Annotated in this window: 62 protein-coding genes and 3 tRNA genes; 2 read left to right on the forward strand and 63 right to left on the reverse strand. The window is 47.0% G+C overall.

Going from position 1 to position 57671, the window contains the following annotated elements; all coding sequences use genetic code 11:
* The 57 genes from HMPREF1039_RS06360 to HMPREF1039_RS06635 form a co-directional block, all read right to left on the reverse strand.
* On the reverse strand, window positions 1–269 hold a 269-nt coding region (locus tag HMPREF1039_RS06360), incomplete at its 3' end, for a hypothetical protein (RefSeq protein WP_007391642.1).
* Between the two features lie 461 nt (window positions 270–730).
* A complete protein-coding gene (carB, locus tag HMPREF1039_RS06365; RefSeq protein WP_007391745.1) occupies window positions 731–3937 on the reverse strand; it encodes a carbamoyl-phosphate synthase large subunit in 3207 nt (1068 codons plus the stop codon).
* Between the two features lies 1 nt (window position 3938).
* Window positions 3939–4997, reverse strand: a complete 1059-nt coding sequence (locus HMPREF1039_RS06370; RefSeq protein ID WP_007391653.1) for a carbamoyl phosphate synthase small subunit — start codon at window positions 4995–4997, stop codon at window positions 3939–3941.
* Complete coding sequence (locus HMPREF1039_RS06375; RefSeq protein ID WP_007391678.1) at window positions 4994–6283, reverse strand: dihydroorotase; 1290 nt, start codon at window positions 6281–6283, stop codon at window positions 4994–4996. The genes HMPREF1039_RS06370 and HMPREF1039_RS06375 overlap by 4 nt, the downstream gene beginning before the upstream one ends.
* On the reverse strand, window positions 6267–7208 hold the full coding sequence (locus HMPREF1039_RS06380) for an aspartate carbamoyltransferase catalytic subunit (protein WP_007391697.1): 942 nt from the start codon (window positions 7206–7208) through the stop codon (window positions 6267–6269). The genes HMPREF1039_RS06375 and HMPREF1039_RS06380 overlap by 17 nt, the downstream gene beginning before the upstream one ends.
* Before the next feature lie 235 nt (window positions 7209–7443).
* Window positions 7444–7992, reverse strand: coding sequence for a bifunctional pyr operon transcriptional regulator/uracil phosphoribosyltransferase PyrR (gene pyrR, locus HMPREF1039_RS06385; protein WP_007391623.1), 549 nt, complete (start codon window positions 7990–7992; stop codon window positions 7444–7446).
* A gap of 12 nt (window positions 7993–8004) precedes the next feature.
* Complete coding sequence (locus HMPREF1039_RS06390; protein ID WP_007391672.1) at window positions 8005–8922, reverse strand: RluA family pseudouridine synthase; 918 nt, start codon at window positions 8920–8922, stop codon at window positions 8005–8007.
* Between the two features lie 9 nt (window positions 8923–8931).
* Entirely contained in the window at window positions 8932–9369 is a 438-nt protein-coding gene (gene lspA / locus HMPREF1039_RS06395; RefSeq protein ID WP_007391741.1) for a signal peptidase II, read from the reverse strand.
* A gap of 65 nt (window positions 9370–9434) precedes the next feature.
* Window positions 9435–9746, reverse strand: coding sequence for a thiamine-binding protein (locus tag HMPREF1039_RS06400; protein WP_007391628.1), 312 nt, complete (start codon window positions 9744–9746; stop codon window positions 9435–9437).
* A gap of 120 nt (window positions 9747–9866) precedes the next feature.
* Window positions 9867–10349 carry an 8-oxo-dGTP diphosphatase gene (locus tag HMPREF1039_RS06405; protein ID WP_007391693.1) on the reverse strand — a complete coding sequence of 161 codons (483 nt, stop codon included), beginning with the start codon at window positions 10347–10349 and terminating at the stop codon, window positions 9867–9869.
* A complete protein-coding gene (locus tag HMPREF1039_RS06410; protein ID WP_007391710.1) occupies window positions 10346–10789 on the reverse strand; it encodes a DUF3783 domain-containing protein in 444 nt (147 codons plus the stop codon). The genes HMPREF1039_RS06405 and HMPREF1039_RS06410 overlap by 4 nt, the downstream gene beginning before the upstream one ends.
* A gap of 96 nt (window positions 10790–10885) precedes the next feature.
* Window positions 10886–11224, reverse strand: coding sequence for a 50S ribosomal protein L17 (gene rplQ, locus HMPREF1039_RS06415; protein ID WP_007391650.1), 339 nt, complete (start codon window positions 11222–11224; stop codon window positions 10886–10888).
* A gap of 17 nt (window positions 11225–11241) precedes the next feature.
* Window positions 11242–12219: a DNA-directed RNA polymerase subunit alpha gene (locus HMPREF1039_RS06420; protein ID WP_007391622.1), complete on the reverse strand. Its 978-nt coding sequence runs from the start codon at window positions 12217–12219 to the stop codon at window positions 11242–11244.
* 44 nt (window positions 12220–12263) lie between these two features.
* Window positions 12264–12656 carry a 30S ribosomal protein S11 gene (gene rpsK, locus HMPREF1039_RS06425; RefSeq protein ID WP_006943150.1) on the reverse strand — a complete coding sequence of 131 codons (393 nt, stop codon included), beginning with the start codon at window positions 12654–12656 and terminating at the stop codon, window positions 12264–12266.
* A 28-nt stretch (window positions 12657–12684) separates the two neighbouring features.
* A complete protein-coding gene (gene rpsM, locus HMPREF1039_RS06430) occupies window positions 12685–13053 on the reverse strand; it encodes a 30S ribosomal protein S13 (RefSeq protein WP_007391725.1) in 369 nt (122 codons plus the stop codon).
* A 22-nt stretch (window positions 13054–13075) separates the two neighbouring features.
* Complete coding sequence (rpmJ, locus tag HMPREF1039_RS06435; RefSeq protein WP_007391661.1) at window positions 13076–13189, reverse strand: 50S ribosomal protein L36; 114 nt, start codon at window positions 13187–13189, stop codon at window positions 13076–13078.
* Window positions 13190–13213: 24 nt separating this feature from the next.
* Window positions 13214–13432, reverse strand: a complete 219-nt coding sequence (gene infA / locus HMPREF1039_RS06440) for a translation initiation factor IF-1 (protein ID WP_007391714.1) — start codon at window positions 13430–13432, stop codon at window positions 13214–13216.
* On the reverse strand, window positions 13425–13712 hold the full coding sequence (locus HMPREF1039_RS06445) for a KOW domain-containing RNA-binding protein (protein WP_007391637.1): 288 nt from the start codon (window positions 13710–13712) through the stop codon (window positions 13425–13427). Before HMPREF1039_RS06445 ends, infA begins: the two co-directional genes overlap by 8 nt.
* Before the next feature lie 5 nt (window positions 13713–13717).
* Window positions 13718–14464, reverse strand: coding sequence for a type I methionyl aminopeptidase (gene map / locus HMPREF1039_RS06450; protein WP_009369635.1), 747 nt, complete (start codon window positions 14462–14464; stop codon window positions 13718–13720).
* Between the two features lies 1 nt (window position 14465).
* On the reverse strand, window positions 14466–15116 hold the full coding sequence (locus HMPREF1039_RS06455) for an adenylate kinase (protein ID WP_007391704.1): 651 nt from the start codon (window positions 15114–15116) through the stop codon (window positions 14466–14468).
* A gap of 14 nt (window positions 15117–15130) precedes the next feature.
* The gene (gene secY / locus HMPREF1039_RS06460) at window positions 15131–16393 is read right to left on the reverse strand and encodes a preprotein translocase subunit SecY (RefSeq protein ID WP_007391729.1); all 1263 of its coding nucleotides are present in this window, start codon (window positions 16391–16393) and stop codon (window positions 15131–15133) included.
* 1 nt (window position 16394) lies between these two features.
* Window positions 16395–16835 carry a 50S ribosomal protein L15 gene (gene rplO, locus HMPREF1039_RS06465; protein ID WP_007391615.1) on the reverse strand — a complete coding sequence of 147 codons (441 nt, stop codon included), beginning with the start codon at window positions 16833–16835 and terminating at the stop codon, window positions 16395–16397.
* Window positions 16836–16856: 21 nt separating this feature from the next.
* A complete protein-coding gene (gene rpmD / locus HMPREF1039_RS06470; RefSeq protein WP_007391707.1) occupies window positions 16857–17036 on the reverse strand; it encodes a 50S ribosomal protein L30 in 180 nt (59 codons plus the stop codon).
* A gap of 17 nt (window positions 17037–17053) precedes the next feature.
* Complete coding sequence (gene rpsE / locus HMPREF1039_RS06475) at window positions 17054–17554, reverse strand: 30S ribosomal protein S5 (RefSeq protein WP_007391619.1); 501 nt, start codon at window positions 17552–17554, stop codon at window positions 17054–17056.
* An 18-nt stretch (window positions 17555–17572) separates the two neighbouring features.
* Window positions 17573–17932 (reverse strand): 50S ribosomal protein L18, encoded by a 360-nt coding sequence (gene rplR / locus HMPREF1039_RS06480; protein WP_007391688.1) that lies wholly within the window; start codon window positions 17930–17932, stop codon window positions 17573–17575.
* 34 nt (window positions 17933–17966) lie between these two features.
* Complete coding sequence (gene rplF / locus HMPREF1039_RS06485) at window positions 17967–18509, reverse strand: 50S ribosomal protein L6 (RefSeq protein ID WP_007391733.1); 543 nt, start codon at window positions 18507–18509, stop codon at window positions 17967–17969.
* 17 nt (window positions 18510–18526) lie between these two features.
* Window positions 18527–18919, reverse strand: a complete 393-nt coding sequence (gene rpsH / locus HMPREF1039_RS06490; protein ID WP_007391649.1) for a 30S ribosomal protein S8 — start codon at window positions 18917–18919, stop codon at window positions 18527–18529.
* A 29-nt stretch (window positions 18920–18948) separates the two neighbouring features.
* Window positions 18949–19218, reverse strand: a complete 270-nt coding sequence (gene rpsN, locus HMPREF1039_RS06495) for a 30S ribosomal protein S14 (RefSeq protein WP_007391683.1) — start codon at window positions 19216–19218, stop codon at window positions 18949–18951.
* Between the two features lie 15 nt (window positions 19219–19233).
* The gene (rplE, locus tag HMPREF1039_RS06500) at window positions 19234–19776 is read right to left on the reverse strand and encodes a 50S ribosomal protein L5 (protein ID WP_007391614.1); all 543 of its coding nucleotides are present in this window, start codon (window positions 19774–19776) and stop codon (window positions 19234–19236) included.
* Between the two features lie 22 nt (window positions 19777–19798).
* A complete protein-coding gene (gene rplX, locus HMPREF1039_RS06505; protein WP_007391687.1) occupies window positions 19799–20116 on the reverse strand; it encodes a 50S ribosomal protein L24 in 318 nt (105 codons plus the stop codon).
* A gap of 18 nt (window positions 20117–20134) precedes the next feature.
* The gene (gene rplN, locus HMPREF1039_RS06510; RefSeq protein WP_007391728.1) at window positions 20135–20503 is read right to left on the reverse strand and encodes a 50S ribosomal protein L14; all 369 of its coding nucleotides are present in this window, start codon (window positions 20501–20503) and stop codon (window positions 20135–20137) included.
* A gap of 26 nt (window positions 20504–20529) precedes the next feature.
* A complete protein-coding gene (gene rpsQ, locus HMPREF1039_RS06515) occupies window positions 20530–20784 on the reverse strand; it encodes a 30S ribosomal protein S17 (protein ID WP_007391699.1) in 255 nt (84 codons plus the stop codon).
* Window positions 20785–20821: 37 nt separating this feature from the next.
* Window positions 20822–21022: a 50S ribosomal protein L29 gene (gene rpmC / locus HMPREF1039_RS06520; protein WP_007391634.1), complete on the reverse strand. Its 201-nt coding sequence runs from the start codon at window positions 21020–21022 to the stop codon at window positions 20822–20824.
* Window positions 21012–21449 (reverse strand): 50S ribosomal protein L16, encoded by a 438-nt coding sequence (gene rplP / locus HMPREF1039_RS06525; RefSeq protein ID WP_007391744.1) that lies wholly within the window; start codon window positions 21447–21449, stop codon window positions 21012–21014. The genes rpmC and rplP overlap by 11 nt, the downstream gene beginning before the upstream one ends.
* Complete coding sequence (gene rpsC / locus HMPREF1039_RS06530) at window positions 21449–22120, reverse strand: 30S ribosomal protein S3 (protein WP_007391664.1); 672 nt, start codon at window positions 22118–22120, stop codon at window positions 21449–21451. The genes rplP and rpsC overlap by 1 nt, the downstream gene beginning before the upstream one ends.
* Before the next feature lie 13 nt (window positions 22121–22133).
* Window positions 22134–22469, reverse strand: a complete 336-nt coding sequence (gene rplV, locus HMPREF1039_RS06535; RefSeq protein WP_007391681.1) for a 50S ribosomal protein L22 — start codon at window positions 22467–22469, stop codon at window positions 22134–22136.
* A 14-nt stretch (window positions 22470–22483) separates the two neighbouring features.
* Window positions 22484–22762 (reverse strand): 30S ribosomal protein S19, encoded by a 279-nt coding sequence (rpsS, locus tag HMPREF1039_RS06540; RefSeq protein ID WP_007391640.1) that lies wholly within the window; start codon window positions 22760–22762, stop codon window positions 22484–22486.
* Window positions 22763–22784: 22 nt separating this feature from the next.
* Window positions 22785–23612: a 50S ribosomal protein L2 gene (rplB, locus tag HMPREF1039_RS06545; RefSeq protein WP_007391717.1), complete on the reverse strand. Its 828-nt coding sequence runs from the start codon at window positions 23610–23612 to the stop codon at window positions 22785–22787.
* 31 nt (window positions 23613–23643) lie between these two features.
* Entirely contained in the window at window positions 23644–23928 is a 285-nt protein-coding gene (rplW, locus tag HMPREF1039_RS06550) for a 50S ribosomal protein L23 (RefSeq protein ID WP_007391657.1), read from the reverse strand.
* Window positions 23928–24551, reverse strand: a complete 624-nt coding sequence (gene rplD, locus HMPREF1039_RS06555; RefSeq protein WP_007391690.1) for a 50S ribosomal protein L4 — start codon at window positions 24549–24551, stop codon at window positions 23928–23930. Before rplD ends, rplW begins: the two co-directional genes overlap by 1 nt.
* A gap of 32 nt (window positions 24552–24583) precedes the next feature.
* On the reverse strand, window positions 24584–25222 hold the full coding sequence (gene rplC, locus HMPREF1039_RS06560) for a 50S ribosomal protein L3 (protein ID WP_007391624.1): 639 nt from the start codon (window positions 25220–25222) through the stop codon (window positions 24584–24586).
* 14 nt (window positions 25223–25236) lie between these two features.
* Window positions 25237–25548, reverse strand: coding sequence for a 30S ribosomal protein S10 (gene rpsJ, locus HMPREF1039_RS06565; protein WP_006791160.1), 312 nt, complete (start codon window positions 25546–25548; stop codon window positions 25237–25239).
* Window positions 25549–25892: 344 nt separating this feature from the next.
* Window positions 25893–27080 (reverse strand): elongation factor Tu, encoded by a 1188-nt coding sequence (gene tuf / locus HMPREF1039_RS06570; RefSeq protein WP_007391654.1) that lies wholly within the window; start codon window positions 27078–27080, stop codon window positions 25893–25895.
* 32 nt (window positions 27081–27112) lie between these two features.
* Window positions 27113–29185 (reverse strand): elongation factor G, encoded by a 2073-nt coding sequence (fusA, locus tag HMPREF1039_RS06575; protein WP_007391713.1) that lies wholly within the window; start codon window positions 29183–29185, stop codon window positions 27113–27115.
* A gap of 31 nt (window positions 29186–29216) precedes the next feature.
* The gene (gene rpsG / locus HMPREF1039_RS06580; RefSeq protein ID WP_007391698.1) at window positions 29217–29687 is read right to left on the reverse strand and encodes a 30S ribosomal protein S7; all 471 of its coding nucleotides are present in this window, start codon (window positions 29685–29687) and stop codon (window positions 29217–29219) included.
* Between the two features lie 45 nt (window positions 29688–29732).
* Window positions 29733–30104: a 30S ribosomal protein S12 gene (gene rpsL / locus HMPREF1039_RS06585; protein WP_007391636.1), complete on the reverse strand. Its 372-nt coding sequence runs from the start codon at window positions 30102–30104 to the stop codon at window positions 29733–29735.
* A 78-nt stretch (window positions 30105–30182) separates the two neighbouring features.
* Complete coding sequence (locus tag HMPREF1039_RS06590; protein ID WP_007391662.1) at window positions 30183–30428, reverse strand: ribosomal L7Ae/L30e/S12e/Gadd45 family protein; 246 nt, start codon at window positions 30426–30428, stop codon at window positions 30183–30185.
* 240 nt (window positions 30429–30668) lie between these two features.
* A complete protein-coding gene (rpoC, locus tag HMPREF1039_RS06595) occupies window positions 30669–34898 on the reverse strand; it encodes a DNA-directed RNA polymerase subunit beta' (RefSeq protein WP_007391730.1) in 4230 nt (1409 codons plus the stop codon).
* Between the two features lie 21 nt (window positions 34899–34919).
* Window positions 34920–38636, reverse strand: coding sequence for a DNA-directed RNA polymerase subunit beta (gene rpoB / locus HMPREF1039_RS06600; protein ID WP_007391665.1), 3717 nt, complete (start codon window positions 38634–38636; stop codon window positions 34920–34922).
* A 209-nt stretch (window positions 38637–38845) separates the two neighbouring features.
* Window positions 38846–40102: a tyrosine--tRNA ligase gene (gene tyrS / locus HMPREF1039_RS06605; protein WP_007391735.1), complete on the reverse strand. Its 1257-nt coding sequence runs from the start codon at window positions 40100–40102 to the stop codon at window positions 38846–38848.
* Between the two features lie 67 nt (window positions 40103–40169).
* The gene (locus tag HMPREF1039_RS06610; RefSeq protein ID WP_007391732.1) at window positions 40170–42101 is read right to left on the reverse strand and encodes a fructose-bisphosphatase class III; all 1932 of its coding nucleotides are present in this window, start codon (window positions 42099–42101) and stop codon (window positions 40170–40172) included.
* Window positions 42102–42292: 191 nt separating this feature from the next.
* Entirely contained in the window at window positions 42293–43531 is a 1239-nt protein-coding gene (locus HMPREF1039_RS06615; RefSeq protein WP_007391669.1) for an FprA family A-type flavoprotein, read from the reverse strand.
* A 140-nt stretch (window positions 43532–43671) separates the two neighbouring features.
* Window positions 43672–44937 carry a hypothetical protein gene (locus HMPREF1039_RS06620; RefSeq protein WP_007391695.1) on the reverse strand — a complete coding sequence of 422 codons (1266 nt, stop codon included), beginning with the start codon at window positions 44935–44937 and terminating at the stop codon, window positions 43672–43674.
* Between the two features lie 24 nt (window positions 44938–44961).
* Window positions 44962–45324, reverse strand: coding sequence for a hypothetical protein (locus HMPREF1039_RS08420; protein ID WP_235720040.1), 363 nt, complete (start codon window positions 45322–45324; stop codon window positions 44962–44964).
* Window positions 45267–45617 carry a hypothetical protein gene (locus tag HMPREF1039_RS08425; RefSeq protein ID WP_007391737.1) on the reverse strand — a complete coding sequence of 117 codons (351 nt, stop codon included), beginning with the start codon at window positions 45615–45617 and terminating at the stop codon, window positions 45267–45269. Before HMPREF1039_RS08425 ends, HMPREF1039_RS08420 begins: the two co-directional genes overlap by 58 nt.
* Entirely contained in the window at window positions 45614–47314 is a 1701-nt protein-coding gene (locus HMPREF1039_RS06630) for a DUF2157 domain-containing protein (RefSeq protein WP_007391658.1), read from the reverse strand. Before HMPREF1039_RS06630 ends, HMPREF1039_RS08425 begins: the two co-directional genes overlap by 4 nt.
* Window positions 47315–47529: 215 nt before the next feature.
* The gene (locus HMPREF1039_RS06635) at window positions 47530–47976 is read right to left on the reverse strand and encodes a universal stress protein (protein ID WP_007391740.1); all 447 of its coding nucleotides are present in this window, start codon (window positions 47974–47976) and stop codon (window positions 47530–47532) included.
* 296 nt (window positions 47977–48272) lie between these two features.
* Here HMPREF1039_RS06635 and HMPREF1039_RS06640 point away from each other — a divergent pair, with 296 nt between their 5' ends.
* Entirely contained in the window at window positions 48273–49712 is a 1440-nt protein-coding gene (locus tag HMPREF1039_RS06640; protein ID WP_007391723.1) for a sodium:proton antiporter, read from the forward strand.
* 264 nt (window positions 49713–49976) lie between these two features.
* Here the strand turns inward: HMPREF1039_RS06640 and HMPREF1039_RS06645 are convergent.
* The 4 genes from HMPREF1039_RS06645 to speE form a co-directional block, all read right to left on the reverse strand.
* A tRNA-Lys gene (locus HMPREF1039_RS06645) sits at window positions 49977–50052 on the reverse strand.
* Window positions 50053–50055: 3 nt separating this feature from the next.
* A tRNA-Gln gene (locus HMPREF1039_RS06650) sits at window positions 50056–50130 on the reverse strand.
* Window position 50131: 1 nt separating this feature from the next.
* Window positions 50132–50207 (reverse strand) — tRNA-His (locus HMPREF1039_RS06655).
* Window positions 50208–50297: 90 nt separating this feature from the next.
* Window positions 50298–51146 carry a polyamine aminopropyltransferase gene (gene speE, locus HMPREF1039_RS06660; protein WP_039891913.1) on the reverse strand — a complete coding sequence of 283 codons (849 nt, stop codon included), beginning with the start codon at window positions 51144–51146 and terminating at the stop codon, window positions 50298–50300.
* Between the two features lie 298 nt (window positions 51147–51444).
* Here speE and HMPREF1039_RS06665 point away from each other — a divergent pair, with 298 nt between their 5' ends.
* On the forward strand, window positions 51445–55752 hold the full coding sequence (locus HMPREF1039_RS06665; RefSeq protein WP_039891914.1) for a 2-hydroxyacyl-CoA dehydratase: 4308 nt from the start codon (window positions 51445–51447) through the stop codon (window positions 55750–55752).
* A gap of 110 nt (window positions 55753–55862) precedes the next feature.
* On the opposite strand, the gene HMPREF1039_RS06670 is transcribed toward HMPREF1039_RS06665, so the two are convergent.
* The gene (locus tag HMPREF1039_RS06670) at window positions 55863–57047 is read right to left on the reverse strand and encodes a type II secretion system protein GspD (RefSeq protein WP_007391645.1); all 1185 of its coding nucleotides are present in this window, start codon (window positions 57045–57047) and stop codon (window positions 55863–55865) included.
* Between the two features lie 10 nt (window positions 57048–57057).
* Window positions 57058–57612, reverse strand: a complete 555-nt coding sequence (locus HMPREF1039_RS06675) for a hypothetical protein (RefSeq protein ID WP_007391742.1) — start codon at window positions 57610–57612, stop codon at window positions 57058–57060.
* Window positions 57613–57671 lie beyond the last annotated feature (59 nt).

The raw sequence follows: 57671 nt of genomic DNA on the forward strand, positions 1-57671 counted from the left end.
GCTTTCTTTCCCAATTCCTCTCCCTGCTTAGTTAAATTGGTTTGTATTTCAGCAATAAGTTGATCCTGTGTTTTTTTCGGGTCCTGCTGTCCCTGTCCACCTGCCGGCGGTTGAGTACCTTGCGGATTACTGTTCGGGTCCTGCTGTCCGCCCGTTGTATCCGGTTGCGATTGCACTACCGGCGGTTTAGCCATAACCACTCCACCGGCGCTAATCCCCATTAACCCGATCAATACAGCTGTCGTTAATTGTTTTCCTGATAACTTCATGCTACTTCCTCCTCATACGTCTCTACATCATGTACAGGACGGTACCCGTTCTGCCATATTCCATTTCCGGAAATGAAACTTTGTTCTTTCCGAATTTATTTTCAGTATACGCTTATCCCGACGATTTGACTATTTTTTTTATGTTTTTTTCTTATATTTTAGCAGAATAGTGTGCCGCTGCCGTTCTTTTCTTCAATTTGTTTTTACGATTCCCGCTGTCGTTTTCTTAATTTTGTTATTAATATCGCCGTTTTAGCATTGTTTTTTTTTTTTTAGGATTATTTATTAATATTTTAAAATTATCGTCAATATATGTCCGTTCTTATTTTTTTATAATTTTCCCACCGCTTTATAAGATATAAAATTCCGAGCAGCTGCGATAAAAACCGCCGCTGTCAAATGACGCTGCAAAAAACATACGAGCGAACGAAATTTCTTTCATTGGCCCGTATGTTTTTCTGTCAGGCGTCTTGGTCGTAGTCTTGTAACGCCGCTACGGTATAGTACGCATTGTCTTTTCCTTTATCGGCAAACACGCGCAATACTTCCCGCGCCGTATCCAGCGAGGTCAGGCAGGGCACGGCCAATTCCACCGCCATGCGTCGCAGATTGAAACCGTCCCGTTCGGGATGTTTTCCGAAGGTCAAGGTATTGAGGACCAGGTCAATCTTGCCGTCCCGCAACAGGGTGGCAATCGTTTCTCCGCCTTCGTGGATTTTACGAACTACCGTCACTTCCAGACCGTTTTCCTGTAAGTATTTTCCCGTACCGGTCGTTGCCATAATCCGATACCCCAAGTCGCAAAATCCGTGTGCCAGTTGCAGGGCTTCCGCTTTGTCGCGATCGGCTACGGTTACGAGCACGGTGCCCCCGGCGGGTACCCGCATTTTGGCACCGCTAACGGCTTTATATAAGGCTTCCGAATAGGTTTTACCGATACCCATGACTTCGCCCGTCGATTTCATTTCCGGTCCCAAGGCAATTTCCGCCAAGCCGATTTTACTGAAGGAAAATACGGGCGCTTTAGCCGCCACATGTGATTTTGCCGGTAACAGACCGCTGCCGTACCCCATTTCCGCCAAGGTTTCGCCTAAGGCAATACGAGTAGCCAATTCGACAATCGGCACATGGGTGACCTTACTCAAGAAGGGCACCGTACGGCTGGAGCGGGGGTTTACTTCAATGACGTATAACTTTCCTGCAGCCACCACAAATTGCATGTTGACCGCCCCTTTCACTTGCAGTTCCAAAGCGATGCGGGTCGTATAGTCGACAATTTGCGCCGTCATTTCTTGCGTGACGTGCTGCGGCGGATACACGGCAATAGAATCGCCGGAATGCACGCCGGCCCGTTCGACTTGTTCCATAATCCCGGGAATGTACACGTCCGTTCCGTCCGCCACGGCATCTACTTCAATTTCTCGTCCCACCATGTATTCGTCAATTAAAATGGGGTGATCCGGCGAGGCAATAACGGCTTCGCGCAAGTATCGTTCCAATTCGCTTTCGTTATACACAATTTCCATGGCGCGCCCGCCCAAAACATACGACGGTCGCACAATCAGAGGAAATTGCAATTCTTTTGCCACCCGCATGGCTTCCGTGTCACTGGTGGCGATTCTTCCGTCCGGTCGGGGAATGTGCAGTTTGGCCAGCAGTTCATCAAACCGTTCCCGGTCTTCCGCCCGATCCATGCCGTCCACGGAAGTGCCCAATATGGCCACGCCGCGCCGTGCCAGGGGGGCGGCTAAATTAATCGCCGTTTGGCCGCCGAATTGGCAAATGACGCCGACCGGTTTTTCTTTTTCCACCACCGCCATAACGTCTTCTACGGTCAGGGGTTCAAAATACAGACTGTCGGAGGTGTCAAAATCGGTGCTGACCGTTTCGGGATTGTTGTTGACAATAATGCTCTTCATGCCCAGCCGACGTAACGCCCAGGAAGAATGGACCGAGCAATAGTCAAATTCTATACCCTGGCCGATCCGAATCGGTCCCGAGCCGAGAACGATGACGCTCCGCTCTCCCAAGGGACGCACTTCATCTTCCGCAGCATAGCAGGAGTAGTAATACGGCGTGGCGGCGGCAAATTCGGCGGCACACGTATCCACCATTTTGAAGGTGGGGCGCACGCCCAGTTGCGTCCGAAAAGCCCGGACTTCGCTTTCCGTTTTACCCGTCAGTTGCGCCAAACAACTGTCCGGCATGCCGTATTTTTTAGCCTGCACGACCGTTTCCGGCGTCAAGCCCTGCGTCCGCAATTCCTGTTCCAACTCCGTCAAATGTTTAATTTTACGAATAAACCATACGTCATACCCGGTAAGCATATGTATTTTTTCTTCGCTAATACCCAATCGCAAGGCGCGGGCTACGACAAAGATTCGTTCATCATCTTGTTTTTTCAGAAGATCGACAATATCAAGGAGCGATTTATTTTCTATGTGCGGGAGTGCCAAATAATCGACGCCGATTTCCAGCGATCGCACGGCTTTGAGCAGGGCGCCTTCAAAGGTGCGATCCAACGCCATGACTTCTCCGGTGGCCTTCATCTGGGTGCCCAAGGTTTTATCGGCAAGGGAGAATTTTTCAAACGGCCAGCGGGGGAATTTGACGACACAATAATCCAAGGTCGGTTCAAAGCAGGCAGTAGTCTTACCGGTAACGGCATTGGGAATTTGATCCAAGGTTTTTCCCAAGGCTACTTTGGCGGCTACTTTGGCGATGGGATAGCCCGTCGCTTTGGAGGCCAAGGCGGAAGAACGACTGACCCGCGGATTGACTTCAATAACGTAATACCGGTTGCTCTTCGGATCCAACGCGTATTGTACATTGCAGCCGCCTTCGATTTTCAGGCGGCGAATGATTTTTAGGGACGCCGTACGCAACATTTGATATTGTAAATCATTCAAGGTCTGACTGGGCGCCACGACAATAGAGTCGCCCGTATGCACGCCTACAGGGTCAATGTTTTCCATATTGCAGACAATAATACAATTATCCGCTTTATCCCGCATGACTTCATATTCGATTTCTTTCCATCCGGCCACCGACCGTTCCACCAAAATTTGATGAATCGGACTGAGTTTGATGCCGCGTGCGGCAATGGCGGCGAGTTCCTCTTCCGTATAGGCAATGCCGCCGCCGGTGCCGCCCAAGGTGTACGCCGGTCGTACAATGATGGGATAGCCGATGGTCCGGGCAAAGTCCAGGGCGGACGACACGTCTTCAACAATGTCGCTTTCCGCTACCGGCTGATCAATATCTTTCATAGCTTTTTTGAACAGTTCCCGATCTTCCGCTTCCTGAATGGCGGCCAAATCCGTTCCCAACAAGGTCACGTCATACGTTTTCAGCACGCCCGCCCGGGATAATTCGACCGCCATATTCAGCCCGACTTGTCCGCCCAAGGTAGCCAGTAATCCGTCCGGTCGTTCTTTTTTGATCACCGCCGTCACATATTCCAAAGAAATGGGTTCCACATAGACGCGATCGGCAATGTCTTCATCGGTCATAATGGTTGCCGGATTGCTGTTAATGAGGACGACTTCCACACCTTCTTCTTTCAAGGCCCGGCAGGCTTGAGTGCCGGCATAGTCAAATTCGGCCGCCTGTCCGATAATAATGGGACCGGAGCCGATGACGAGCACTTTTTTTATATCCTTTGCCATCTTAGCATTCCTCCATCATTTTCACAAATTGTTCAAATAAATATAAGCTGTCCGTCGGTCCCGGCGAAGCTTCGGGATGATATTGAACGCACATGATGTGTTGCGACGGCACGACAAACCCTTCCAATGTATTATCATGTAAATGACGATATGTGACCTGCGCCGTCGGCGGCAACGTATCCGCCGCAATCGCATAGCCGTGATTTTGTGAGGTAATATATACCCGTCCCGTTTGCACATCCTGCACGGGATGATTGGCGCCGCGATGCCCGAAAGGTAATTTATAACTTTTTCCCCCTAAAGCCAGCCCGAGCATTTGTAGGCCCAGGCAAATGCCGAAAATAGGTTTCTTGCCGATCATTTTCTTTACTTCGTCGACAATATAGGGAATGTCCTGCGGATCGCCCGGCCCGTTACTAAGGAAGATACCGTCAGGCTGTACGGCCAACACCTCTGCCGCCGGGGTCGTCGCCGGAAAAATGGTCAGGCGGCAGTTGTTACGAACTAAATCCCGCAAAATATTTTGTTTCGCGCCGTAATCCATTACGGCAACGTGATATGTTCCGCTCCCCGCCGTTTTAATGTCCCGCGTAGTGACCTTTCGCACCCATTGCGTTTCCAACGGTCGGGCTAAGGCCGCCCGAATATCCGCCGTTGCCGCCGTTTCCGGCACCAGTACCCCTTTCATTACGCCGTGTTGCCGAATTTCCCGAGTAATCGCCCGCGTATCCGTATCGTACAGGCAGGGAATATGGTGATTCATCATAAAGGTGGACAGGGGGCCTTCATTTTGCCAGTTGCTCGGTTCCCCGCAAAGTTCGCCCACAATAAACCCGGCCGCATAGGGGCGTTCCGCTTGCTCAATTTCATGAAATAAGCCGTAATTTCCCATAAGCGGATAGGTCATAGTTATGATTTGCCCGGCATAGGAAGGATCGGTGAAGGTTTCCTGATACCCTGTCATGGCAGTGTTGAATACGACTTCCCCCATTGCCGGCGCCGATGTCAACAGTTTTCCGTAAAAGCGTTTGCCGTTTTCTAAGACGAGCATTCCGTTCATGCCGATACCTCCCCGCGTTTCATAACAATCCTGCCGTCCACAATCGTGGCTGCCGGTTTCCCTTTAAATACCATGCCGTCAAACGGCGACAACTTACTTTGCGAATAAAAGTTTTTCGCCTGTACCGTCCATTCCGCCTGCAAATCCAAGAGGGTCAGATCGGCCGCACATCCTTCCGCCAACACGCCGCCGGGAACCTGCAAAATAGCTGCCGGGCGCACACTCATGGCTTCTACAATCGCCGTCAGATCCATGCGACCGGTGTGATATAAATGGGTCAAGACCGCGCCTACACAGGTTTCCAAGCCGACAAATCCGGAGGGCGCCGCATTAAATTCTCGATCTTTTTCATCCCAACTGTGCGGCGCATGATCCGTCACGATCGCATCAATCGTGCCGTCCTGCAAACCGGCCAACACGGCCGCGCGATGTTCTTCCGACCGCAACGGCGGATTGACTTTAAAGCGCGTGTCATACGTGCGCAGCGCTTCATCCGTAAATATCACATGATGCGGCGTCGCTTCCGCCGTAACGGGAATCCCCGCCGCCTTGGCACGGCGTACCATAGCAACGGCGTTTTTCGTACTGATATGGGCAATATGCACGGCGCATCCCGTAGCTTGCGCCAATAAAATATCCCGTGCCACCGCAATATCTTCAGCAACCGCCGGTCTGCCTTTCAGACCCAGTGCGGCCGATACGGCGCCTTCGTGCATGACGCCGTCGGCAATCAAATGCGTGTCTTCACAATGGTCAATAATCACTTTTTTCAGCATACTGCTGTATTCCATGGCTTTGCGCATGAAATCGCAATTTTCCACATAATGCCCGTCATCGGAAAATGCCGCCACGCCGGCTTTAACCATGCCGCCCATCGCCGCCAATTCCCGACCTTCCATACCTTTGGAAACGGCGCCGATAATCTCCACTTTCACGTGACTTTCTTTTTCTATGTGATAGCGCAAGCCGTCCGCAATCAGTGCCGAATCAATGACGGGACTCGTATTCGGCATCGTAGCCACCCGGGTAAAGCCGCCGGCGGCCGCGGCCGCCGTACCGCTGTCCAGGGTTTCCTTGCCGGATTGTCCCGGCTGGCGCAAATGTACATGCATGTCGATCAACCCGGGCGTGACCGTCAACCCGGAAGCATCCAACGTGTCGTCCGCCTGCAGGGATAAATGCGGTCCCATAGCGCGGATGATTCCGTCTTCTATATAAATATCGCAAAGTTCATCTTGTTTTTTTGCCGGATTAACGACTCTACCGTTCTTAACGAGTAAGGTCAACGTCATCGCCTCCTATAATGGTTAAATACAACACGGCCATCCGTACGGATATACCGTTTTTCACTTGTTCCTGAATGGCCGAATGCGCACCGTAGCAAACATCCGTGCCGATTTCCAAGTCCCGGTTCATAGGGCCGGGATGGAGAATTAACACATCCTTTTTCGCCGCTTGCAACCGGTCCCGATGAATGCCGAAAAGAGAGGCGTATTCCCGATCCCCGGGGAAAAAGCCGCTTCCCTGCCGTTCCTTTTGAATACGCAAAACATTGATAACATCCGCATTTTCCAAAGCTTCCGCCAAGTCATAATGTACGGTCACCCCCAAAGAGGCCATTTCCGGCTGCAACAACGTACGCGGTCCTACCAAATGCACGTCGGCGCCCAGCGTTTTCAAGCCGTAAATATTGGAACGGGCCACGCGCCCGTGATCAATATCGCCGACAATCACGACTTTAAGACCGTCTATATGCCCTTTGACTTCCGCTATGGTAAACAAATCCAGTAAGGCCTGTGTCGGATGTTCATGCGCGCCGTCCCCGGCATTGATGATAAGCGGGTCCACACATTGGCCGGCAAAAAACGGCGCGCCTTCCTGTTTGTGCCGCATAACAATAGCATCCACGCCCAGCGCCGTAACGGTCAATAACGTGTCGCGAAAACTTTCTCCCTTTACGAGGGAGCTGATGGCCGGCGTAAAGTTTAACACGTCGGCACCCAAATATTTGGCGGCCAGTTCAAAGGAGCTGCGCGTTCGTGTACTCGGTTCAAAAAACATATTCGCCACCGATTTACCGTGCAGCAGCGGCAATTTTTTATTGTCGCTGTTCACGACGGTTTTCATTTTTTCGGCGACTCGCAAAATAAGCTCCAAATCTTCTTTCCCTACGCCTTCCAGCCCGAACAGACTCTTTCCTTTGATACTCACGCGGAACCCTCCTTATAAAAAAAGACCTTTGCCGTCCGGCAAAGGTCCGTTACTGGGCATAATCAACACCCTACCTTTTTAGCCTCTCCGGACTATGTTAAAGGTATATGTATGTATAGAACTAAGCACGTCGGCCTCACAGGACCGCCTTCATGCTCTGTATCTTATTGTATCCGTACCGGTCGGGAAAGTCAAGCAAAACTTTCCCGACCGGTACCTTCCCGGAACCGCTGCCTTACGTGTCGGCAACGGCTTCCCGCAAGACCACTTGTTCAATGCCGTCCGTATCCCGCATTTGCACGGATACTTCTTCGCGCCGCGACGTCGGCACATTTTTACCGACATAATCGGCGCGAATAGGCAATTCGCGATGTCCCCGATCAATGAGTACGGCCAGTTCGATGATTTGCGGCCGCCCCAATTCCATAATGGCATTCAAGGCCGCTCGCACCGTTCTTCCCGTATACAGCACATCGTCAATAAGAATGACCGTTTTGCCGTCCACTTGAAAGGTCTTTTCCGTACTGCTGATTTCGCTGACACGACTTTCCCGCCGATCGTCACGATAGGCGGAAACATCAATTTCATATACGGGAACGCCGCACCCTTCAATCTGTTCCAATTCCGCCGCCAGGCGTTTTGCCAAGGGCACTCCGCGCGTATGAATACCGATGAGAATCGTTTGCTCCAGTCCCCGATTCCGTTCAATAATTTCGTGAGCAATGCGCCGCACGGCACGACTCATGGCTTTCGCATCTAACAGTTGCGTCTTTTCTCTCCACATAGTTTCACCTTCTCATGAATGTGTACGAATGCGTTCCAAACAAGCTGAAAAATCGGCTGCCGGCGGAGCTTCTACATGCATCGGTTCGCCGGTAACGGGATGAACAAAATCCAAGCAGCGGGAATGTAAGACTTGCCCTTGAATGGGAAAATCATCACGCTTATACCCGTATACGGGGTCATTCACCACCGGATGACGAATATACGCCAAATGTACGCGAATTTGATGGGTACGCCCCGTTTCCAGTCGACATGCCAGCCAGGTATACTCGCCATATCGCTGTAACACGTGAAAATGTGTCGTCGCTTCCCGGCCGCCTTTAAAGGTAACCGCCATTTTAATACGGTCTTTCGGATGTCGCCCGATGGGAGCCTCGATCGTTCCCCGTTCTTCCGCAATATTGCCGTGTACTAATGCCCAGTATGTACGATGGGCCGTATGGGCTTTTATTTGCGCTGCCAACCCCCGATGGGCCGGGTCGGTTTTCGCGACAACCATCACGCCCGACGTGTCCTTATCCAGACGATGCACAATGCCCGGTCGTATGACGCCGTTAATGCCCGACAATTCGCCGCCGCAATGGTATAAGAGGGCATTCACCAGGGTACCCGACGGATTGCCGGGGGCCGGATGCACCACCATGCCGCGCGCCTTATTGACGACAATAATATGCGCATCTTCGTATAAAATATGCAGGGGAATATTTTCAGGTTCGGCCGACAAGACTGCCGGCGGCGAAAAGGAAACCGTAATACATTGCCCGTCTTCCAACCGGCAATTCGCCTTCCCCATATTGTCCTGCACCCGTACCAGCCCTTTTTTTATCAAGTCCTGCGCATACGTACGAGATACGGACAGCATGCGGGCCACATATACATCCAATCGCACCCCTTCATCGGCCGGCGTGCTCTGCCAAGTCTTTTGCTCCATCCTGTTTCCTCACTTTGTTGAACTGTGTGTCCAACTATACCACAATAATAAGAGGACACCGATAACAATGCCCATATCGGCAACGTTGAATACGGGCCAAACACGAAAATCGAAAAAATCCACCACTGCGCCTTTTAACGCCCGATCCAAGGCATTTCCCAAAGCGCCGCCCAATAACAAGCCCAAGCCGCAATGTATCAGCCGGCTGCGGGGAATGTTACGGTAAAATACACCGTATAACAAGAATAGAATGACGGCCACCAATAAAAACAGCCATTGTTGATTTTCCAACACCCCGAAGGCGGCTCCCCGATTGACAATATACGTAAGATGAAAAAAATCCGGTATAACCGGAATGGATTCATGTAAAAACATGCTTCGTTGAATAACGGCTTTCACCGCCTGATCCGCCGCTGTAAGCACTGCAGCAATGATAATAACTTGCACTACGCGCCTCCTACTATACACCTACTCTCACAATGGTACTATCCTATCACAGAATATAGCAAATTTCAATCCTTCCCGGTTTCCTGCAATAGCCGTTCCACTGCCGCCGGCTTACGCGTCATCATCTGCGTATGACCGGGGCGAATATCCGCTTTTAATACGACTTCCGTCCGTATGCCGCGATCGGCAAAGTAGGCCGTCGCTTCTTTTACTACGGCCATAACCGCATCCCATTCTCCTTCTATTTCCGTAAACATGGAATTTGTCCGGTTCGCCAAACCGGATTTGCGAATAATACGCACAACTTCCGCAATATCCGCCGCGTATTCATCCCCGGTACCGCAAGGGGCGATGCAAAGTGCGATCAATGTATTCATATATCTTCTCCCGGAATATTTTCTTAATTTTATTTAAGTATAGCCATTTTTTCGGTCCGCCGCAAGAGCGGCAAAAAAAAACGCAGCGTCCGACGCTGCGCGCTGCGTATCAAGCAGTTCTCACCAAGCGGCGTTACGGCGCGGCTGTAAAGTTGTCGCCAACACCGTTTCCCCGTCATAGCTGAAGCAAATTTCCCCTATTTGTATTTGTTTTGCCAATATTTTCGGCAGCCAAAGAGCATCGGCCTTCCACATGGACGAATACGGAATGTCCTGCGGCGCAAAAAAAGCCGGGGCCATTTCTTCCGTTTCTTGCGGCGTGCCTTGAAAATCATAGACCATATACACATATCCCCAATGATTCCATGCCGGCCGGTCCTGAAAGCGGAAAAACAGGCGCGCCGCCCCCTGCAAAGCCGTTTCCGCCGCCAGTAACCCCGCTTCTTCCCGCAGCTCTCTTACGGCGCATTGCCGTATTGTTTCCCCGGCTTCTATTTTACCGCCGAAGCCGTTCCACTTGCCGGCGCCGAAGCCCCGTTTTTTTCTTCCCAACAGCACTCGTCCTTGTGCATCCACCGGGAAACATAACCCCGTATCTCTCATCGTTTTTGCCGAAAATAGGCATATTCTTTTGCCAATTCCGTCAACATATATTGTACGGTCCACGAAATATTATGAGGCGTAAGCATTGCCTTTAAAGGGACACTTTTCAGACGGCTGCCGCGAATTGCGTCCAATAGGGTATGCACATCTTTATTTTCAAAGCCGCAAAGTACAATCGCTTCCTGCGTGACCGGTTCTTCAATAACAATCGAATCTCCGGCCGTTTCCTTTTGTTCTTCCGCGACTTCCGCCGCCGTCGGTTTCAGGTTTTCGATTGCTGCAATTTCTTGCGGCGACAAGCCCATAACTTGGCCGATCGTGCGCTCTTTTTCTTCTTCTCCCACCGGTCGCACCGGAGCTTTTACCAATACTGCCAAAGGTTTTAATTGTTGCAGCCGTTCTTTTGTAAAATTAATTGCCAATACCGTTTTCTGTGCCATACGTCCACCTCTCCTCTTTCCTATAAAAAAGCCGCTGCAGTTTCCCACAGCGGCTCGGCAGCCTTCCCGCCGTACGGGGAGCAAGACTGTTTTCGACTATACTAATTCAATAATCACCATCGGTGCGGCATCGCCCTGACGTGCGCCGGATTTAATAATCCGCGTATACCCGCCTTGACGGTCTTTATACTTCGGTGCTATTTCATCAAACAACTTTTTAACCACGCCTTCATCCATCATGTACGCCAACACTTGACGTCGTGCATGCAAGTCGCCGCGTTTTGCCAACGTCAGCATTTTATCCGCAATTTTACGCAATTCTTTTGCTTTCGCTTCTGTCGTTTCAATGCGTTCATGTTGGAATAAAGAGGTAACAATGCTGCGCAATAATGCTTTCCGTGCAGAGCTGTCACGTCCCAACTTTCTATAAGCCATCGTTCATCCTCCTCGAATTATTCTTCGTCAGATTTCAGATCAAATCCGTAATCTTTCAATTTTTCAATAATTTCATCTACCGATTTCTTACCCAAGTTACGAATCTTGGACAAATCTTCTTCCGTCCGTTCAACCAAGTCGCCTAAGGTATAAATGTTAGCCCGTTTTAAGCAATTGGATGCCCGCACGGATAAATCCAACACGTCAATTTTTACCTGGCTGAGTTCCGGTCCTTCTTCCACTTCCGGTTCCTCCCCTTCCGGCGTAGTGAAGGGGGCCAACGCTTCATTCGCTACCGGATCGCTGGCAATTTTTTGGAAGTAATCCAAATAGCTGACCATAATAGAAGCCGCCTTGGCAACGGCATTTTCCGCGGCAATACTGCCGTCCGTCTTTACTTCCAGGGTCAACGAATCATAGTCCATTTCGTTGCCTACCCGTATATTTCCCACTTCATACTTGGTACGCATTACCGGCGAAAAAATCGAGTCAATCGGAATGACGCCGATCATATCCGTTTCCTTCTTGTTTTTAGTAGAAGGAATATACCCTTTGCCGCGTTCAATATGACATGTCATATAAATATGCGCATCTGCATCCAACGTAGCCAAATGAAGTTCGGGATTTAAAATTTCTATGTCTGAGTTTACATCAAGATCTTTGGCGGTAAATTCACATTCACCGTTAACATCGACGCTAATATCCAGTTCATTTACGTCATCACGAGTAAATCTTAAGCGAAGCTGTTTTAAATTCAGGATAATTTCCGAAACATCTTCTCGTACTCCCTGAATCGTCGAAAACTCGTGTAACACGCCGTCAATTTTAATAGAAGTGATTGCCACACCGTCCAATGAAGAGAGGAGGACGCGTCGCAAGCTGTTGCCCAACGTGATTCCGTACCCCCGATCCAGGGGTTCACATACGAATTTTCCATAGGTGCCGTCGTCGCTTCTTTCAACGGTTTTAACTTTAAATTTGTTATCTTCGATCATTAGGAAAATCCTCCCATTCCAGAATCAAACCAACTTGGTAACTGTTATACACGTCTACGTTTCGGCGGACGGCAACCGTTATGCGGGATAGGAGTTACGTCTTTAATGGAATTAACTTCCAAACCGGCTGCTTGTAATGCCCGAATAGCCGCTTCGCGACCGGATCCCGGTCCTTTTACGAATACTTCCACTTGCCGCAAGCCGTGTTCCATGGCCGCTTTGGCAGCTTGTTCGGCCGCCATTTGTGCCGCAAAAGGCGTGCTCTTACGAGACCCGCGAAATCCGAGTCCGCCGGCACTGGCCCAGGACAAGGCATTGCCTTTCGTATCACTGATCGTAACAATCGTGTTATTGAACGTGGAACGGATATGCGCCGCACCGGATTCTACATGTTTCTTTTCTTTTCTTTTATTGCTTCTTACGTTATTCTTAGCCAAAATCGTTTCCCTCCTTACTCAAAAAGTATTATTTCTTTTTGCCTGCGATTGCTTTTCTCGGTCCCTTGCGAGTCCGTGCATTCGTTTTGCTGCGTTGTCCCCGTACAGGAAGTCCTGCGCGATGACGCTTGCCGCGATAGGAATTAATTTCGATAAGGCGTTTTACATTCATTGCGCCTTCCCGACGAAGATCGCCTTCCACTTTGTATTCGGAACCGATTACTTCACGGATTTTCTGCACTTCGTCTTCCGTTAAATCCCGAACGCGTGTGTCCGGATTGATACCCGTCTTTTTCAAAATTTCTTGGGAAGAAGAAAGACCGATACCGAAAATATATGTTAACCCTACTTCAACTCGTTTGTCTCGTGGTAAATCTACACCGGCTATACGTGCCATCTATTCATCCACCTCCAGTCTCTTAACCTTGTTTTTGTTTATGTTTCGGATTTTCGCAAATAACCATCACACGGCCCTTGCGCTTAATGATTTTACATTTTTCACAAATCTTTTTTACTGACGGTTTTACCTTCATAGTTAACCTCCTACGTAATACCTCTTACTTAAAGCGGTATGTGATACGACCGCGATTCAGATCATACGGTGTCAATTCCATCGTAACCCGATCCCCCGGTAAGATACGAATAAAATTCATCCGCATTTTTCCGGATACGTGAGCCAAAACGATGTGCTCATTTTCCAACTTTACTTTAAACATGGCATTGGGCAGCGCTTCTACGACGACGCCTTCTACTTCAATGACATCTTCCTTAGACATGTGTAACCTCCCTGGTCAAATCCATCCCGATCCCGGTTAATACGGATCGGATCCGTTCATTACTGATTCGTATGGCACCGGCGGGTTCCGTCGCTCCGTGCGTTTCCACACGCCGGAGATGCCGGCAATTTTTTTTCTTAGGCTTATCCGCTTTGTACTTTCTACCGTCAGCAACCCATACATACGGATAATCCAATTTGCCGACAACTATATACAAAGCCCCTTTATCTCTGCCGGCGGTACTTTGCACCACACTGCCGACAGGCTTCACGGTTTGCATGTTCCTCATGGTAAGGTCAGGATTTCCGGGCCGTTTTCGGTAATGGCTACAGTATGTTCAAAATGAGCCGCCGGTTTTTTATCGCGAGTAACAACAGTCCAACCGTTTTTCAACTGTCGTACTTTTTCACTTCCCATCGTAATCATCGGTTCAATGGCGATAACCAATCCTTCTTCCAACAGATCCCCATGTCCGGGAATGCCGTAATTGGGAACTTCCGGATCTTCGTGCATGTCCGTGCCGATACCGTGGCCCACATAATCCCGCACCACGCCGTATCCGAAAGACTCCGCATAGGCCTGCACGGCATGGCCGATATCTCCTAAGTGATTTCCCGTCACGGCTTGTTCAATCCCTTTTTGCAGGCATTCTTCCGTCACCGTGACAAGTTGCATAACTTTCGGATCCACATGCCCTACCGGAATGGTCAGGGTGGCGTCGCCATGATAGCCGTTTTTATTGACGACCAAATCGACGCTGATAATATCGCCGTCCCGCAATTTACGATGCCCGGGAATACCGTGCACCACTTCTTCATTCACACTGGCACAAATAGTGGCGGGAAATCCGTAATACCCTTTACAGCTGGGAAACGCACCGCAACTGCGAATATACTCTTCACAACGACGATCCAATTCCCCTGTAGTCACGCCCGGTTTTGCCAACTTTTTCATCAGCAAGAGAGCATGAGCCGTAATTTTACCGGCTTCTCGAATATATTCGATTTCTCTTTTTGACTTCAAAATGACCATCTTATTTACTCTTTCCAAGGCTTGCCACAATATCATTGAAAACCGCATCCATCTCTCTGGCACCGTTAATTTCGATGTAAAGATTGGAGTTTTTATAATAATCAATCAGCGGCTTGGTTTGTGCGGCATACACGCTCAGGCGTTTTTTCACCGTTTCCATTTTATCGTCGTCCCGTTGATACAACGCACCGCCGCACTTATCGCAAACCCCCGCCTTTTTTGACGGTTTAAAAGTGATATGATACGTAGCACCGCAAGAACGGCAAATCTGTCTTCCTGTCGTCCGCCGCACCAGCTCTTCATCGGGAACGGCAATGTTGACAACCCCGTTTAATTTGATTCCCAAGTCCTGCAGAATGGCATCCAACGATACGGCTTGAGAAGTCGTCCGCGGAAAACCGTCAAGAATAAATCCTTTTTTACAATCGTCTTTTGCCAACCGTTCTTTGACAATGCCGACCGTTACCGCATCGGGCACTAATTGCCCGTTGTCCATATATTTTTTGGCTTCCAACCCTAACGGTGTTTGTTCTTTTACAGCCGCGCGAAACATATCGCCGGTAGAAATTTGAGGAATACCGTAGGTTTCAATAAGTCGTTCGGCCTGCGTGCCTTTACCTGCACCGGGAGGCCCCATTAAAAGAATATACACGCCAAACTCCTCCTTTATTTCATAAATCCCTGATACTGTCTGTTCAACACTAAGGATTCCGCCTGTTTCATCGTATCAATCGCGACTCCGACCACAATAAGTAATGCCGTGCCGCCGAAATACACGCCCTGCACGCCGGTAATCCACCCGATAAAGTTCGGTAAAATGGCTACAAATGCCAAGAAGAAGGCGCCGGCAAGCGTAATTCTCGTCATAATCCGGTCGATGTGCTTCGCCGTCGGTTGTCCCGGTCGGATCCCCGGAATAAAGCCGCCGTATTTTTGCATATTTTCCGTTAATTGCGGAATATTCAATGAAATAGCCGTATAGAAATAGGTAAAGAAGAAAATCAAAACGGCATATAATACTGTGTTGGTAGCCGTTCCCCACGCAAACCAGCCGGCAATCATTTTAATGGTTGCATTCTGAGAAAATTGCGCAATCGTAACAGGGAACATTAACACGGACGAAGCGAAAATAAGAGGAATGACACCGGCCTGATTGACTTTCAGCGGAATATGTGTCGAATGTCCTCCGTACATCTTTCGTCCGACAATCCGTTTTGCATATTGCACGGTTACACGACGTTGCCCTTGGGTGACTTCCACCACTACGGCAATCATAAAAAGCGCGATAATGATAAACAGAACAGCCTGAAAAATATTAATCGATCCGGCTTGAATGTACTTATATACTGTCGAGCATCCGTTCGGAAAACGTGCGACGATACCGGCAAAGATAATTAACGATATACCGTTGCCTATACCGCCGGCGGTAATCTGATCGCCCAGCCACATTAAAAAACATGTACCCGCCGTCAAAATGACGGTCACCATCAGAACCATCGTCCAGCTGTCCACCATAAGCGCGCCGTTCACTTTTAAAGCGTAACTCATAGCCAACGCTTGAATCACTGCCAATACTACCGTGCCGTACCGTGTAACTTTCTGAATTTTGTCACGACCGTCTTGATTGTCTTTTGCCCATTGTTCAAAAGTGGGGACGACCGAAGTCAGCAGCTGCATGATGATGGAAGCGTTAATGTACGGCGTAATACTCATGGCGAGTATGGAAAACTTGCTTAATGCGCCGCCGGAAAACAAATCCAACAACCCGAATAAGTTGCCGCTGCTGAACAAGTTTTCAATAACTGAGGAGTCCACGCCCGGAACGGGAATATGGACACCCAGTCTGAAAATTACAAACATGATCAAGGTGAAAACGGCACGTTTCCGAAATTCGGGAACGTTCATTACATTTTGGAGGTTTTCCAACACCTTAGATCACCTCAACTTTACCACCGGCTGCTTCAATTTTCCGCTGTGCCGACTTCGTAAAGCCTTGTGCTACTACGGTTAAGGATTTTTCCAATTCACCGTTTCCGAGGATACGCACGCCGTCGCAAACATTTTTCAAAACACCCGCTTCGACTAAAGCAACGGGATCTACAGTAGTTCCATTGTCAAAACGATTCAATACGGACACGTTGACTTCCGCATACTGCTTTGCCCAGATGTTGGTGAAACCGCGCTTCGGCAATAACCGATATAACGGCATTTGCCCGCCTTCAAACCCCGGACGTTTGCCGCCGCCGCTACGGGAAAGCTGACCTTTCATTCCTTTGCCGGCCGTTTTGCCGTTGCCGGATCCGATCCCGCGACCTACGCGATTGCGTTTTTTCTTGGAGCCGGGAATAATCGTCATTTCATGAAGTTTCAATGCACCGCACCTCCTTCTGTATTAAATTTCTTCCACTTTAACTAAGTGTCTTACTTTATGAAGCATACCGCCGATTTGCGGCGTCACTTCTTTTACTACACTCGAATTCGTCTTCCCCAATCCCAAAGCAACTACGGTTGCCCGTTGATCTCCGGGATGACCGGCGAGACTCCTTACAAGAGTAACCTTTACTTTCGCCATTGTCTATATCCTCCTTATTAACCGTAAATTTCTTCTACAGTTTTGCCACGGAGTTCGGCCACTTTATTAACATCCTTCAATCGGGTCAAGCCTTCAATGGTTGCCTGTACCATGTTATTGGGATTGGAAGAGCCGATAGATTTTGTCAGGATATTACGTACGCCGGCCAGTTCCAATACGGCACGAACAGGGCCGCCGGCAATAACTCCGGTACCTTCGGCAGCCGGTTTCAATAACACTTGTCCGGCACCGAAAATCCCTATAATTTGATGAGGAATGGAACCGTTTTTAAGCGGTACGGATACCAAATGTTTTTTAGCGTCTTCCACCCCTTTGCGGATAGCTTCCGGTACTTCTCCGGCTTTCCCTAAACCTGCACCGACACGACCGTTACCGTCGCCGACAACTACCAGTGCACTGAAGGAAAAACGACGGCCACCTTTTACTACCTTGGCAACACGGTTGATGAATACGACATTTTCTTGTAATTCGAGACCTGCATGGTCAACTTTTGCCATGTGTTATTTCCTCCTTGATTAGAATTTCAATCCCGCTTCACGAGCGGCTGCCGCCAATGCGGCCACACGACCATGATAAAGATATCCGCCACGATCAAAAACAACCGCAGTAATACCTTTTTCCAACGCCCGTTTGGCAACTAACGCACCTACCAATTTTGCGCCTTCCACATTGCCGCCGTTATTCTGTCCTTTGATTTCTTTATCCAAAGAGCTGGCGGATGCTAAGGTAACCCCGTTCCGGTCATCAATGACTTGTGCATAAATATGAGAAAGGCTGCGAAAAACGTTCAAACGCGGACGTTCCGCCGTACCGTTAATATGCTTACGTAAACGCCAATGACGTTTTACACGAATAGCGTTTTTACTCTTTTTCAAGGAATTCACTCCCTTCTATGATGAAAATACGTAATTATTTCTTCGTACCGGCCTTACCGGCTTTACGACGAACATGTTCGCCTACATACCGAATCCCCTTACCTTTATACGGTTCCGGTAAACGATACTTGCGAACTTTGGCGGCAAATTCCCCGACATGTTCTTTGTTCGCTCCGGAAATAATGATGGATGTGGCACTGGGGCATTCAATCGTAATCCCTGCCGGCGCATCCAATTCCAAGGGGTGTGAAAACCCTAACGTAAGCGCTAATTTTTTACCTTTCATTTGCGCTCTGTAACCGACTCCGACAATTTCCAATTCCTTTTTAAAGCCGGTCGTAACGCCCGTTACCATATTGGCGATCAACGCACGCGTCAAGCCGTGCAAGGCGCGATGTCCTTTTTCATCGGTCGGCCGTTCTACGGTAATAACGTTATCTGCAACTGTAACTTTCATATCCGCATGAAGCGTACGTGTAAGTTCGCCTTTCGGGCCTTTGACAGTAATCACTTGGCCATTAAGGGTTACATTTACGCCTGCCGGGATATCAATAGGCATTCTACCTACTCGCGACATACTGACACCTCCATTTTCTACCAGACGTAAGCGATAACTTCGCCGCCCAAACCGAGCTTACGAGCCTGTTTATCGCTCATAACGCCTTTAGACGTGGAAATTACTGCGATTCCCAAACCGCCGAGAACGCGCGGAAGTTCTTCCTTCCCTGCGTATACACGTAATCCCGGTTTAGAAATTCTCTTGATCCCGGTAATTACTTTTTCTTTATTAGAACCGTATTTTAAAGCAACTTTTAACGTCTTTCCTTCATTTACGGCTTCAAAATTTTTCACAAAACCTTCTTCTTTAAGAATTTCCAGCACAGCGGCTTTCATCTTCGAAGCAGGCATTTCTACTGTTTGGTGCTCTGCCGAATTGGCATTACGGATTCTTGTGAGCATATCCGCAATCGGATCGGTCATTGCCATAATCTAAAAACCTCCCTCCATGGAATACGTTACCAGCTGGCTTTTTTAACGCCAGGAATTTGTCCCTTATAAGCCAGTTCACGGAATGTAATACGGCAAATACCGAACTTACGAATATAACCGTGAGGACGTCCGGTCACTTTGCAACGATTGTGCAACCGTACCGGAGACGCGTTGGCCGGCAGCTGAGAAAGTGCTTCATAATCACCTTTTGCCTTTAACTCAGCCCGGAGTTCAGCGTATTTGGCAACCATTTTTTCACGTTTCTTTTCACGTTCAAGCATAGATTTCTTTGCCATTTATTAAAATCCTCCTTATTGCTTTTCAAAAGGCATGCCCATCAACGTTAACATATGACGGCTTTCTTCATCCGTTTTTGCTGTCGTTACGATGGTAATATCCATACCGCGGGCTTTATCGATTTTATCATATTCGATTTCCGGAAAAATAAGCTGTTCTTTCAACCCCAACGTATAATTACCGCGACCGTCAAAGCCGGTAGCGCTCACACCGTGGAAATCTCGAACCCGGGGTAATGCCAAGTTCATCAGCTTATCAAGAAATTCATACATGCGTTCTCCGCGCAAGGTTACCTTGCAACCGAGGTTCATGCCTTCACGAATCTTAAAGGCGGCAATGGATTTTTTCGCCTTCGTAATGATCGGCTTCTGTCCGGAAATAATCGTCATATCATTCACGGCGCCGTCCAACGCTTTGGAGTTCGTTACCGCTTCCCCTACCGCCATGTTGATAACAACCTTTGTTACCTTCGGAATTTGCATGACATTTTTATAATTATGTTTTTCCTGTAATCCTTTCACCACTTCGGAAAGGTATTTGTCTTTTAATCTGGACACTCTCAAGGCCCTCCCTTCTGAATTAGATAGCTTTACCGCTCTTTACGGCAGTCCGCACTTTAGTACCGTCGGCTTGCTGAACCATTTTTACACGAGTCGGTTTGCCGCTTTCAGGATCTACGAGCATAACGTTGGAAACATGAATGGCCGCTTCCTTCGTAATGATGCCGCCTTGAGGATTGTTCTGGCTCGGTTTGGTATGACGTTTTACAAGATTAAGACCTTCTACAACGACACGTTCCTTTTTCGGAAATGCTGCAATTACCTTACCTTTTTTGCCCTTTTCTTTGCCGGCAATAACGATCACTGTATCGCCTTTTTTCACGTGCATTTTACCCATTGAGAACACCCCCTCCGCTTATAATACTTCCGGAGCCAGGGAGATAATCTTCATGAAGTCTTTTTCACGCAATTCTCTGGCAACCGGCCCAAAAATACGAGTACCTTTAGGACTTTTATCATTATTGATTACAACTGCTGCATTTTCGTCAAACCGAATATAGGACCCGTCCACACGCCGTAACCCTTTCTTTGAACGAACGATAACAGCTTTTACTACGTCGCCTTTCTTGACAACGCCACCGGGTGATGCATCTTTAACAGATGCCGTAATGATATCACCAATGTTGCCATATTTACGATACGAGCCGCCCATGACCTGAATGCACAAAAGTTTTTTAGCACCGGTGTTATCGGCAACATTCAACATAGTTTCTTGCTGAATCATGGCTTAACCTCCTAATTTATCCAAGCTTACTGAGCTTTTTCTACGATTGCAACAACTCGCCAATGTTTATCTTTGGACAGACGACGAGTTTCTTCAATACGCACAATATCACCGATCCGGCATTCATTGTTTTCATCATGCGCTTTAAATTTTACCGATGAAATAATCGGTTTTTTATACAGTTTATGCTGTGTTTTATATTCGACAGTAACAACCACGGTTTTGTCCATCTTGTCGCTGACGACTTTGCCTACACGGATTTTCCGTTCATTTCTTTCCATCTGTGCTGTGACCTCCTTTTAGATTCCAATAAAAAACTTATGCCTGCGCGTTCAGTTCCGCTTCGCGCTGTATCGTTTTAATGCGAGCAATAGTCTTTTTAACTTCACGAATACGCTTTGGATTTTCTAATTGGCCGGTCGCATGTTGAAAACGGAGGTTAAACAATTCTTCTTTCAAGCTAACCACTTTTTCATTCATTTCGGCAGCACTAAGATTACGGATTTCTTTAACCTTCATTTTGTTCACCACCTAATTCCTGACCTCTGACAACAAACTTCGTTTTAATCGGCAATTTATGGCCGGCAAGACGCATAGCTTCACGAGCCACTTCTTCCGATACGCCGCCCATTTCAAAAAGCACACGTCCCGGTTTGGCAACAGCTACCCAATATTCCGGTGCCCCTTTCCCGGAACCCATACGAGTGCCGGCGGGTTTTGCCGTAATCGGTTTATCCGGAAAAATTTTAATCCAAACCTTACCGCCACGTTTAATATACCGTGTCATGGCAATACGTGCGGCTTCAATTTGACGATTCGTGATCCAGGACGGTTCAGCAGCCACTAAGCCGAATTCGCCGTGTGCCACTTTATTACCGCGCAATGCTTTCCCTTTCATACGACCGCGGAATTGCTTGCGATATTTAACTCGTTTCGGAATTAACATTACGCTTCACTCCCTTCGCGTTTCTTTTGCGGAGCTTGTTTCGCTTCCGGTAAAATTTCTCCTTTATAAATCCAGCATTTAATCCCTATACAACCGTACGTAGTATGCGCTTCCGCGAATCCGTAATCAATATCGGCGCGAAGTGTATGCAAAGGAATAGAGCCGTCACGAACACTTTCGCTGCGGGCAATTTCCGCCCCGCCCAAACGACCGGAGCACATAATTTTAATTCCTTTAGCCCCCATGCGCATGGTACGCCCTACGCATTGCTTCATAGCACGACGGAAGCCGATACGACGTTCCAACTGCCCGGCAATGTTTTCCGCAACCAGGGTGGCATCCAGTTCGGCTTGTTTAATTTCGGCAATATTAACATCCACAGCTTTGGATGTGAAGCGTTTCAACGCTTTTTTGATATCTTCAATGCCGGCACCGCCACGACCGATAACCATGCCCGGTTTTGCAGTGTGAATAATCAATTTGATGCGTTTAGCAGACCGTTCGATTTCAATACGAGAAACGCCTGCAATGAATAACTGTTTCTTTAAGAATTCACGGATTTTTACGTCTTCATTCAGAAGTGTTGCATAGTCCTTTTCGGCATACCATTTCGCATCCCAGGGTTTTACAACGCCGACCCGAAATCCATGGGCATTAACTTTTTGACCCACTACGTTTCCCTCCTTATGCTCTTTCTTTTACGACAACAGTCAAATGACTGGAATGTTTCAAAATTTTAAAAGCCTGTCCGCGACTGCGGGGATGAATACGTTTCATCGTCGCATCCTGGTCTACAAAAATTTCCGAAACATATAAATTATCAATATTCATATCGTTGTTATGTTCCGCATTTGCCATGGCGGAGCGTAATGTTTTTTCCACTACGCGCGACCCCACTTTCGGAGTGAATTTCAAAATGGCAAGAGCTTCCGCCGCATCTTTCCCCCGAATTAAGTCCACTACGATTCTAATCTTACGGGGGGCAATGCGAATATGTTTAGCAACAGCTTTTGCTTCCATTAGTGTTACCTCCCTTATTTACCGGTTGTTTTTTCAGATTTGGCATGTCCTTTAAACGTGCGTGTAGGAGCAAATTCTCCCAACTTGTGACCTACCATATCTTCCGTAACATATACGGGTACATGTTTGCGGCCGTCGTGAACTGCAATGGTATGCCCTACAAAGCCGGGTAAAATCGTCGATGCACGAGACCAGGTTTTAATAACTTTCTTTTCATTGGCTTCATTCATGGCGTCTACTTTTTTCAAAAGATGTGCGGCGACAAATGGGCCTTTTTTTACGGATCTGGACACTTATTTATCTCCTTTCCAATACCTATTTACGTCTCTTCACAATAAACTTGCCGGAAGCTTTTTTAGCATCCCGCGTCTTAACACCGTAAGCAGGTTTACCCCAAGGAGTAACCGGACGTTTACGGCCGACAGGAGCTTTACCTTCACCGCCGCCATGAGGATGATCACACGGATTCATTACAACCCCGCGGTTTCCGGGACGAACGCCCTTCCAACGGGAACGACCGGCTTTACCGAGCGTAATGTTTTCATAATCCGTATTCCCGACAATTCCCACAGTAGCACGGCAACGAACATGTACTTGACGCAATTCGCCAGAAGGTAACCGCAATAACGCATAGTTTCCTTCTTTAGCCATAAGCTGTGCCGATTCGCCGGCGGACCGCACCATTTGTGCGCCTTTGCCGATTTTCATTTCCACATTATGTACCAAGGTACCTAAGGGAATATTTGCCAACGGCAAGGCATTCCCCACCTTAATATCCGCTTCCGGGCCGCTGTAAAGTACATCGCCGACTTTCAGGCCGTTAGGAGCAATAATATATTTCTTTTCCCCGTCCGCATAAAACAAAAGTGCTATGTTCGCGGAGCGATTCGGATCGTATTCGATCGTCGCCACTTTAGCGGGAATGTTATCTTTAATACGTTTAAAATCAATCAAACGATAGCGGCGTTTATGTCCTCCGCCCTGATGGCGAACAGTCATTCGACCGCTGTTGTTACGACCGCCCTTGTTGGTTACTTTTACCAGCAAGGATTTTTCCGGTTTAGACGTCGTAATTTCTTCGAACGTAGAAACTGTCATAAAACGACGACTAGCGGAATACGGCTTAAATGATTTAATGGCCATTATAGTGCCTCCTCCTTCAATTCCTTATTCCTTATGCGCCTTCAAAAAATTCAATAGTTTCGCCTTCCTGAAGGGTAACAACGGCTTTTTTATAATCCGAACGTTTGCCTTCGAATTTACCCATACGTTTTACTTTTCCCAGCACGCGAATCGTAGCTACGCTTTTTACTTTTACGTTAAATACGCTTTCCACCGCTTTGCGTATTTCAATTTTATTCGCATGCAGAGGTACCTTGAACGTATATTTGCCGTCAGACATGAGCATCGTCGTTTTTTCAGTAATAATCGGTTTCAACAACAGATCATGCATATCCATTACGCGAGCACCTCCTCAATCTTCGCTACAGCGCTCTTGGTTACGAACAATTTCGTATAATGGAGCAAATCAAAAATATTCACGCCTTCTGTAGAAATCGCTTTCACGCCTTCAATATTACGTGCACACCGGATAACAATTTCATCGTTGTCCGTAACGAACAAAACTTTTTCTCCCGTAAATTGGAAGTTCTTAATCAAGGCTACGACTTCTTTCGTTTTAGCCGCCGCCAACTTAATTTCATCCAATACGAACAATTCGTTCGTATTAACTTTATCGCTCAACGCGGATTTTACAGCCAATCTTCTTGCCTTACGCGGCATTTTCTGCGCATACGAACGCGGATGGGGTCCCCAAACGGTACCGCCGCCGACCCACAAGGGGCTGCGCGAACTGCCTACACGGGCCCGACCGGTTCCTTTTTGTTTCCAAGGTTTTCTGCCGCCGCCGCGAACCAGGCCTCTGGTTTTCGTGGAATGCGTACCCAAGCGTTCATTGGCGAGTTGACGAAGCAATGCCTGACGCATTACGGCTTCGTTTACTTCAACGCCAAATACGCTATCGTTCAATTCGATTTCACCGGTTTTAGCGCCGGTAATATTATACGTACTTACTTTTGGCATTATAATTTATCCTCCTTCCTGTATGACAACTCTTAGCGGGGTTTTACCGTATCACGGATCATTACCAGGCTTCCTTTAGCCCCGGGAATACCGCCTTTGATCAAAATAAGGTTTTTATCCATGTCCACTTTCACTACAGACAGATGCAATACTGTAGCTTGATTACCGCCCATTTGTCCAGGAAGTTTTTTACCTTTGACGACCTTACCGCCGCCGCCGCTGATCATAGGTCCGAGAGAGCCCGGTTCACGATGAGATTTGGAACCGTGTCCCATAGGCCCGCGGTGAAAACCGTGCCGTTTAATCGTACCTGCAAAGCCCTTTCCCTTGCCGGTGCCAATTACGTCGACGAGATCGCCGCTTGCGAATATATCAGCTGCCAGAGTTTGGCCAACCGTGTATTCCGGTGTATCCGTCAAACGCAATTCGCGAAGATACTTCACAGGATTGACGCCTGCTTTTGCAAATTGTCCTTTAACAGGTTTTGTCAAATGTTTTTCTTTTACTTCGCCATAGCCGATCTGAATGGAGTTGTATCCGTCCGTGTCTACCGTTTTTACACGTACTACTACATTCGGGGACGCTTCGACGACAGTAACGGGAACGACCGCACCTTCTTCCGTAAAAATCTGAGTCATTCCCAACTTTTTACCCAAAATAGCTTTAGACATAATCGCACCTCCTCCTATAATTTAATTTCAATGTCCACGCCGGCCGGCAAATCGAGTCGCATCAACGCATCCACGGTCTTATTTGATGCTTCCAAAATGTCGATCAAACGCTTGTGCGTACGAAGTTCGAACTGTTCACGGGAATCTTTGTTCACATGCGGAGAACGCAGAATCGTGAAAATGTTCTTTTCCGTCGGAAGCGGAATCGGGCCGGATACCATAGCACCTGTCCGTTTCGCCGTGTCGACGATCTTCGCCGCGCTTTGATCCAAAGTTTTGTGATCATAAGCTTTCAGGCGAATTCTGATTCTTTCCTGTTTTGCCATTACTTAATTCCTCCTAACGTCTATTTCCTTGAACAGACTGCTCCATAAGAGTTTCCCTGCTTGGCAGGCAACATCTTATATCATAGTTTACGGTGAACAGGGTATAATTTTCCTGTTGTCGCGTACTTACATATTTTACTACAAAAGCAAGTGTCATGCAAGATTTTTTCCGATGTTTTCCTTGTTTTCGCAAAACCTGCAGACCGATTTCACATGTATTTTATGCCCGAATGAAATATTCGCCATATCCCGTTTTATGCGGACGATCCGAGCAGACCTCCTTCCCGCTGAAAAAATAAAAAAATAGAGTTGCAGATATCTGCAACTCTATCCTGTAAGTCGATTTATGCGTCGATTTCAGAAACGACACCGGCGCCTACTGTACGACCGCCTTCACGAATAGCGAAACGCAAGCCTACTTCAATAGCAATCGGCGTAATTAATTCCACGTCCATTTTTACGTTATCGCCGGGCATGCACATTTCCGTGCCTTCCGGTAATTGAATAACGCCCGTTACGTCGGTTGTACGGAAGTAGAACTGCGGACGATAACCGTTAAAGAACGGCGTATGACGACCGCCTTCATCTTTCGTCAAAACGTATACCTGTGCTTTGAACTTGGTGTGCGGATGAATGGAACCGGGTTTTGCCAATACTTGGCCGCGTTCGATTTCTTTACGATCCACGCCGCGAAGCAGGGCGCCGATGTTGTCGCCGGCTTCCGCCAAATCCAACAATTTACGGAACATTTCCACGCCCGTAACAACTGTCTGTTTCGGTTCTTCCGCCAAGCCTACGATTTCTACCGTATCGCCGACTTTAACCGTACCGCGTTCTACACGGCCCGTAGCTACCGTACCGCGACCGGTAATGGTGAATACGTCTTCGACAGGCATCAGGAACGGTTTGTCCGTCGGTCGATCCGGCGTCGGAATATATTCGTCAACCTTAGCCATCAATTCCAAAATGCTCTTTTCCGCTTCCGCATCCCCTTCCAGAGCTTTCAAAGCGGAGCCTACAACGATAGGAATATCGTCGCCGGGGAATTCATAAGAGCTGAGCAAGTCACGAACTTCCATTTCCACCAATTCAATGAGTTCCGGATCGTCTACCTGGTCGGCTTTATTGAGGTATACAACAATTGCCGGTACACCGACCTGACGGGCCAAGAGGATGTGTTCGCGAGTCTGCGGCATAGGGCCGTCGGCAGCGGAAACAACCAAAATAGCGCCGTCCATCTGTGCCGCACCGGTGATCATGTTTTTAACATAATCGGCATGCCCCGGGCAATCCACATGTGCATAATGACGAGCATCCGTTTCATATTCAACGTGTGCCGTATTAATAGTAATACCGCGTTCCCGTTCTTCCGGTGCCTTATCGATATCGGCATAATCTTCAAATTTTGCATACCCTTTTTGCGACAATACTTTTGTAATAGCAGCCGTTAAGGTAGTTTTGCCGTGGTCAACGTGTCCAATCGTACCGATGTTAACATGCGGTTTGGTTCTTTCATAATGTTCTTTTGCCATGTTAGAATTCCTCCAATGTCTTTTAGAATATATTATCCTTTTTCACTGATGATCTTTTCCGCTACGTTTTTCGGAACTTCTTCGTAGTGGTCAAAGGTCATGGTGTACACACCACGGCCTTGCGTTTTAGAACGCAAATCCGTCGCATAACCGAACATTTCCGCCAACGGTACAAAGGCATTAATATGTTCTGCGCCGCTGCGCATTTCCATACCTTCCACCCGTCCGCGACGAGAGTTCAAATCGCCGATGACATCGCCCATATATTCTTCCGGAACGACAACTTCGACTTTTGTATACGGTTCCAGAAGAACCGGATTGGCTTTTCTTGCACCTTCTTTGAACCCCATGGAACCGGCAATCTTAAAGGCCATTTCCGAAGAGTCCACTTCATGGTACGAGCCGTCATATACTACTACTTTAATATCCACCATCGGGAAGCCTGCCAATACGCCCGTTTCCATCGCTTCACGAACACCCGCTTCTACAGAACCGATGTATTCTTTCGGAATCGCCCCGCCGACAACCTTGTTTTCAAATTCGTATCCTTTGCCCTGTTCCTGCGGAATCAATTCCAACCAGCAATCACCATATTGTCCGCGACCGCCGGATTGACGCTTGAAAAATCCGCGAGCCTTAACATCCTGACGAATCGTTTCACGATACGCAACCTGCGGTTTACCGACATTGCAATCCACTTTAAATTCGCGTGACATACGATCCACAATAATGTCCAAATGCAATTCACCCATGCCGGATATAATGGTCTGTCCGGTTTCCGCATCCGTTTTCACACGGAAAGTCGGATCTTCTTCCGCCAATCGGGATAAAGCCGTACCCATTTTTTCCTGGTCCGCCTTGGTTTTCGGTTCAACAGCTACGGAAATAACCGGTTCCGGGAATTCCATTTTTTCCAAAATGATGGGATTCTTTTCATCACAAAGCGTATCCCCCGTCGTAGTGTCTTTCAACCCTACAATAGCGCCGATATCTCCGCTGTAGGCTTCCTGCACTTCTTCACGATGATTGGCGTGCATCCGCAAGATACGTCCGACCCGTTCTTTTTTTCCTTTGGTCGAATTATAAACGTAAGTGCCGGCCTGCAAGGTACCGGAATATACCCGGAAGAACGCTAATTTTCCGACAAAGGGGTCGGCCATAATCTTAAAGGCCAAAGCCGAGAACGGTTCATTGTCATCCGCTTTACGGGTATCTTCTTCCCCCGTATCCGGATTGGTTCCGCCTACGGGCGGAATGTCCAACGGCGACGGCATATAGTCGACAACCGCATCCAACAACATTTGAATCCCTTTGTTTTTGTATGCGGAACCGCAAAGTACAGGGAATAATTTATTCGTTACGACAGCCTGTCGAATAGCTTTTTTAATTTCATCCGTACTGATTTCTTCGCCGTCCAAGTACTTCATCATTAATTCGTCATCGGTTTCGCAAACCGCTTCCAACATAATTTGACGATATTCTTCCGCCTGTTCCTTCATATCGGCAGGAATTTCCACGATTTCAATTTCTTTACCGAGCGTATCTTCATACACTTCCGCTTTCATGGTTACCAAGTCAATAATCCCGGTAAAGGTGGTTTCCGCACCGATCGGCAATTGAATCGCTACGGCATTGGCTTGTAACCGATCCTTCATCATTTGTACACAATTCAAGAAATCCGCGCCGGTTGTATCCATTTTGTTAATAAATGCAATTCGGGGAACATGATAATGTTCAGCCTGACGCCATACCGTTTCAGACTGCGGTTCTACCCCGCCTTTCGCGGAAAAAACAGCAACAGAACCGTCGAGCACGCGCAGAGAACGTTCCACTTCCACCGTGAAGTCAACGTGCCCCGGCGTATCGATGATGTTAATACGATGGTCTTTCCAGTGTGCAGTCGTTGCGGCGGAAGTAATGGTAATTCCGCGTTCTTGTTCCTGTGCCATCCAGTCCATGGTAGCTGCGCCTTCATGAACTTCACCAATTTTATGAACTCGGCCTGTATAGAAAAGGATACGTTCTGTTGTCGTGGTTTTACCGGCATCAATATGTGCCATGATCCCGATATTTCTTGTTTTTTCCAAAGAAAACTCTCTTGCCACGATTGTTTCACTCCTCCAGTACTATAAAAAACTACCAGCGATAATGCGCAAAGGCCTTATTAGCTTCCGCCATTTTGTGCGTATCTTCTTTCTTCTTTACAGCTGCGCCGGCGTTATTAAAAGCATCCATCAATTCCGCTGCGAGCTTTTCTTTCATCGTGCGTTCTCCCCGTTTCCGGGCATACGCTACGGTCCAGCGAATCCCCAAAGACAGGCGACGATCCGCACGAACTTCTACAGGCACTTGATAGTTGGCGCCGCCGACACGACGAGCCCGAACTTCCAATACGGGCATAACATTATTCAATGCCTGTTCAAATACTTCCATCGGTTCCTTATTCATTTTAGAACGGATAATATCAAAGGCGTCATATACAATAGATTCGGCAATGCCTTTTTTACCGTCCAACATAACTTTATTAATGAAGCGCGTTACCAATTTGGAATGGTATACCGGATCCGGCAATACATCGCGCTTCGGCACTGGGCCTTTTCTTGGCATGTTTAATTCCTCCTTTTTCGTAAGTCATCAAGGTCGCACAAGCTCTTATTTAGCTTTTTTGGCGCCATATTTTGAACGGGATTGCTGCCGATCGGATACGCCGGCCGTGTCCAAGGCACCGCGGACAATATGATAACGTACACCGGGAAGGTCTTTAACACGACCGCCTCTGATTAATACTACGCTATGTTCCTGTAAATTGTGACCAATGCCGGGAATATAAGCAGTTACTTCGATAGCGTTCGTCAAACGAACACGGGCAACTTTACGCAATGCAGAGTTAGGTTTTTTCGGCGTGGCAGTATATACACGCGTGCAAACACCGCGCTTCTGCGGGCAATTTTTCAATGCCGGTGCTGTAGATTTGCTGATCGAGTCCTGACGTCCTTTTCGAACTAATTGGCTGATTGTTGGCATGTGGGCACCTCCTTTCCAAACAATTAGATTTATAATGTAATCACCGTTGAGACCTGCTCGCCGATGATATTACCGAGATTATTTGAGCACTCCGACAGCCGCCGCTTTTACTTTTATACGGCAGGCCTTTCCCAATTCGACCATGGAATACGTCGTATCGACGGGTATGCCCATGACGCTTGCACATTGCCATAACGGAGCAACTACCACCTTTTCCGCATCCTTGGCAATATACAGTTGTACTGTTTCGTTTCGTTTCATTGCTTTTAGTGTTTGTTTGGCACCTACCGTTTTCCGTGCATCCGCACCAAGTACTAAGCTCACGAAACATCACTCCTCACCCATATTCACGAGTCCGTATTGTAGATAATGCAATACTGGATTATTGTATCATTCTGCGGTTATACTGTCAATGTATTTTTCTGAAGATCTGCATAATACCCGCCTCTTTTATTACACTTTTCCGTGTGTATCGTTTTGCATGCGTTTTCCGCAACAACGATTTACGAAGCCGAAAAAAAAGCTGTACGCCTTTTATGGCGCACAGCTTTTTTTCAAATCGTTTTATTCCGTAACCGCATCGTCTTCATTCTCACCGGTTTCGCCGTCTTCCAAAATAGCCGGCGGCACCATATTAATCACTTTTACTTTGCGATACCGACTCATGCCCGTACCGGCGGGAATCAATTTGCCGATAATGACATTTTCTTTTAATCCCAACAACGGATCCACTTTGCCTTTAATCGCGGCATCCGTCAAAACGCGTGTCGTTTCCTGGAAAGAAGCGGCCGAAAGGAAGGATTCCGTAGCCAGAGCCGCTTTCGTAATCCCCAACAACATGGGGCGTCCTTCCGCCGTCTTACCGCCATTGGCCCGTACACGGCGATTCATATCTTCAAACGTATTCACATCTATATAATCTCCCGGCAATACATCCGCATCTCCCGCGTCTTCAATTTTCATTTTGCGCAACATTTGCCGTACAATTACTTCAATGTGCTTATCGTTAATACCTACCCCTTGTGACTTGTAAACCTTTTGTACTTCATATACCAAGTACCGTTGTGTAGCTTCCACTCCCAAAATCTGCAATATATCATGCGGGTTAATGGAACCGGCCGTAATACGTGCGCCCTTCTTGACGGAATCGCCTTCATGCACCACCAAATGTGCGCCATACGGAATGGTGTAGCTTCGTTCGTCGCCATCTTGATTCGTTACATGTACAATATTAATATCGTGATGATCTTCTTTTTCGGAAATCGAAATCACCCCGTCTATTTCCGTAACGATCGCATTGCCCTTCGGCTTACGGGCTTCAAACAATTCTTCTACACGCGGCAACCCTTGGGTAATATCGCCGGCAGAAGCCACCCCGCCGGTATGGAACGTACGCATTGTCAACTGTGTCCCCGGTTCACCGATAGACTGAGCGGCAATCGTCCCCACCGATTCACCGACATTGACCTTGCCGCCGGTGCCGAGATCGCGACCGTAGCATTTTGCGCAAACGCCGTAACGGCTGTGGCAGGTAAGCACGGAGCGAATCCGCACTTTAGTATAATACTTGGCCACCTCTTTCGCCTGTGCCGCCATAATTTCTTCATTCAACGCCACAATGACTTCCCCCGTATCCGGGTTCACCAAAGTTTCTGCGGCGGTTCGTCCTTCTATGCGTTCTTCCAACGGTTCAATAACGCCGCTGCCTTCTACAATAGCCGTAACTTCCACACCGCGAATGTCATTATTACGAACTTTGACTTCTTCCACGTCACTCTGCAAAATACGTTCAATCGCTTCTTCCGTAAGCGGCGTCTTATCAACACAAATTTCAATACCGTTAGAATCGTAAATCGTGCCTTCCACCGTTTTTCCCAGCATATTTTCCACCATCGATTTACGAATAGCTTCTCGGAACCCTTCTTCCGGTGCGCCCAGGGAAACGATTTCAATGTTGTTCGTATGATTCAGATCATCGTTAATATCCAATTGACTGCCGCGTAAATATAATTTCGGCAATTTATGCGCAATAACCGTATCCATGTCATCATTCGTCAATAAATGATCTTCTTCAAAAATAGTCTCTTTCGTTTCCGGATCGACCGCATTGCGTGCCAATACCCGACCGATCAGCTTATCCCGCAATAAATTGACCGCTTGCCGGCAAGAACTTGCCAGCCGCGCCCGTTCCCGCACCAAGTCGATGCCGAAAACATCACAATCGTCTTCACGTACAATAACATCCTGCGATACATCCACCAGGCGTCGGGTTAAATATCCGGAATCGGCGGTCCGCAATGCCGTGTCCGCCAAGCCTTTGCGCGCTCCGTGAGAAGAAGTAAAGTAATCCAATACCGATAACCCTTCACGGAAATTGGCTTTAATCGGTAAGTCGATAATTCGTCCCGACGGATCCGCCATTAATCCGCGCATGCCGGCAACCTGACGAATCTGTTGCTTATTACCGCGTGCCCCCGAATCGGCCATCATAAAGATCGAGTTGAACGGATCCATATTATCCATCATGACTTCCGTAACATCGTCCGTCGCTTTTTCCCAAATCGCGCACGTTTTTCTATACCGTTCATCTTCCGTAATTAAGCCGCGTTGAAACATAGTGGAAACATGCTGTACTTGCTTATCCGCCGCATCCAAAATAGTCCATTTCCCTTCCGGAATTTGAATGTCCGAAATGGCAATCGACATGCCGGCCTGTCGTGCGTAATGGTAGCCGATATTTTTAATCCGATCCAATAAGGCCGCCGTTTTTGTATTCCCAACTAAATGGAAGCACGCATCTACCAATTTGCCGATTTCTTTTTTATTCATCAACACTCCCAAACAAGGAACTTCGACAAACTGTTTATCCTTAATAAATTCTGCCGCCTGTTGCCGATCCACCTTATGGGCCGGTAACGGACGTATGGACAATAAATCCACATCAAACTCTTCTTTTAATTGGGAAAAGCCGAAATCCTGAATACGACCGTCCTCCACCCTTATTTTAACTAAGTGAGTGGAATCGATAATGCCGTTCCGATAAGCAAACACCGCTTCTTGCGGATCGTCGAAGACCATGACTTTATCAGTGTGGTATAACCGCAATTCGTCATAAAGCTGGTCATTATACAACAATTTTCCCGCCGTAGTTTCAATGAGACCGTGTCCGGGAATGCGCACTTTAATAAGCGCTTCAATATCAATGACTTTTGCATCATAAGCCAACATAACTTCTTCATAAGAAGAAAAACTCTTGCCTTCCCCTTTGGCGCCCGGTTTGACAAGTGTCAAATAATACGCGCCCAACACCATATCCTGTGTCGGCACGGCTACCGGCTTACCGTCTTTCGGCGCTAAAATATTATGTGCCGAAAGCATCAACGTCCGCGCTTCCGATTGGGCTTCTACGGACAACGGCAAATGGCAGGCCATCTGGTCACCGTCAAAATCCGCATTAAAAGCCGTGCAAACCAACGGATGAAGTTTAATCGCCCGTCCTTCCCAAAGGATCGGTTCAAACGCCTGAATCCCTAAACGATGCAACGTAGGCGCCCGATTCAATAATACCGGATGTTCGGTAATAACATCTTCCAATACATCCCATACTTCATTGCTCACTCGTTCCACTTTTTTCTTCGCATTTTTAATATTCGTGGCAATTCCCTGTTCCACCAGTTTTTTCATCACAAACGGTTTAAAGAGCTCCAAGGCCATTTCTTTCGGCAATCCGCATTGATGCATCTTCAATTCCGGACCGACTACGATAACGGAACGCCCTGAATAATCGACACGTTTTCCCAATAAGTTTTGACGGAATCGCCCTTGTTTTCCTTTTAGCATATCCGACAGAGATTTTAACGGCCGATTCCCCGGGCCGGCCACCGGACGTCCGCGACGTCCGTTATCCAGCAGTGCATCTACCGCTTCCTGTAACATTCGTTTTTCATTGCGAATAATAATATCCGGTGCACCCAGATTTAATAAACGCGATAACCGATTGTTACGATTAATAACGCGTCTGTATAAATCATTCAAGTCGGAAGTGGCGAAACGTCCGCCGTCCAATTGCACCATAGGACGCAATTCCGGCGGAATGACGGGAATGACGTCCATAATCATCCATTCCGGTTTATTTCCGGAATGCCGAAACGATTCCACCACTTCCAACCGCCGAATCGCTTTTAAGCGCCGTTGCCCCGTAGCATCACGAAGTTCTTCGCGCAATTCTTTATTCAACGTTTCCAAATCCAAGGCCCGCAGCAGCTCTTGTACCGCCGCCGCGCCCATACCTACACGGAATTTATCCCCATACATATCCAAATATTGACGATATTCCGTTTCTGTCAAAAGCTGCTGTTTTGATAACGGCGTATCCCCCGGATCCAATACGATATACGAGGCAAAATACAATACTTTTTCCAAGGCGCGAGGCGAAATGTCCAAAATCAGCCCCATGCGGCTGGGAATCCCTTTAAAATACCATATATGGGACACGGGAGTAGCCAACTTAATATGGCCCATTCGTTCCCGACGAACTTTGGCACGCGTGACTTCTACACCGCACCGATCGCAAACCACGCCCTTATAGCGAATTCTTTTATATTTACCGCAATGGCATTCCCAATCTTTCGTCGGGCCGAAAATGCGTTCACAAAACAGCCCGTCTCTTTCCGGCTTCAGCGTACGATAATTTATCGTTTCCGGCTTTTTTACTTCCCCGTGCGACCATTCCATAATTTTTTCCGGAGAAGCCAAGCCGATTCTCATGGAATCAAATTCGTTCACATCCAGCACTAATACCGCTCCCTTCCGTTCCTATTCGTCCTCATCCGATTCATCTTCTGTATCTGCAGCCGGTTCCGCAGCCGCTTCTATATCCGCCATCACATCTAATCCCATACCGCTCATTACATCTTCTTCCTCGCCGTTATGAACGGGCTCTTCGCCGGAAAGTTCCGCGGCAAGGCGTTCATTGCCGTTTTCTTCGCCTTCCATAACCCGACGAATTTCTTCCGTCTGTTCCGGCGTAGCTTCGTCTTCCTCTTCCAATTCTTTCACAACCACTTCGTCGCCGTCTTCATTTAAAATTTGCACATCCAAGCCGATTGCCTGCAATTCTTTTAACAATACTTTGAAAGATTCGGGGACTCCCGGTTCCGGAATGTTTTCCCCTTTAACAATCTTTTCATAGGCTTTCACCCGACCGACCACATCATCCGACTTGATGGTCAACATTTCTTGTAAAGTATAGGCGGCCCCGTAAGCTTCCAACGCCCACACTTCCATTTCCCCGAAACGCTGGCCGCCGAATTGTGCTTTACCGCCTAACGGCTGCTGCGTTACCAAAGAATACGGTCCGGTAGACCGCGCATGAATCTTATCGTCTACGAGATGATGCAGTTTCAAGAAATACGTATACCCGACCGTTACGCGCCGATCCATCGGTTCGCCTGTACGGCCGTCATATAACACGGATTTACCGTCTTCCGGTAAGCCGGCAATTTTCAACGCTTCAAAAACATCTTCCGCCTGCGCACCGTCAAATACGGGTGTAGCAATATGAACTCCCGCCTTATCCGGCTTCGGCATACCATATGCATCCACATCATATCCGGCCTCTTTTAATTTCGCTTCCAACTTGGGATCCATGGCTTTTATCTGCAATCCCATTTCATGCATGGCCCAACCCAAATGCGTTTCCAAAATCTGTCCGATATTCATCCGTGACGGTACGCCCAAGGGATTCAAAACAATCTGTACCGGCGTGCCGTCCGGCAAAAAGGGCATATCTTCCTGCCGCATAACGCGGGAGACAACCCCTTTATTTCCGTGACGACCGGACATTTTATCACCTTCATGAATTTTTCGTTTTTGCGCAATATACACTCGTACCAACCGATTTACGCCCGGCGGCAATTCATCATTATTTTCACGAGAAAATACGCGTACGTTTACTACTTTTCCCGATTCGCCGTGCGGCACGCGCAACGACGTATCGCGTACTTCCCGTTCTTTATCTCCGAAAATAGCGCGCAACAACCGTTCTTCCGGCGTAAGTTCCGTTTCCCCTTTGGGCGTTACTTTTCCTACCAATACGTCCCCCGGAACAACATCGGCGCCAATCATAATAATACCGTTTTCATCTAAATTTTTAGTACTTTCTTCACTCACATTAGGAATTTCCCGGGTGATTTCTTCCGCACCTAATTTTGTATCTCGTGCATCGCACTCATATTCTTCAATATGAATGGAGGTATATAAATCATTTTTCGGTAAATCTTCACTAAGCAACACTGCGTCTTCGTAGTTATAGCCTTCCCACGGCATGTACGCTACCAAAATATTATACCCTAAGGCCAATTCGCCGCCGTCCGTCGCCATCCCGTCCGCCAGCACCTGTCCGGCCGTTACGTGTTCGTTTTTGTAAACCAAAGGGCGTTGATTAATGCAAGTACTTTGGTTGGAACGCACAAACTTAATCAGTTTGTACGTGTCAACGGAACCCGCATCGCTTTGTACTTCAATTTCATCACCCGTAACCCGGGTAACGACCCCGTCGTGTTTTGCCAAAATGCAAACCCCCGAATCGCAGGCCGCTTTATATTCCATCCCCGTACCGACCAGAGGCGCCTGCGTACGCAATAACGGCACAGCCTGGCGCTGCATATTCGCGCCCATTAACGCGCGGTTCGCATCATCGTTTTCCAAGAAAGGAATCATGGATGTCCCTACAGAAATAACTTCTTTCGGCGATACGTCCATAAAATCAACGCGATCGGCTTTAAATTCCCGCGTATCTTCTCCATGGCGGCAAGCAACCCGTTCATGTACGAAATGACCGTCTTCCGTCAACGGTTCATTCGCCTGCGCAATAATGTATTGTTCTTCTTCATCGGCCGTAATATAACTTACTTCATTCGTAACCACGCCGGTTTCTTTATCCACCCGACGATACGGTGCTTCAATAAAGCCGAACTCGTTTACTTTTCCGAAGCAGGCCAGCGAAGAAATCAACCCGATGTTCGGTCCTTCCGGCGTTTCTACAGGGCACATACGACCATAATGCGAATGATGTACGTCACGTACTTCAAAACCGGCCCGTTCTCGCGACAAGCCGCCGGGTCCCAAGGCACTCAACCGGCGTTTATGCGTCAACTCCGCCAACGGATTGGTCTGGTCCATAAACTGTGACAACTGGCTGGAACCGAAAAATTCTTTAATCGCGGCTACTACCGGACGAATATTGATCAAACTCTGCGCTTCCACCGTTTCCGCATCTTGTGTAGTCATACGTTCCCGCACAACCCGTTCCATACGCGTCAACCCGATACGGAATTGATTCTGCAGCAGCTCGCCTACGCAACGCAACCGACGATTGCCCAAGTGGTCAATATCATCCACGGTACCGAAACCGTCCATTAAATTCAACAAGTAATCAATATGCGCAATAATGTCTTCTCTCGTAATCGTTCTGTGTTCATAAGGCAGATTACTGTTATTGCAAATAATTTTATAAACAGAACCGTCGACTTTTTCCACCAACGCTTCTACCAAACCTTCGCCGGAAAACACCCGACTGTCCCGAATTTTTTTCACTTCTTCCGAGCCGATTTCCGTATGTGCCTCAACAATAATTTCGCCGGTTTCCCGATCAACAATAGGTTCATGCAGGGTCAAGCCGAACAGGCGTCGTTCCCAGCCCAACTTCTTGGCCGCTTTGTAGCGTCCCACACGAGCCATATCATACCGACGGGCATCAAAAAATAAGCCTTCAAAAAGGTTCCGGGCACTTTCTACCGTAGGCGGTTCGGCAGGACGTAACTTCTTATAAATTTCAACCAGCGCTTCTTCCTGAGATTCGGTAGTATCCTTTTCAAACGTAGCTTTTAAGCGTTTGTCATCAAAAAACAGATCTAAAATTTCCGCATTTGTAGACCAGCCCAAAGCGCGAATCAACACGGTTACAGGAATTTTCCGATTCCGATCAATACGGGCATACACAATATCGTTTGCATCCGTTTCCAACTCAATCCACGCGCCCCGGTTCGGAATAACGGTGGACGTATACAAACGAATTCCCATAGGGTCTATTTCCCGTCCGTAATATACCCCGGGAGAACGCACCAACTGACTGACGATAACACGTTCCGCACCATTAATAATAAACGTACCTGTATCGGTAATCAAAGGGAAATCGCCCATAAAAATATCTTTATCATTTACTTCCCCGGTTTCATGATTGACTAAACGAACTTGAACACGCAACGGCGCGGCATACGTCGTATCCCGTTCTTTACATTCACGAATATCGTATTTAGGCTCGCCTAATTTAAAGTTTTCAAAGGACAAAGATAAATTTCCCGCAGCGTCTTCAATGGGAGAAATATCTTTGAATATATCCTTCAATCCCTTTTCCAGGAACCATTCGTAGGACTTATTTTGCAAATCCAACAAATGCGGCATTTTCAAGACCTCGTTAATCTTGGCATATGTGTATCGAGTTCTTTTCCCTACTTGTACAGGTTTGAACATGCTGATCCTTCACCCCTTATAAAAAGTTAATGCATGCAGTGATATTCACCGCTGTGAAAAAGCGACAAAAAAGCAAGGCTCTTTATATAAAAGTGAACCTTGCTTAATTTGTATTTTCCGGAAGTTCTTCCTCCATGCATCTCCATAACATCAATTGAACATTTTGCAATGAGTTATTATAGCATGAATTATATAATCCGTCAATATATTTATTGTTTAATTTTTGCTAAGGTATATTTTTTCTTACCTTTACGAACCACCACAAATTTACCGTGTGAATTTTTATGAGGATACACGATTTCTTCCGCCTGCTTAACTTTAACCCCGTTAATCGTCACGGCTCCATGCGCCACATCTTCTCTCGCCTGCCGTTTAGACGTATATATCCCCGCATCCACCAACCAATTCACAACATCTTTTTCCGTTGCCGACACTTCTACCGTCGGCATATTTCCGAACGCCTGCAGCAGTTCCCGTTCGGATAATTCTTCTATGCTGCCGTGAAACAGGGCTTCCGTAATCCGTTGTGCTTCCGCCAGCGCTTCTTTCGAATGTACAAAAACCGTCACTTCTTCCGCCAGCCGCCGCTGTGCCGCCCGTTTTTCCGGTTCCTTTTGCACCGCTTCCGCCAGCGCATTAATTTCTTCTTGCCCCAAAAAGGTAAAATATTTCAAATACTTGACAACATCCGCATCGTCCTGATTCAACCAAAATTGATAAAATTCAAACGGCGATGTTTTTTCCGGATCCAGCCAAACCGCACCGCCGGCGGTTTTTCCGAACTTCGTGCCGTCCGCTTTCAGCATGAGCGGAATGGTCAAGCCGTACGCTTCCGCCGTACTGCCGTGAATCTTCCGAATCGTATCCGTCCCGGCCGTAATATTTCCCCACTGATCGGCGCCCCCGATTTGCAGCTGTACGTGGTAAGTAGAAAAGAGATGTTCAAAATCCATGGACTGTAAAATTTGATAGGTAAATTCCGTAAACGAAATCCCCGCATCCAGTCGACTGGCTACCACATCCTTAGCCAACATTACATTCACGCTGAACAGCTTGCCGTAATCGCGCAAAAACGTAAGAACATCGATTTTACTCAACCAATCGGCATTATTGACGAATGTGATTCGGTCTTCTTCGCCAAACAAATGCGCAAATTGTGCTCTCAGTTTCGCCGCATTGGCCTGTACTTTTTCCATCGTTTGTAGTTGCCGTTCCGTTTTTCTGCCGCTCGGATCTCCGATAGCGCCCGTACCGCCGCCGATCAGCACCACCGGATGATGACCGGCCGCAGCAAAGCGCTTCAACATCATGAAGGGAATCAAATGGCCGATATGCATGCTGTCACCGGTAGGATCCACGCCGCAATACAAGGAGATTTTTTTCTCTTCCGTCAACTTTCGCAACCCGGCTTCATCGGTCATTTGATTAATGGCGCCTCGCCATGTCAATTCATCAATAATATTCATCCAACCCGCTCCTTTGCTCTGAACCTATGCTTAATGTTCTCATTATACTTCAGCGGTCTGTTCGCTGTCAAAAATCGGGTGTCTCGGCAGCCGGCATTTTTTCTTGCACGCTTCCTTGCCGATAAGCTTGTAATAAGTCTTTTAACGCCTCAATCATTTGCCATAACTTTTTGCCTTCGTCCGTATCGCCAATCATGAGTCGCTTCGGTTCCCATTCGATTTGTGCGGAATCGGACTCAATATCCGCATTGTGTTGCAAGACTTGTGCCACATTCTTAAACGGATAATGAGACTTGATCCGAATTCCGTGCGAATTAAAAATCAACGTATATCCGGCAATCCCTGTAGAGCCCTGATACGCCTTGCAAAATCCGCCGTCAATACATATTTCCTTACCTTCGGCGCGAATCGGGCTTTCTCCTTTTTTCACTTTGACCGGCGTATGACCGTTAATAATATGACCTTGCGGAGAATCAATGCCGAATTCATGTAATATTTTTATACATTCCCGCTTATCCCGATTCAACCGATAATACGCATTCTGCGGTTCTTTCCACGTCGTTTCATCGACAATATAGCTGCGTTCAAAGGTTTTTACCGTCCGACCGGAAACCGGCGAATCGATGCCCACCCATAAATACCACATATAATCCAAACTGTCCGGATCGCGCTGTTGATAGGCCTGACGTACCAGCCGATCGACCCGCTCCATCAGTGCCTTTCCATGATACGCTTTACCTTGAATCATGACCTCTTTAAAACTGCCGTCTTCCTGCAACGGAATCCCGCCGTGAAACAATAAATTATTATTATAGCTGCAATACATCGCCCCATGACTGTAAAAAAATCGTACATGTTGTTGTAATCGTTCACTTTCTAAAAAGGCCGTTTGAATTTGCGTCATAATTTTTTCTTCTTCCGCCGATAACGCATACGGATCCTGCGGATCCACCGTCGGAAAATCCCGCGTCGTCAACGCATACGTTTTTCCGCCCAAAAGAATCGTTCCCTGTTCCCGATTAATCGTATGAAACAGCAGCCGATCCGCCATTCCATATTCCGGATGCCGCATAATCGCCTGTCCTTCCAACTTGGATAACACGACATTAATCGCCTTTACCATAGGATCAATGCCGTCATCCTGCGTATAAGTTCGCAGCGCAAACAGCGCAAAAGACCGTAAACTGATGCCGTAGCCGCTTTCCAATATTTCCAAATTGTGATACCGAATATTATTTCTCAGCACATTCGCCGTGCAGGCCAAACTGCCGGCGGCCGCACCCATCCACAAAATATCATGATTTCCCCATTGAATATCCAACGAATGATGCTGCATCAATGTATCCATAATTTTATCCGCATGCGGACCGCGATCATAAATATCTCCGATAATATGCAGATGATCCACCGCCAACCGTTTAATTAAAGCGGCTAACGCCGTAATAAATTCCCGAATACTGCCGGTTTCCAAAATGCTGTCCACAATTTTCGTATGATACGCATGCCGATTCTTATCTTCCTCCGGCTGTGCATGCAGTAATTCATCAATAACAAACCGAAATACGGGAGCCATCGCCTTACGTACTCTCGAACGCGAATATTTGGAAGACAATAATTTGGCCACTTGCAGCAAAATATCCAAATTGGTTCTTGCCCAAGCATCGGTCAATTTATGTTCTCTCACCAACATATCCATTTTTTCTTTGGGATAATAAATAAGCGTCAATACATTTGCTCGTTCCTGCCCGGTCAACGTCTGCGAAAACAATAAGTCCACTTTTTCCCGAATAACGCCGGAACAATTATTTAATATATGATAGAAGGCCTCATACTCACCATGTAAATCACTCATAAAATGTTCCGTTCCCTTAGGTAAATTTACAATGGCCTGTAAATTAATAATCTCCGTAAACGTCGCTGCTTGCGTCGGATATTCTTTGGCCAGCAGTTCCAAATACCGCAATCGTTCCGGTGTATATGATGCTATGGATTCACTCATCGTATGCTCCTCTTTTCTATAGCTTTGCCGCTCCTATAATCAAGTCCGGTTTCGTTCTTATTGTAACTGAATTTGCAAAATATTTCAAAATCGTTACCGCCTCTTGTCCCGCAAAAAAAGAACCCCCTTTCATCGGATCCGCATCCAACCAAAGGGAGTTCTTTCCATACTGACGAAAACCGGCCGCCGCCTTATTTAATCAAGGTGTCCGGATCGGCATACGCCGCTACATCGGCGGCAATATTCTTAGCCATTTCATCTAAAATACATTCCTGATCGGCGGCTAAAGAAGATTTCATATCAATCGTCGGTTCTATTAATTCACAATTTTTAAACTTATGCTGTACATATTCCAACATCGTTTTATACGCTACGGAAGCCCAGCTATGACAGCCGATAACGGCAATTTTACGATTTTGAAAAAGGAGTGTTTCCAAATCGTGGAGGCAAGTTTCCATAGGTAAAAACAGATTTAAGTTATACGTAGGCGAAGCCAATACTAAATGACTGTATTCCCATGCTTTAGCCGTAATATACGAAGAATGCGTCTTGGAAACATCATACAGCCGCACATCCCGCACGCCGGCATCGCTCAACTTATGTGCTAATTTACAAGCCGCCCGTTGCGTATCGCCATAAATAGAAGCAAAGGCAATAACCACGCCCTTCTTTTCCGGTATACATTGTGCCCAATGTAAATATTTTTTTAAAATATATTGTATCGTTTCCGGGGTCCGGAACATTACCCCATGCAATGGACAGAGTACGTCAATAGGTATGCCGGCGGCTTTTTTCAAGACATTCATAACCTGCGGCCCATATTTACCGACAATATTAACATAATACCGTCTTGCCTGCGCCAAATAATCTTCTTCAAAATCCACCTGATCGGCATATGTATTGCCCACCGTTCCGAACATGCCGAACGCATCCGCCGTAAACAAAATCTTATCCGTTACATCATACGTCATAATGACTTCCGGCCAATGTACCATCGGCGCTTTAATAAACTGCAACGTATGCTTGCCCAAGGTTAATTGATCGCCTTCGGTGACATTCACATACCGATCTTTCATAGGATGCCGGAAAAATTGTTCAAACAGTTTAAACGTCTGCGGTTGACCGATGATTTTAGCTTCCGGATATTTTTCCAACAATGCTACCGCCGAACTGGCATGATCCGGTTCCATATGTTGCAACACGAAATAATCCAACTGACGGCCTTTTAATAATCCTTCCACATTTTCTAAAAATTCATCGCGACAGGATTTATCCATCGCATCCAATACGCATGTTTTTTCGTCATCAATAAAATACGAATTATACGTCATGCCTTCCGGAATAGGAAAAATCCGTTCAAACAATTCGGACTGAAAATCATTACAGCCCATCCAATACACACCATTTTTGATTTCTTCTACACAATACATAGTGCATGCCTCCTTATTATCAAAAATCGGAACAAGATTGTTTCGGTTTTTGCTTCGCTATAATCATACCATGTTTTTCACACTTGTAAATATATTTGACTAAAATAATCAAAATAATTTACTTTTCTTCTACTCCCGCCTCACTCTCCTTCCGTTACCGTCGTTGCTTCCCCCGCATCCGAACGAGAATGACTGTCATTTTGTTCGGTGCCGGCATGCTGCGATTTCGTCGGCGTTCCGGCAGTGTCCGCCGCACCGGTATCGTTTCCTTGCTGATTCGTCGCGTTCTGCAACGAACGGCTTGCGTCGCCTTGTCCGATTCGGTTCGCTTCTCGAAGCAGTCGTCCCAGAACTTGCCGTATAATTTCTTGATTTGCCTGCGATAATCCGGTGCTTCCCTGCTTGAGCGATTCCATTTGTTGTATCAAATCCCGAGCCTGTCTACGCGCTTCATCCCCTGTCAGTTCGCCATTCTGATAAGATTGATTTAACCTGCGTAATGCTCCGGCTATATCGGCAATTTCCGTCTTCATATCCGTCGTATCCGCATCATCCGTAGCTATTTCGGGACGTGTATCCGCTTCTTGTACTTTTTTATCTTCTTCCCGTCGTTCCACCAGCTCTTCTTGTTGCTGTTGCGACACTTTGGCCAACGATCCGGCCGTAATGTGCGTACCGACATAATATTCATACCCCATATACGCTACGATACACAATGGTATCAATAAAAACAATCCTTCCAAACGTCGCAAATGAGCCGCTTGTTTCCAACTGATAACATTTCGCCGTTTATGTTCCATAAAAAAGACAATAAGCACCCACAAAATAATCAGCAGCAAGGCTATATAAATAAACAATTTATGCCATACAGTGGCTTGCAGCCGGATCGCGGACGGCACATCATTACGCAAGCGCCACATATAAGTACTCCCCTGCTCGTCCGCCTTCGTACTGTTACACGTCACCCCGGTACCGGACGGAAAAGACACGATATATTCCAAATCCACACCGTTTTCGGGCATAGGCTTCCCCCAACGAAGTTCGGCAATGCTCTGCGGCGTATACGCATAATCAATATAATACGTAGTGCATAATAACCCGTCATGCGTTTTATGTACGACCCGATCGACAGAGCTCTTATTGGCACCTTCATTCGTAATGGTCTTTAATGCCCGAAACCCTTCCCCGTTATCATTGCTATAATCCATAACCATATAATTTCTTTTCTGAAATTCGTCCGCATCACTTTTCAAACTTTCTTGTCCTTGTGCCGTAGCCGCCACCTTCAACACATCTTGCGTTTCACTGCCGTCATCATGAATAATGGTCTGTGTTCTGAATCCCGACATCAAGACAAACAATACGGCCAGCAATACGGTCATTCCGGATTGTATCCATCTTTTCATATACGTATCCCTTTCTGTGCGCCCTTATTCTTCAGCGGGCGGTACCATACCCGTGTCAATGCCGTGCGAAGAAGGCGATGTTTTCGGCTGTTGTGCCGCTTTTTTGGCGGCTATGACGGCGCCGCTGCTGCTTTGTTCCAAAGGAACGCCGTTGACAAATACCCCTTCAATAACCCCGGCGCCTTTTTTCATGCGAATTTGCGCAATCACGCTGTCCGTACTGCCGATACGATAAATGCCGTCCCGCATTTGCGGCGCCATGCGATACCGACCGAAAGGGACCTGAAATTGCACCTTTCCTCCCGAGCATATCGAGGTAATGACCGCCGTCATATAATCTTTTCCGAAAGGCGGCCGAGTGGCGGAAGCGCCTTCAATTTGTAACATACCTTGCGTATTACGGGAAATATATACATATATTTTTTTCCGGTTTCCGGCATACTGTTATCCAACCATTTCGCCGTATCTTCCGGGAAAATAATCCGTATATAATCCGTGCCGAAAGCGGCCGTTTCCAAACGCGGTACACAACGCCACTGATACGGAATCCCGTCGACCCCGATATTATGATATCGCCATGCCGCATACGCTACCGTACTTAACTGGGCAATCACTACCAAGGCATAAATAACCCACTTATATTTTCCCAACTTTGCAAATTCAGCATGTACCGTACTCATTTTTTATTCCTTTCTTCCGTCCCCCACGGAGAGAGTACTCGCTTTTTATCTTTTTTCTCCCGTTTCTCCCGTGCTTGCCACGGAGAACGGGAGACGCCCCGGTCTTTTATTTCTATTTCTTGTTGTGCCGGTATACCTTCTCCCGGCAAAGGAATATCTTCCGGTTGCTTAAACACGGGCGGCACAAAAGAAGACGTTTCTTGTGGCCGGGGAATAACCGTCACCGTTTGTTTTATTTGTTCCGCCTTATCTTTCATTGCTTCTTGTAAAGAAGATGCGGAAATGCCGTTTTCCTCCATCCACGCCGGCAAATTTTCCGCCCGTTTCATCCGGTCGCGCGTCGGTCCGTCAACCGTTTCTCCGGTACTGTTAGGACGTGATTTCACTGTAATATGCGTTCGTAAATGCCGATGCCGAACTGCTTTTTGACTGTTTTCCCGTCTCTTTTTAGCCATTTGACGAGCCGCCAAAAATACCAATATATACGCCGCTACCATCGTCATCGGAGAAACCGTTCGGACCTCTATAACCATGCCCGCTAAGCCGATGAGAACCAATATTCCCAAAAGCGTATGTCCGCGACGCGCCTGCCGCACACCTTGCCATACTTCCCACGCGCCCATTATAAATAAATATAAAGTAGATACCCAAAGAGGCAAAGAAGAGTACACCCCGCTGCGAACCAACACCGTTTCTCCGGCAATCACTACCGGAATAATACTGTACAACAGCGGACTCCATAGTCTTTGTTTTACCCCTTTTACAAACAATCCGACCATCGCCGCAAAAAGTACCGCCGTCACTGCCGTCGCAGTCCAATGAAAGCCTTGAATATCAGCGATTCCCCGCCAGGAAGCGGGAATGCAAGACAACCATAAAGAAGCGACGGCGGCAAACCGACCGCACCACCGAAACGGGGTCCCCCAAGCTTTCCGAATATCAATCGTATACCCCGTTAACATAATTGTCGCCGCCAACGCCGCCAATGCTAAAAAAGGAATATAGGCAGTCGTGGCGGAAACCAACGCAAAGGCACAAAACACGGTAATCGTCGTAACCCACGAAAAAACAGCCAAGCGCTTTTCTTCTCCCTTGTGCAGCAATAGATAGTAAAAAGGAAGCGACAACATAAGCAATACCCAAACGGTAACACTGCCTCCGGCTTGTTGTAATGTGCCCCCGCAGGCCATCCACCACAATACGGAAATATCATATAAAATAAGTCCGCTCACAGATCGCAATAAATAAATCGCCGGCAAACTCACGACAACGCACGGCAACAAATACGACATAATACTCCAACCCCAATAATACGTTTGCGCAATCATCGCCACGGCGGCTAAACAAAAACAATACTGTAACATTCCCATTATTTCCGCCCGTTCCGTCCCTTGTTTTTCTTGCAACATCACCGCCGCAGTGCCGCCTTGCCCCAACAAGACCAATACTACGGCGGCCCCCATGCGAACCTCCGGATATACATAATACCAGGCCTGTGTCAACACCCAAAGTATAGCCACTCCCAATAAAGCGGCGCCGATACCGATAGCCGCCACATAGGCCGAGCGCATCTGTAAAGGTGCCATTTCTCTCTGCAATTGTCGCTGTACCGCTTCTTTTCCTGTCGGCATAAGCCAACCTTTCGCTTCCCATTCCGCTACTATATGTCCGATTTTTTCTATACCGCGCTCTTTCATTCTTGCCTCCCGAACAGTATGCCCCATCCCCTCTCGGAAGGATCGGCAACTATCCTGTATATTACCTTTATCATATTACCTTTTCAGTATATCACAAATACGGCATTTACAAAAAAATAAACGCCTCCCTTATGAGACGCTTCTCGTTATGCAACGAACGAGCTGAAAAAAAGCGACGATCCGCAGTTCTTACGCAAGATCGCCGCATAACATACTTATTTTACAATCATCACGGGGCAAGTCGAATGAGTTACTACATAGCTGCTGACCGAACCCATAAACAAGCCTTTAATAGGTCCTAAACCGCGACTACCCATAACGATTAAATCGGCATTATTTTTCTTGGCTACCGATAAAATAGCCGGTCCCGGCGAGCCTACTTCAAATACGCTGTTCACTTCTATATTGTCGGGAATATTTTTAGCGAAATCAGCCAATACCGCTTTACCTTCTTTTTCCATGTCCATCGCCACTTGCTCCGTCACATAGCCGCTACTATTCGGAATATGATCAAAATTCGATATTACAGAAACAATATTTGCCACATACACCAAGGTAACGGCTGCTTTTGAAGCCTGAGCTATAATGACGGCATGTTCCACAGCCCGTTTGGAATTGACCGAACCGTCTGTAGGAACAATAATATTCTTATATTGTGCCATATAAATCCCTCCAGTCTTTCTCTGTTAAATAGTTGTTATATAAGTATTCTTTGTTGCCGGCCGGTTTCCTTCTTTAAAAAAAATTTTTTTATCCGTACGCCCGCTTTTCCGGCAACTCGGAAAAATCGCTTATACATGTTAAAAATATACATCTTTCTTAAAATTATTATATTCGCATTTTGTTTTTCTTTCGACTATAATGTTCTCTACTATTTCCAATAAAAATAGTATAAGTTTTTTATTTTTCATGATATACTATATGCTGAATGTAAAATAAAAAAAGAAAGGCGATCATTATGAGCAAACTTTTTAAACGTTTACTGTGTATTCTTTCCTTGCTGTTGGCTGCCACGCCCGCCGTCTTTGCCGAAGGAATCGGGCATGAAGCGGTAAGTCAAAGCCTCCCCGTATGGAGTATTATTCCCTTTGTAGGCATGCTCCTGTCTATTGCCGTTATTCCTTTGATCCATGCGCATTGGTGGGAGCACAATATGTTCCGCGTGGCCGTCGGTTGGTCCTTACTGTTTCTTATTCCCTTTGCCGCCATGTACGGTTACGGCGAAGCAACATACCGCTTATTGGAATCCATTCTCTTAGATTATATTCCCTTTTTGGTACTGCTTTTCGGGCTCTTTGTCGTCGCCGGCGGAATTGCCATAAAAGGAACCTTATCCGGTACACCCAAAGTCAATGCCTTGCTACTTTTTATCGGCGCCTTTTTAGCCAGCTGGGTCGGAACTACCGGTGCCGCCATGTTAATGATTCGGCCGGTACTCAAAGCCAATGACTGGCGACAAAACAAAGTCCATATTATTATATTTTTCATCTTCTTAGTCGCCAACGTCGGCGGCTGCTTAACCCCCTTGGGCGATCCGCCTCTCTTCATGGGTTTTCAGCGCGGTGTTCCCTTTACCTGGACTTTCCATCTGTTCCCTGTACTGGCGCTGAATGCCGTCCTGCTCTTCGTACTGTTCTTTTTCCTGGATCATCATTTCTATAAAAAAGAACTGGCTGCCGGAAGAACGCCGGAAACCGTAGAAGAGAAAAGAGAACCGCGCCGTATTGAAGGAATTCATAACATCGTTTTTATTTTTCTCATTATTCTCGGCGTAATTGCCAACGGCGTATTGCCCAAAGAATTTGCTTTTTTTGCGCATAACGCCGGCATCCCCGTCTTTGATGAAGTCGTCTTCCCCTATGCCACATTAGTGGAAATTGTTTTAATTTTACTTGCCGCTTTCCTTTCTTTAAAAACAACACCGCATTGGACACGCGCATGGAATGATTTTTCTTATGGGCCCATTGCGGAAGTGGCAAAATTATTTATCGGTATTTTTATTACTATGATCCCGGCCTTAATGTTACTCAAAACACACGGTGCGCAATTAGGACTGACTACCCCTTGGCAACTCTTTTGGGCCACCGGCACTTTATCTTCTTTCTTAGATAATACACCGACCTATTTAGTCTTCCTGCAAACGGCGGGAGCCTTGGGAGAACATCCGGGAATAGAAACCGCTGTCGGCATTGTACCGCAATTAGTATTGGAAGCGATTTCCGCCGGTGCCGTATTCATGGGCGCCATTACCTACATCGGTAATGCCCCCAATTTTATGGTCAAATCCATTGCCGAAGAAAACGGCGTAAAAATGCCCAGTTTCTTCGGCTATATGGCTTGGTCCTGCGCCATCTTACTGCCGATTTTTATTATTACTACCCTGATTTTCTTTATTTAATATTCATCCCCTATCTACGGAGTATACCCTCTGCAAAGGGCGGTAACGAAAGGAACTGTTTTACGCCTTTCGTTACCGCCCTTTTATATCTATAGAAACAATACAGCTACCGGTCCCCTATATGTCTGTCGCCCATAACGACTATAAGGCCCCGGTCCCCGCAACCGCGCTTGTACCTTGCATCCCCTACACGATATTCTCCGAATAACTCCCCTTTTTACATACAAAAAGAGAGGGAAACCACGGTTTCCCTCTCTTTGCACTTGGTGATCCATCCGAGATTCGAACTCGGGACACCCTGATTAAAAGTCAGGTGCTCTACCAACTGAGCTAATGAATCATGTGGCAGGGGTAGCTGGATTCGAACCAGCGCATAGCGGAGTCAAAGTCCGGTGCCTTACCACTTGGCTATACCCCTATGGGGCGAGTATAGGGACTCGAACCCTAGCATAACGGAGCCACAATCCGCCGTGTTAACCACTTCACCATACCCGCCATATAATTGCGTTACCAACAGCTGAACCGTCGGTAACGTAAATTATTCTACCATCAAACCTTACAAGTGTCAACATTTTTTATTCTATTTTACCGTTCTTTTTTTCCATATAAAACATCTTTCACAAAATTAGGTAATACAAATGCACTCCGCTGAATCCCTTCATTATAATATTGCGTGGAAAAATCTCGTTTACGATTCGGTTGCCATGTTAAAGGGTCATAGGTTTTGCTTCCCATCGTAAAGCAATGCATGCCGGTCGGATATAGCGGAATATACGCCGTATACAAACGGGAAATAGGAAAGATTGCGGAAACACGCGAAAATATATCATGTACCAATTGACGATGCATAAACGGCGATTCCGTTTGTTGTACAAATAAGCCGTCTTCTTTCAACGCCTTATACGTATCTTGATAAAAAGAAGACGTGAATAAGCCTTCCCCCGGCCCGACAGGATCCGAACAATCTACAATAATCACATCATAAAAATTTTCCGCTTCCTGCATAAAAGCAATGCCGTCCCCGACTTTCACCGTCAATTTCGGATTTTTTTCCCGCATCGCCTTGGAAATAGCCGGAAAATATTGTTTCGACAATTCAATGACCTTACCGTCAATATCCACCATTGTCACCGTTTCCACACAAGCATGCCGCACCGCTTCACGAGCGGAACCGCCATCACCGCCGCCGATAATCAGCACATGTTTCGGGTGGGGATGCAAAAACAACGGAATATGTACAATACTTTCATGATACATAAATTCATCCTTATCCGATGTCTGAAATACACCGTCTAAAACCAACATTCTTCCGAATTCCGGAGTATCCGCCACAATAATATCTTGAAACTCCGACTTCCCCTGAAATAAAATACGAGTGGCTTCCGCCGTTAAATCCAAATGCTTTGATTGATGTTCCGTCACATACTGTTTCATCATCTTTTTGCTATCTCCTTCTTATCTGCTATCTCTCGACTTATCGCAACTTATTTTTATTTTATTGTTTTATTGTATCATAAGCAACCGGGAAAATCATCTCTTATTCTCTCGTCTTACGTATAAAAGAACCGCTATTATAAAAGAAAAAGTACGAATATCCTCTTTTCGTTTTCTTATAGTATGGTACAATATAAAGTAGACTGTTTTTGTTTACACACTCTTTATGAAAATAATGGAAAACTACGAACTATACTGTAAGAAAGAGCGGGGTTTTATGACCGCTAAGGTGAAAGTCATGGATACTATGTTACATATAGGCATTGATATCGGTTCTACTACCGTAAAAATTGCCGTATTAAATGAAAAAAAACAATGTCTGCATGCTTGTTATGTCCGCCATTATACGGATATTCGCCAAAAAGTATGGGACTTATTACAAAATGCTTTTGAAATTTTCGGCGACCGACAAATTACGGTCGCTATGACCGGTTCCGGCGGCATGGCATTGGCAGAATATTTAAAAATTCCCTTTATACAGGAAGTAATTGCCGGCACCAAAGCGGTCCGCACCTATCATCCTCAAGCCGATGTTATTATCGAATTGGGCGGTGAAGATGCTAAAATCACCTATTTAACCGGAGGCAGTGAACACCGCATGAACGGCGCGTGTGCCGGCGGTACGGGAGCTTTTATTGACCAAATGGGCACCTTACTCCATACGGATGCCTCCGGGTTGAACGAAATGGCCAAACACGCCGATACGCTATACCCTATTGCGGCACGTTGCGGCGTATTTGCCAAAACCGATGTACAAGCCCTGATGAATGAAGGAGCCGGCAAAGAAAATATTGCCGCCTCCGTTTTTCAATCCATTGTCTTTCAAACCATCACCGGCTTGGCCTGCGGCCGTCCCATTAAAGGAACGGTTTGCTTCTTGGGCGGTCCGCTGACCTATTTATCGCAACTGCGTGAACAGTTTGCCAAAACCCTTCATTTACAGGAGGAAGAAATCATTGCCCCTGAAAACGCCCAAGTATATGTTGCTATGGGCGCCGCGCTGGGAAGTTTTCAAGCCCCCCCCATATCTTTTATGAATTTAATGAACCGCTTAAAAAATATAGATGAGTCCTCCTTGACCCAATCCGATCGGTTGCCGCCTCTATTTGAATCGGCGGACGAACTGCAGGCATTTCGCTTGCGTCACAGCCGCCATACGGTTCCCACCCGGGATTTAGCGACCTATGAAGGCGCCTGCTTTCTCGGATTGGACGCCGGCTCTACCACCATCAAAGCGGCCCTGCTCAGTGAAGATAATGAAATTCTCTACTCTCATTATCAAACCAATGAAGGCAGCCCTTTAAAAGCGGCACAACGTATTATTGAAGATATTTATGCCCAATTGCCGCCTCGCGCTTTCATTGCCAAAACGGGCATTACCGGCTACGGCGAAGCCTTATTAAAAGAGGCCATGCATATTGATATAGGAGAAGTGGAAACGATTGCCCATTATCAGGCGGCCGCTCATTTTTGTCCGGACGTGGATTTCATTTTGGATATCGGCGGACAAGATATGAAATGCACTCGTCTGAAAGACGGCCATATTGAAGATATTCTCTTAAACGAAGCCTGCTCCTCCGGCTGCGGATCCTTCCTGGATACATTTGCCAAATCTTTAAAATTTTCTATTGAAGACTTTGCGCAAGCCGCTTTAGCAGCTAAAAGTCCGATTGATCTCGGCTCGCGATGTACCGTTTTCATGAATTCCAAAGTAAAACAAGCGCAAAAAGAAGGCGCCGCCTTAGCGGATATTTCCGCCGGCTTATCCTATTCCGTCATAAAAAACGCCTTATATAAAGTAATTAAAGTAAAAGATCCGGAAAAAATGGGCAAACACATTGTGGTCCAAGGCGGCACCTTTTATAACGATGCCGTCTTACGTGCGTTTGAAAAATTATTACACCGCCAAGTAATCCGGCCGGCGATTGCCGGTCTCATGGGAGCCTTCGGCATGGCTTTAATCTGCCATACCGCCTATGAAGAAGATCATAAACATTCCACCTTATTAGATAAAAAAGAAATGGCAAACCTGCATGTTGCCACCTCTATTCGTCACTGCGGTCTTTGTACCAACAATTGTTTATTGACCGTCAACACCTTCAATGACGGACGATCCTTTATTACCGGGAATCGGTGTGAACGCGGTGCCGCCGGCTCCATACACACCAAAACCAAAAAACTTCCCAACTTATATAAAATAAAATATAACATGCTGTTTCACTATAAACCGCTTACCAATGCTCCTCGCGGCACAATCGGCATTCCTCGCGTCCTCAATATGTATGAAGATTATCCCTTTTGGTTTACCTTCTTTACACAATTAGGATATGAAGTCGTACTGTCCGATCGTTCTTCCAAAGAACTGTTCGAAAAAGCCATGGACACAGTGCCTTCCGATTCGGCATGCTATCCGGCAAAATTGGTGCACGGTCATATTGAAAATCTCTTGGAAAAAGGTGTCGATCGCATTTTTTATCCGTGTATTCAAAACGGCCCTGCCGAAGGAAGTCGCGATAATTCCTTTAATTGTCCCATGGTCATGAGTTATCCCGAAGTCATTCGTAATAATATGGGGGAACGCTTGGCGGCAACGAATACGCCTATTCTCAGTCCTTTTTTACCGATTCATGACAAACATCGGATAGTGCCTCGCTTACAAGACGAACTGCAAGTATGGGGACTGGGGAAAAAAGAAATCAAAACCGCCGCCTTAGCCGCTTGGAAAGAAGAAGAAGCCTATAAACAAAAGTTCTATGCCTTGACGAAACGCACCTTGGAACGATTAAAAAAAGACGGCGATCGTGCGATTGTCCTCTGCGGCCGACCGTATCACATTGATCCGGAAATCAACCACGGCATTTCCGAATTAATTACCGGCTTGGGACTGGCCGTATTGACCGAAGACGGTGTCGCTCCTTTAGAACATTTGCCGAAAGAATTACGCGTCGTCGACCAATGGTCCTATCATTCCCGGCTCTATCGTGCCGCCCGGTATATTGTAACCCAACCCAATTTGGAATGTGTAGAACTAAGTTCCTTCGGCTGCGGTCTGGATGCCATTGTCTCCGATCAGGTACAAGAAATTTTAGCCCGAGGGCATAAAATTCACACCCTTTTAAAAATTGACGAAGGCTCCAATTTAGGTGCGATTCGCATTCGCTTACGTTCATTACTATTCGTCATGAACCATCGTTCCGCCGTCGCCACTCCTCCTGCCGAAGAATATACGTATAAAAAAGCGGTCTTTACAGAAGAAGCTAAAAAAACCGATGTTATTTTAGCCCCTTCTATGACACCCATTCACTTTCCCATGTTCCAATCCGCATTTATTCATGAAGGATTTCACTTGGAAATCCTTCCCCATCAGGGAGCGGAAGCCATTGACAACGGGCTCACCTATATTCACAATGATGCCTGCTATCCGGCCATTATGTCCTTGGGACAAATTATTACCGCTTTAAAATCAGGAAAATATGACCTCAATCACACCGCTGTCATTGTCTCGCAAACAGGCGGTTGTTGCCGGGCCACCAACTACATCGGCATGATTCGAAAAGCCTTGGCCGATGCGGATATGGGACAAGTGCCCATTATTTCCCTCAATGCCAAGGGCTTAAACGCGCATCCCGGCTTCAAACCGGGACTCGGATTCTGGCATCGCCTGGCCATGGCGGTCATGTACGGCGACGCCTTACAACAAGTCTTATATCGCATGCGCCCCTATGAAAAAGTAAAAGGAACTGCCGAAGCCCTGTTTAAAAAATGGCAAACCAAATGCACACACGACTTATTAAAAGCCGATATACGTACTTATAAGAAAAACATGCGCGACTTGATACGGGAATTCGACAACATCGAAATTGATGAAAAATTAAAACCGCGCATTGGCTTAGTAGGAGAAATTTATGTAAAATTCCACCCCATTGCCAATAATCATATTGTACGCATGATTGAAGAGGAAGGCGGCGAAATTGTAGTATCCGGCCTGGCGGACTTTATTCTGTACGGACTCTTGGATACGCAATTCCGTTATAAATATTTATCCGGAAGCCTGTTCTCCTCCTTACTCAGTAAAAGTGCCGTCAAACTCATTGAATGGTATCGCAAGCCCTATCGTAAAGCCGTAGAAAAAAGTCGTCATTTTGACCCGATCACTTCTATTTACGATATTGCCGACGAAGCAAAAAAATACTTATCCTTAGGGCATGAAGCCGGAGAAGGCTGGTTTCTCACCGGCGATATGATTGACCTCATCCACCGCGGCGCCAAAAATATTGTCTGCCTACAACCTTGGGCTTGCCTGCCCAACCATGTAACGGGAAAAGGCATGATCAAAACCTTAAAAGCCTCCTTCCCCGATACCAGCATTGTAGCCATCGACTACGATCCGGGCGCCAGTGCCGTCAATCAGACCAATCGCTTAAAATTAATGTTGACAACCACCTTCGACGGCATTCGCAAAGAAGCGGCACCTCAACAAAAACCCCTGCGTCCCTTCTTACCGGGCGTACACTTAAACAGTTCCATTCCGGGAGAAAAACAATAACCCTATATAAATACCGAAAAGGCTTATGACAAAATCTTTTTTTAAACAAAGCATGCAGGTTGTAGCGTATCACTCTACAACCTGCATGCTTTTTATGGTTATATAAAATACTATCTATCTACACCGTTTCCCGCCAACAAACATTTCTCATCTTCTATAGGCGGAAACAGTTCTGTAGCCACCGTATTTTGTTCCTCATCCTGCACCGGACGAGCTTGTAACATAATTACCACTTCCGTTTCTTTAGCCGTCTTATAGCGACTTTGGAATAATTTCCCCACTAAGGGAATATCTCCCAGTAACGGTACTTTGCGAAAGTGTTCCATCTCTTCTTTGCCGATTAATCCGCCGATAACCAACGTTTTATCGGGCTTCATCCGTACTATCGTCTTGGCACGACGCGTAGAAATACGATAGGCTTTCATTTCCGGAACCCATACGGGCGTACTGACTTCCGCTTCTATGGAAGCGGTCACACTGCCGTCTTGATGAATGTACGGTGTATAATTTAATTTTACACCGGCTTCTTCATAGGAAATAGAGGCCGTTTTTTCGCCATTGGCCAAATGTTCTTTCAACACGGGTACGCGATCGCCGATGAGAATTTGGGCGGCTTTTCCATTACTTGCCATAATATGAGGACTCGCCAATATTTCCGCCTTTCCCTGTTCGGACAGTGCCTGTATTTGACCTAACCAGGAAAAAACGGTTTGCGATCCCGAACCGAACGGCTGCCAGTCCCATTCGATCCCCCGCTTATGCAATGCTTTTCGATCAAGGGATACAATTCGTACGGCTACATCGACTTGTGCTGTTTTTTTGTCCAATTGTTGCACCAACTTATTGACCAGCTGCGCTTCTCTTTTAGTACTGCCGACCACCACCGTATTCGAGTCGGCATAGCTTTTAACCGCAGCCGCCGGGACAACTGCCTGTATGGCCCGTATCACCGCTTCAGGCGTCGTATTTTTAAGTTGCCAAGTATAATACTGTTTTCCTTTTTCTTCATTACGTCCCGCCGTAATAATACCGATAGGCGAACCCGTATCATAAAATAAATTTTGACTCGCCGCAATCGCTTCCACCGCTTGTGCCGGCGTAACATGATCTAAATGAAGCGTCATATTCCCTTGTACAGAATCATCAATAATAAGATTCAGATTGCCGCTCTTGGCCAATCCCTCCAGCACGGTTCGAATAGGCGCATCGCTTACTCGTACTTGTAAAGCCGAAACCGGCATATACCAGCTGATCGCGGCTATCCCTATTGCCAATACACGTACACACGTTTTCATACGATACCTCTCATCCCGTTACTTCCTTCACCATATTATCCCGTCCTAAACCGATACATCGACCGCGAATGTATACTACCACATAGGGACCTATCGTATCGCCGACTTGACAAGCCCGAGTTTTATCTCCCTCCCGTAATAACACGATCGGCTGCTGTCCGGCCTGTATAAACCCGCAAACTTTCGGAAATTCCTCCACCCTGCCGCTACCGGTCGGAACCCCTTCTGTCGCGTCCGCGGAACCCGTAGGCGGCGTATTCTCTTGTACAGGCGGTAAAGAAACAGGCGCAAATAAATCTTTAACCGCCTGCGGTCGTACTGCCGCTAATGTGCTGCAAACACAAGTACCGGGTTCCTTCCGAACTGTTTCGGCAGCTTCCGCTCCTTCTGCCGGCTTTTCTTCCGTCTCCGTTGTCGCCGTTTCCGTAACCGCTCCCTGTGTATTGCCGTGCCGCCATTGCCATCCTGCCCCCATACTTATGAGAATAGCCACGATACCCACATACGGAAGATATGTACGACCATATTTTCGCCACCGCTCCGACATTTGTTGCCGCCATTTCATCCCACTTCCTCCTTTCTTGCTAATTTCAGTATAGCAAATAAATATTAAATTTCAATTTA

Origin of the sequence: Megasphaera lornae, from assembly GCF_000214495.1 — a bacterium.
GTDB lineage: Bacteria > Bacillota > Negativicutes > Veillonellales > Megasphaeraceae > Megasphaera > Megasphaera lornae.

Bases quoted from the DNA above. Each gene is read 5' to 3' on its own strand.
- carB (WP_007391745.1), bottom strand. From the start codon at position 3,937: ATGGCAAAGGATATAAAAAAAGTGCTCGTCATCGGCTCCGGTCCCATT.
- HMPREF1039_RS06370 (WP_007391653.1), bottom strand. From the start codon at position 4,997: ATGAACGGAATGCTCGTCTTAGAAAACGGCAAACGCTTTTACGGAAAA.
- pyrR (WP_007391623.1), bottom strand. From the start codon at position 7,992: ATGTGGAGAGAAAAGACGCAACTGTTAGATGCGAAAGCCATGAGTCGT.
- HMPREF1039_RS06390 (WP_007391672.1), bottom strand. From the start codon at position 8,922: ATGGAGCAAAAGACTTGGCAGAGCACGCCGGCCGATGAAGGGGTGCGA.
- HMPREF1039_RS06400 (WP_007391628.1), bottom strand. From the start codon at position 9,746: ATGAATACATTGATCGCACTTTGCATCGCCCCTTGCGGTACCGGGGAT.
- HMPREF1039_RS06405 (WP_007391693.1), bottom strand. From the start codon at position 10,349: ATGAGAGATACGGGGTTATGTTTCCCGGTGGATGCACAAGGACGAGTG.
- HMPREF1039_RS06410 (WP_007391710.1), bottom strand. From the start codon at position 10,789: ATGGCACAGAAAACGGTATTGGCAATTAATTTTACAAAAGAACGGCTG.
- rplQ (WP_007391650.1), bottom strand. From the start codon at position 11,224: ATGGCTTATAGAAAGTTGGGACGTGACAGCTCTGCACGGAAAGCATTA.
- HMPREF1039_RS06420 (WP_007391622.1), bottom strand. From the start codon at position 12,219: ATGATCGAAGATAACAAATTTAAAGTTAAAACCGTTGAAAGAAGCGAC.
- rpsM (WP_007391725.1), bottom strand. From the start codon at position 13,053: ATGGCACGTATAGCCGGTGTAGATTTACCACGAGACAAACGAGTTGAA.
- rpmJ (WP_007391661.1), bottom strand. From the start codon at position 13,189: ATGAAGGTAAAACCGTCAGTAAAAAAGATTTGTGAAAAATGTAAAATC.
- infA (WP_007391714.1), bottom strand. From the start codon at position 13,432: ATGTCTAAGGAAGATGTCATTGAAGTAGAAGGCGTCGTCGTAGAAGCG.
- HMPREF1039_RS06445 (WP_007391637.1), bottom strand. From the start codon at position 13,712: ATGCAAACCGTGAAGCCTGTCGGCAGTGTGGTGCAAAGTACCGCCGGC.
- map (WP_009369635.1), bottom strand. From the start codon at position 14,464: ATGGTCATTTTGAAGTCAAAAAGAGAAATCGAATATATTCGAGAAGCC.
- rpmD (WP_007391707.1), bottom strand. From the start codon at position 17,036: ATGGCGAAAGTAAAGGTTACTCTTGTAAGGAGTCTCGCCGGTCATCCC.
- rpsE (WP_007391619.1), bottom strand. From the start codon at position 17,554: ATGGCAAAAGTTGACCATGCAGGTCTCGAATTACAAGAAAATGTCGTA.
- rplF (WP_007391733.1), bottom strand. From the start codon at position 18,509: ATGTCGCGAGTAGGTAGAATGCCTATTGATATCCCGGCAGGCGTAAAT.
- rpsH (WP_007391649.1), bottom strand. From the start codon at position 18,919: ATGGCAATGACCGATCCGATTGCGGATATGCTCACAAGAATCCGTAAT.
- rpsN (WP_007391683.1), bottom strand. From the start codon at position 19,218: ATGGCAAAGAAATCTATGCTTGAACGTGAAAAGAAACGTGAAAAAATG.
- rplX (WP_007391687.1), bottom strand. From the start codon at position 20,116: ATGGGTAAAATGCACGTGAAAAAAGGCGATACAGTGATCGTTATTGCC.
- rplN (WP_007391728.1), bottom strand. From the start codon at position 20,503: ATGATTCAGCAAGAAACTATGTTGAATGTTGCCGATAACACCGGTGCT.
- rpsQ (WP_007391699.1), bottom strand. From the start codon at position 20,784: ATGGAAAGAAATGAACGGAAAATCCGTGTAGGCAAAGTCGTCAGCGAC.
- rpmC (WP_007391634.1), bottom strand. From the start codon at position 21,022: ATGAAGGTTAAAGAAATCCGTAATCTTAGTGCTGCCGAAATGAATGAA.
- rplP (WP_007391744.1), bottom strand. From the start codon at position 21,449: ATGTTAATTCCGAAACGAGTTAAATATCGCAAGCAATTCCGCGGTCGT.
- rplV (WP_007391681.1), bottom strand. From the start codon at position 22,469: ATGGAAGCAAAAGCTGTTGCTAAACATATTCGCATTGCCCCCCGTAAG.
- rplB (WP_007391717.1), bottom strand. From the start codon at position 23,612: ATGGCCATTAAATCATTTAAGCCGTATTCCGCTAGTCGTCGTTTTATG.
- rplW (WP_007391657.1), bottom strand. From the start codon at position 23,928: ATGGATATGCATGATCTGTTGTTGAAACCGATTATTACTGAAAAAACG.
- rplD (WP_007391690.1), bottom strand. From the start codon at position 24,551: ATGCCAAAAGTAAGTACGTATAATATTACCGGCGCTAAAACCGGTGAA.
- rplC (WP_007391624.1), bottom strand. From the start codon at position 25,222: ATGTCTAAAGCTATTTTGGGTAAAAAGTTGGGAATGACTCAGATTTTT.
- rpsJ (WP_006791160.1), bottom strand. From the start codon at position 25,548: ATGGCAAAACAGGAAAGAATCAGAATTCGCCTGAAAGCTTATGATCAC.
- tuf (WP_007391654.1), bottom strand. From the start codon at position 27,080: ATGGCAAAAGAACATTATGAAAGAACCAAACCGCATGTTAACATCGGT.
- rpsG (WP_007391698.1), bottom strand. From the start codon at position 29,687: ATGCCAAGAAAAGGCCCAGTGCCGAAGCGCGATGTATTGCCGGATCCG.
- rpsL (WP_007391636.1), bottom strand. From the start codon at position 30,104: ATGCCAACAATCAGCCAATTAGTTCGAAAAGGACGTCAGGACTCGATC.
- rpoB (WP_007391665.1), bottom strand. From the start codon at position 38,636: ATGTTCAAACCTGTACAAGTAGGGAAAAGAACTCGATACACATATGCC.
- tyrS (WP_007391735.1), bottom strand. From the start codon at position 40,102: ATGAATATTATTGATGAATTGACATGGCGAGGCGCCATTAATCAAATG.
- HMPREF1039_RS06610 (WP_007391732.1), bottom strand. From the start codon at position 42,101: ATGAGTGAATCCATAGCATCATATACACCGGAACGATTGCGGTATTTG.
- HMPREF1039_RS06615 (WP_007391669.1), bottom strand. From the start codon at position 43,531: ATGTATTGTGTAGAAGAAATCAAAAATGGTGTGTATTGGATGGGCTGT.
- HMPREF1039_RS06620 (WP_007391695.1), bottom strand. From the start codon at position 44,937: ATGAAAAGATGGATACAATCCGGAATGACCGTATTGCTGGCCGTATTG.
- HMPREF1039_RS08420 (WP_235720040.1), bottom strand. From the start codon at position 45,324: ATGTTACAAATTGAAGGCGCTTCCGCCACTCGGCCGCCTTTCGGAAAA.
- HMPREF1039_RS08425 (WP_007391737.1), bottom strand. From the start codon at position 45,617: ATGAGTACGGTACATGCTGAATTTGCAAAGTTGGGAAAATATAAGTGG.
- HMPREF1039_RS06630 (WP_007391658.1), bottom strand. From the start codon at position 47,314: ATGAAAGAGCGCGGTATAGAAAAAATCGGACATATAGTAGCGGAATGG.
- HMPREF1039_RS06635 (WP_007391740.1), bottom strand. From the start codon at position 47,976: ATGGCACAATATAAGAATATTATTGTTCCTACAGACGGTTCGGTCAAT.
- HMPREF1039_RS06640 (WP_007391723.1), top strand. From the start codon at position 48,273: ATGAGCAAACTTTTTAAACGTTTACTGTGTATTCTTTCCTTGCTGTTG.
- speE (WP_039891913.1), bottom strand. From the start codon at position 51,146: ATGAAACAGTATGTGACGGAACATCAATCAAAGCATTTGGATTTAACG.
- HMPREF1039_RS06665 (WP_039891914.1), top strand. From the start codon at position 51,445: ATGGATACTATGTTACATATAGGCATTGATATCGGTTCTACTACCGTA.
- HMPREF1039_RS06670 (WP_007391645.1), bottom strand. From the start codon at position 57,047: ATGAAAACGTGTGTACGTGTATTGGCAATAGGGATAGCCGCGATCAGC.
- HMPREF1039_RS06675 (WP_007391742.1), bottom strand. From the start codon at position 57,612: ATGAAATGGCGGCAACAAATGTCGGAGCGGTGGCGAAAATATGGTCGT.